Below are 54,722 nucleotides of genomic sequence, written 5' to 3' on the forward strand. Positions count from 1 at the left end.
AATCATTCCTTCGAACAAAAACACTTAAAAATCTAAAAGTGATAATCTACAAGAAAAGGTTGGATTGTCATTTACACAAAACTATTGACAGTCCCGGAGGCAGATTAAAATGAACTGTTTAGGATGTAGTTTAGCTAATAAAAATGATCAAGTTCATGTTGTTTTTGAGGATGATTACATATGTTGTTTCTTGGACCATGACCCATACAACGAAGGCCACGTTTTAATATTGCCTAAAAAGCATATTTATGATGTTGAAGAACTTGATGAAAATACTGCTAATGCAATAATGAAGGCATCTATGCTTTTATCTAAAGCAATAAAAAGACTATTTAACCCTGATGGTATTACCATTTGCCAAAACGGTGGCATTTTCAATGAATTAACTCATTATCATATGCACGTTGTACCAAGATACAAAGATCAGTCATTCGCTACTTTCTATACAGGTGAAGATAACTACATAGAAGAGAAATCGAAGTTAATAGTGACTAAAAGAAAACTAATTAAAGCCATTAGTAGTGAAATAAATAAATAATGCTTAATGTAAAAGGGTTCCAATCAAGTGGAGTTCCTTTTTTTTAGGAAATCAACAACAAAATGGTACATAGACTTAAAGAAAAAGAGTAAATGACTGATTCGGCACAAAAAAGTCATTGGGGCATAGACTAGTATACGGTGTAGAAAGCGTGCATTAATTGACAATGCTGCATACTTAGAAACTAAATTTGCATAATTTTTCAACAATTAAAAAATCAACCAAATAGAGGTTATAATTACCATTTATGGAAGGAGTGGTAGTGGTTAGCCGTTTTTTACACTGTTACATTTATTAAGTCATAAACTGAGGGAATGGCAGTTTTAGTTGTGGCAATGATGTATGTTCAACACTTGTGATAAGGCCGTATTATAATAGTGAATTATTGGGGAGAGGGTGAGAAGATGAATTTTGTAAAGCAAATTGTAAGTTCGGCGTTTTTAGGATTCGTCTTATTTTATTTAGCTTACGTTATGGATATGGGTAGTTTTAATATGGATAGTGAATTTGTGATGGTTGCCGTTATTATTAGTATTGTATTTTTCACTTTATTTATACTAGATGGAATTGTGTTTACTGATGAGACTAGTAGGATCATTCCGTATCAAACTATTTTTGGAACCGTTTTATTTTTCCCTATTTATATTAACATCATGGATAATTTAGCACATCCTGAAGCAAATTTTGCTGTTCGTTTTATTATAGGTATAAGTTTGGCCTTCATCATCATCATTGTAGCTGTTTCTTTATCAATCCGGCATTATTATAGTAAGAAGAAAATTATTGGTTGAGAGAAAATATAGCCTCCTTGAAAAGTTGAATAACTCCTAAAAGAACTTCGACTTCAAACATGAAGTAGCAGTTCTTTTTTTGTATGCATTTGTAGATTTGAATAAAGTTTGAGTATAAAATTGAACCAAGCTTTTTAAAAGCAGCAATTGAAAAAAAGTATTTTGAACAAAATTGATCAAAATAATACAAGAACGCTCTCAGGCTGTGTTATCGTTGGAGGTCGTTTTAACAGCAGTCATCTTCGGATAAAGTTAATGTAACTCACAAATTTAAAAATAAATATTTGTTTAAAGTGGTATATACTGTATATATATCTTTGCTATAATTTCGTAAGATTTTTTAAAACTGAGTCACAATTTCGGAGGTAAATGTACATGAAAGTTCCAAAGATTAATTCAGAAGAAACACAGTTTCACACTACATCTACGTACTTGCTACATAAAAAAGCAAGTGATAATACCATTAAACGTCCTTTTAACTTTGCCATCAAAGGGCTTCTAATTTGCACAGCCGTAGCTACTTCTATTTTAATATCTCAAATAGCTCAATCTAAGGCAGTACAACCTAGTATTACAATGATAGAAAAAAGTAAAGTCATCAACAATAAAACCACATACAACTGCAAGTAAATTGCTACTAAAGACAATTCTATTACGATTTCGGGGAAATATTTAGTACCTGAAAAAGAGGTCTACTGAAACGGGGAGTAAAGCAATTACACATTAGGCTGGATACAAATTAAATCTCTATATTAATCTATTAGATTTGCAATATGAATTTTATGTATCTATGTAAGAGCAGCAGCTGGTAGTACACAATTTAAAAGTAATAGGAGTGATAATATTGGTGAATAAATTAATGTTTCTTATAATAGTCGTGATCGTTTTCTTTGCCTATAATTTTTTAATGAAAAATAAGAAAAGACTAAAAAAGTTTAGGAAAGAATGGGAAACAGGACAGTTTAACGCACGAAGTGAAGCTGAAGAATCAATATCAATGTACTGGGAAAATAAAAAAAATAGTGAACCAAGATATAATGGTATAGATCAGTTGACATGGGATGATTTAGCAATGAATACTGTTTTCAAAAAAATCAATTACACGCAAAGTTCGGTAGGGTCAGAATATTTATTTAATCAGCTTCGAGATATTGATCCATCCATTGAAGATATACAAGATAAAGAAAAACTTTACGCATTACTGGAAAGCAATCAGGCATTAAGAGAAGAGATCCTACTCACACTATCAGGGCTTGGAAAACAAGATTATACAAATTCTTCTTCCTTTTTTTATGAGGATCAAAGTAACATAAAATATGTAACCGTTTATGTGCTACTTGCTTTGTTGCCGTTTGCTTCAATCTTTTTGATGTTTTATAGCTTAAAGTTCGGGATTCTAAGTTTAGTAGGATCATTTCTAATTAACTTGTTTGTATATTATAAAAATAAACCAGTGTTAGAGAATAATCTATATTCCACATCGTACATAGCAGCTGTCATTAAAACTGGAAAACGCTTTGCATCCGTCAAAGATCCGGAATTTACAACTTTTTCAAACGAGTTCAAACACAAGGTGCAGCCAATAAAAAAAGTTTTAATTTTAAGCAATATTACTTCTATTGGAAGAGGCAACGGAGATTTTGACATCATTTTTGAGTACATTCGAATATTATTTTTATTGGATTTTATTTCGTATAACAATATTATTAAAACGATTTCAACTCATAAAGCGGAATACCGTGAATTATGGCAACTTATTGGGCAACTCGATGCAGGGATAGCAGTTGCGTTTTACCGTAATTCACTAAATACATATTGTATTCCTAAATTTGTGGAGGAAGAGGAACTTTCATTCAAAAAAATGTTTCATCCACTTATCAAAGACCCGGTGACAAATACATCTAAGCTCGGCAAGAGTACACTCATTACAGGGTCTAATGCATCAGGGAAATCCACGTATATCAAGGCAATTGCTATTAATACAATCTTCGCACAAACGATTAATACAGTGTTAGCAGAAAACTGGACAATGAAACCCAGTTATATCGTAACCTCAATGGCAATTCAGGATAATGTTTTAGATGGGGATAGTTACTTTATAGCTGAAATATAGTGACTACTTTATAAAAACCTTTATTTATCAGTATTTAGAGGTCATTTTTGGGGAAGGTCCCCCAAAAAGTCCCCCAAAAAGAATAGAAAAATAAAAAATCAGTTGTTTTCTAGCACATTTTTGAACGTTTCAATTGTTTGGTTTTTATTTTCGTCTACCGCATGGGCATAAACTTTAAACACCATTTCAGTTGTATCACCTAAACGGCTAGCAACAGTCACAACGTCAACTCCACTACTAATTAACAAACTAGCATACGTATGTCTTAATGTATGAGCTTTTACCTTAAATCCAAGTCTATCGCTTGCAACTCTAAATGCTTTGCTGATAGCAGTTGTATTGATAGGTCGACCGAAATTAGAAGAAATAAAAATATAAGATTCTTCATTGAATTTATGTCCAAACATTAAATGTGTTTTTTTCGCTGTTAATTTATACTTTTTTAGCATTTCTAACACATCGTCATCCACTTTTAATACTCTGTAACTATTGCGTGTCTTTGGTGATCGCACTCCAAGATAATCTCTTGTTTTATTGATAGTAACTTCACCAGTTTTAAAATTAACATCCTTCCAGGTTAGCCCGCACGCTTCGCCACACCGAATTCCAGTAAATGCTAATAAATAGATGATTGTGTATTGTAACTCATTCCTTGTTTTTGCATATCTAAGTAATTGATTGAGTTGACTTGCGCTAATTACATTTTCAACCTCTTTTTCGTCCTCTTTAAAAGAAATATTAGTAAATCGATTCCGTTGTAATATTTCTGCATCTACTGCAGCGTTAACCATTGCTACAAAAGTGCGGTGGTACGACAATACAGATAGTGGCTTATATTTTTTGAATAAAGGCTCAATGAAAATACGCTTATAAGTAATCTTATCAAGTTGATTTAGTTTCTGATTTCCAAGCATAGGTTTAATATGATTTTTCACGGCGCCTTTGTTAAGTATTAAAGTAGTAGGTTTCCAATCGCTTTTTTTAAATTCAAGCCAAATATCACACCAGGCTGCAATTGTCATATCTTCATTTTCAACTTGTTGCAAATTTCCATCTAATACCTGAGCTTTCAACTTAGTTAGTGCTTGCAAGGCTTTCTTCTCAGAATCAAAACCTTGTTTACTCTTTTCTTTACGCTCACCCAACGTATTGTAATAACGATAACGGTAAGCGTATTTTTTCTTTCCACCGGTATCCTTATACCAGAATAAATCTTTATCTTTAGCAGTTTTTATTAATTTTGGTTTAGCCATATTATCTTTTCCTTTCAAACGTTGGCAGGCGTTCGGACAGGGTTGGCTATAAACAACACCCCCTCTAATTAATAACAACATATATTACTGTATATTGATATCCATTAACTAATACATTTCAATTTCTCTGCGTACTGAATTAACCTTTTTTTTGCAAAATTTTCTTCGACATTAAACATCTCTTGTATCATCCATACGCTTAAACGATACTTATGTATTCGATATAGTTCATCCAACATGAAAGTGGGTATAGCAGCATGAAGGGCAAAATTTTGCGCCTTATATTCTTGATATTCAAGAAATAGGGGATGGAGGTGCATTTGATTACCACTATGCAACAGAACATGACAGAGCTCGTGTGTGAAGTCCTGCCATTGTTGTTGAGCTGATAGTTCGTTATTTAAGAAAATGTAACCCGTTTGCTCAAAAAATAGTGCCTGGCTACCATTTGGCCAGTAAAAGACTTTGATATGTAACTCTTTAGCGATTTGAAGCATGTTTAAATCTGTTGGTTGATAAATATGTAGTTTTGCGTAGAAAGATTTAACGTAGTCCTCTAGGTGACTGTAACTATATGGTTTCATAAATCTAGTCCTTTCGGTGTAGAACTAATGTTCTGTTTTAGTATAAAGCAAAACCCCACTGAATGGAAGTGGGGTTAGTCTATCATTAATACTAAAAACATTATTAGGAAAACGGAGTAAACTAAGATTGAAAAACCAATTAAAAATTTTAATAAGCGTAGTTCTTTTTCTAACATGTTAGCTGATTCTTTATGTAGAACAATTGATTCGTTATTTACAAAATTAAAGTGTTTAATAATAATCTTTTTACGCTGGTTGAAATTAGATACTTGTAGCGTGTCCTGGATACTCGTTAGTAATATCAATATAAGTAAATAAATTATAATCATACCATATATAATATTATTGGAGGTTGGAATTTTCAAAATGTAGTTCCCCATAAAAATAGCTATAACTGCTATAACATTTTTAATTAAAGTATCTCTATAATCATTTGTTGTCTGTAATATCTCTTTTGATATAGAAAGGTATTCTTTGATAATTTCTTTTTTCTCTTTTAAAAAAATAGAAATTTCTCCGTCTTCGTATGCATCATAAATATATATCGTCTCTTTTAGAACCTCTTGAAAGAAATTATCATCTGTTAAATCATTTAATTCAATAGAGGTATCTTTTTTATAGAACTCACAAATTACCTTTTTATAAAAAGTCAATTTTTGATCAGCAGCTCTATTATCAGAATAGATATAGTTAAATGTCTCTTTTAATTGATGAAAAATATTAATACTGTTAGTGGAAGACAAATTTTTATTATAAGTTAGATTTAATTCATATTTGCCAATAAAGTAATAATTTTTTTGCTCAGGAGAATTGGAAAGTAATTCTAATATGGATTTAATTGTATCTTTTATAGGGAAAATATCGCCATTGTCAAACTCTTCTATATTTAGGATGTCAGGTATTAATGCAGTGATAACTTTTTTATTTTTAAATCTAGTAATAAATTCCTTTGTTTCAGAATCTAATTCTTCTTGATTATTAATATTTAATATGAAAAGAGAAGAATCTTTAAGTTTTATCTTTGAAGGGGCATTGTGAATATTAATATTAATTTTGTATTTAAGGTTTTCTAATTGTGTAATATTTAGTTTTAAGAATTTACTTAAAAAGATATTCAGGCTTTTTGCATTAAAAAAGCTTATTACAGGATCATTAGTATTCAATTCTTGATTAAAGATTATTCTTACATCAATATCAAAACCACTTTTAAAGACTTCTAAGAATTCTTCTTTATTTTTCTTTATTGATGAATCAGCGTAGATTAATAATTTTTCATTGTTAAAAATAGAAGTAGGTATTTGAGAGTATTCAGTGTTAGTTGAGTTCAATGTATATTCTAAAGTATATTTTAATTCAAGAGAAGGGGATGTCGAAATCATAATTTCTTCTTCAATGGTTTCATTAGTTGAAACTAGATTTAAATAATCGAACAATTCATGCATTTCTAACATCCCCTCTATTATTTATTCCTCATCGTCATCATTATCATCATCATCTATTATAGCTTTACTTATAGCAATTTTCATCCATTCCTCTGAATTTAATTCTTCATCATCTTTGTAGTCGTACTTTACAACACCCTTGTTGATAATGGTCTGAGCTATACTTATTTTCAGCTCCTTACCAGAACTTTTTATATCTTTTATAACTTTCTTTTCAATATAATTAGGATCCGCTGTAAAAGTCTGCTGAGCTGATGGATTGGCATTTAGCATTTGACTGTATATTAGAGCGCTTAATGATTCAGAGTCTTGGTTAGCTATTTGGATAGTATCTCTATTTACGAAGTTAGTATTATTTATCAAATCTTCTACAATGGTTTCAATTGAAGTGTGTGTCCTTTCTTGCATTTTATTGTCGATATAATCTTTAATGTTTTTTTTCGTACACCCTTCAGATACGTATTTTTCTAACTCAGAAGTAATAAATTGAGTAGCTAGTTGAGTATTTTCTTTATCTAAAGTAATGATAATATTATCTAGGAAAGAAGTCATGAAATATTGCGATATCGCTAAGTCTTGTCTATCGAGAATCTTAGTATGATGATCATTTTGATTATTATTTTCACGGAAATTAGAGTTTACTGGCAAATTAATCAACTTGTTTTTGAAAATTATTGTACATTTTTGAAGGTCTCTTTCTTTGTCAGGAAGCATATCAATTTGTACATGAAGTTCTTGACGCGAGAATTGAACGCCAAATATTCTTTCCATTTTAATAATTGCAATTATTTCTCCATATACTTCGTGATTAAAATGTAAGATTACCAGTAAGAAAGGTTTTTTTACATTTTTATTAATACTTTTAGCTAATTGATCGGTGACTTTTTTTGAATGATAATAAAATAATTTTTCATCTTCTGAAAGTGTTTCTGGTATTTCTTCACTATCATTCGGAATAGGGTTATTTTTAAGACTAAGTAAATGTTCTATTGAATTTAAAATTGTTGAAACATCATTTTTAAATCGACCATTTCGAGTCTTTTTATTCATGATAATATTATTTATATGGTTTTCAAAAAATAAATGTATTTCATTTTTTAAATGTTCCCCGTTAAAAACCGGACTATAATTTACCTCAGGTATAGCATTATCTACTGGCTTTACTTCATTTATTACTAACCTTTGTATTTTATAAGAAATTTCATTTTTAATTTCCTGTTTTTCTTTAGTTGGTATATTTGTAACCATATTATCTATCCGCCCTTCATATACTTATGTATAAAAGTTATTATTATTAATACCTAATTTTAAGTATGTTGCCATTTAAAAAGATAAGGTAGATTGTTGAATTTCTTAGTTATAATGAAATGATACAAAATACTTATGCAAACTCGAAAAAAGTAGATTAAAATAACTCCTTAAATGATAAAATTTTACAATTAAAATCAATTTTTTAGGACACGTCTCCGTGTCCTTTTTATTTATTCTTCTTAATCGTCTCCCACATCTCCCGCATATAAACTCGCCCTTGGAATTGGGCGACTCTTTGTTCTGCTTTAGTTATTTACTACAACGTACTGACTTACCGTTTCGATAAGTTTATCTTTATAATCTACTAAATCAATGGGTTGTTTGAACTCCAAAATCGTGCGTTCTTTATCTGTAGGAGCATCATTTAACATGATGTAGTTGCGATTTTTTTCAAAATAGACACGGACAATCCATCTACGTATGTTGTTATCAATCATAATATTGAAGTAACTACGGTTATCACGATAGAATATTCGATCAGGTGAAATTGTATCTTTTAAGACTACTTTGACAATAGAGTAAGACTCAAGTTCTTCTGGAGTAGTAACAATTCCATCATCTTCATTTTTTTCAGCACTAGGTGCTGCATCAATTTCTGGATTAATTGTTACTTGTACTTTGCTGTCGCCAGTGGATTTTAGAGCAGCATTTAATTTATCGTTCACTTTTTCGGTTATGATTTGTTTTAGTCCCTTTTCAATAATAGGCGTAAATTTTTCTAACAAGGGTTTTGTTTTTAATCCATCATATATTTGATTTACAAGATATTTAACAAATTCCTCGTCTGGAGTTTCAAATTGTATAGATAAATAGGATTTTAATGCATTTAAGTACTTTAATTCTGAGGCAGTACTCGTAATATTTTCAATGTCGAAACTTTCTTTTCTAAATTTAGCGATTTCTTGAATATGAGTATCACGAATGTCCAAGATATTGAAAGTGAAAAAAGGTGTTGTATCCATTTTGTTTGTTTCTTCTAAGTCGGTAAAGAATTTATATTCGATTCCGTTTGTGAGAATACTAAATTTAGAAGAAGTTGTTCCAAAGTATCTGAATAGTTGTGAGTCATGCTTAGTTAAGTTTTCAGTAATGCTTTTGCACTCGATTAGGATAAGAGGTACACCATCGGAAAGAATTGCATAATCTACTTTTTCACCCTTTTTAATTCCTACGTCAGCAGTGAATTCAGGACTGAACTCTAAGGGATTAAACACATCGTAACCTAATATTTGGAAAAATGGCATAACTATCGCAGTCTTCGTTGCTTCTTCAGTAGTAATTGAATCCTTTAATGTCTCAATCCGCTTTACTAAACCTCTTAGTTGTTCTGAAAACTTTTCCATCCCATTACCTCCTAGTTAATTTGAAAAAATTAAATTTTTTAGCATTTACTTAGTAAAAATATAATGAGTAAATATGACTATTAAGAGTGTATAAATCAAGGGTTTTAGCATAGCTAAAACCCTGAATACCCAATTTGATAAGTGGATTCTAAGTTAGTACGTAATTGTTTTATTTTCACAATAATTTTATATGAAATAAGAAACGTGAAGCAACGCCTTGATAAAAACAATACAGTGGATATCGTTCAGTAAAACCCGGTAGTCTTACTGAAAGTTAGCGACTTTTCTTGATAGTCTCCCACATAGCCCTCAGAAGTTTTAAATCCTCTTCCGGAGACTTAGGTAATTCTTTATACCACTTCTGTAAGTCTGGACTATTCGCAAATGCCTGGAACTCTTCTTCGTCCTTATCGATTGGTGATAGAGTGGGCGAGTCTGAACGGCCGAGTAGGTAGTCGGTTGAGACGTCGTAATAATCCGCAATTTTTTCGAGTGTATCGTAATCAGGATTTCTCTTTCCCGTTTCGTATGCCGTATAGGCTGGGCGAGTAATCCCTATAACTTTTGCTATATCTTGTTGAGTTTTCCCTTTTTGTTTTCGTAGATAAATTAAGCGAGAGCCTAGCATATATGACACTCCTCTCTATAGTTATATTTTAACGTAACGGTATGTTACTTTTCATTGTTTGTATCGAAATGACACGGTTTTTTATAAAATAGTTGACAATGTAACGAATTGATACTATTGTTAATGTAACGAAACGACACATCAAAGAAAGGCGGTGAAAACATGACACCTAGAAAATGGCTAAAAGAAATCCGCTTTGAAAAAAGCATGACGCAACAAGATGTCGCAGAACGTGCGCACATCGAACGTTCTTATTACACAATGATTGAGCAAGGTAAACGAACACCAAGTGTTCAAGTAGCTATGGATATATCTAAGGTATTAAATTTTAGTTGGACTATTTTTTTTGATAATGAATGTAACGAATTGACACAAAAACAACTGGCTTAAAAAAGAATCAACTCGCACCCAGCAATAAACATTCGAAAAGCGGAGTACGCCACGACGGACCAATTAAATCCCGAGCGACAGCAATATCCAACGACATGACCTAGAATCTTTACTGGTGGGTGTGAGAGAAAACAAAGGAGTGAAGCAAATTGGGTTGGAGCATGGAAAAACGCAAAAGAAAGAAAAAGCGTAAGCAACCGTATCCGTCAGATGATTTTCGAAATGTAAAAGGTTCAAATCGCGAAAGATTAATCCTCGAACGTAAAACAAGAAGATTTACTCAAAAGCAACTTGGTGAGATTATCGGTTGTTCAGCGGCGATGATTAGTCAATTAGAGTTAGGTAAAACGAATCCTAGTATTGATATTTCAATTCAATTGGAAGAAGTTCTTGAAACACCGTTTCTTGAATTATTTCCAGATTTATAAAAAAACACTTGACACGTACATTGCTGGATTTTCCAATTTTTATCGAACTTGAGTGGAAATGACGTACCTTAATTTGATTATTAGTTAAAAAAGTACCACGTTGAATGATGTTGACATTCCATAAAAATACAAAAATGCAAAAACAGTAATTTGTTTTAATGGAAATATAGCGAATAGGAGGAATGCAAAATGAATGAATTAAAAGTAATCGAACAACAATTAGTTAATTTTAACGGCGCAGAAGTCATGGTAGCTAAAACACAAGACGGAAAAGTTTTCGCAGCAGTTAAATGGATCTGTGAAGGTATCGGTCTTACACGTGATCAAACTAAACATGAACGAAAAAAAGTTCAAGAAGATTTAGTTCTATCGAAAGGAGGGCGAAATTTGACCCTCCCTACAAATGGAGGCTTGCAAGAGATTCAATGCATTGAATTAGACTTTCTGCCATTGTGGTTAGCAAAGATATCAATCACCCCAAAAATGCGGAACGAAGCTCCTTGGACAGCAAGAAATCTTGTTGAATATCAACTAAAAGCAAAAGATGTTTTAGCTCAAGCGTTTATACCAAAACAACCGTCATCGCCTTTGGAAATCATGCAAATGCAAATTCAACAAATGATTGAGCATGACAAGCGAATTAAAGATGTAGAACACCGAATGCAGGCTACAGAAGAAAAACAAGAGAACATCTCTAACATCCTTTTACTCAACCCAGCTGAATGGCGTTCCAAAGTAACGACAATATTAAATCGAATTGGACAAACACGAGGTGGCTTTGAAGAATTCCGGAATGTTCGCAACGAAAGCTATGAAGTACTTGAACAACGTGGGCGCTGTAAATTAGAAGTCCGTGTCAATAACCGTAAAAAAGAAATGGCTTTAAACGGTGTTCCTAAATCTAAAATTAGTAAAGTTTCAAAGATCGATGTTATTGCAGAAGATACAAGATTGACTGAAATTTATTTAGCGATTGTCAAAGAAATGGCAATCAAATATCAAGTGAATGCAACAGAAATCGCATAAAGGCAGGTGATATCAATTGAACTTAGCACAAATCGAAATTGCAGTTGATAAGGAAATGGTACAACGGTCACTGGATAATATGGTTCGAGATTACACTAGACCGCGCTTGCTTCTATGCGACATAGATGAATTAAAGCGCATTACATGCATGTCACCATCATCATTAGAACGACATATTTTACATGATCCACGTGTTAAACAACACGAAAGACGTGTTGGCGAACGTGGTAAACGCTACTGGATTTATGAACCCGTAGAAAAAGCAATCTTAGAAATTATTGACGAACTAGAATAACTAAAAAACGTTGGCAGGCGTTTGGACAAGTTCGTCTTTTCTTATATACATCTTACCAAGTTAACTAGTATTTATGTAATTTATACCAATACAAATTAGGGGTGTTTATCATGCTAGAAAAATCAGCAGACGCAAGCAAGGCATTACAGAACTTAATCGAAAACGAAAACCTAACAAATGAACAGTTGGCATTAGATATTAAACTAAGTCCACAAATGGTCAGTCATCTGAAAAATGGTCGCAGAGCTATGCAAAGAGATATAGCACAGTCATCTATACAAACTTATGAAAACTCAGAGTATATGGCAGATCTGATGCGTGCTTTTACAAGTGGACTAACTACCCCTGTACTTCGAGGTAAAAACATCGAACGTCACAGATTATCCTTGGCTGCAAATGCAGTCAGGGAAATGAATGAGGCGATCCAAGCGGCACAAAACATTATCCTTACGAAGCCACCAGGTGCATTAGATAAGAATGAAATGCAAGAAGTGGAAGCTATATACGACGAGGTTCTTGAAGCAACAATATTCGCAGAAAATTTATTAATGCAGTTAGAAAATGATTACGGAATTTCTAGGAAAAAGCGTATTCGATTGAACGAACCGCGTTGGAAAGCGAGAGGGTGGTTGCAATGAAAAAAGATAACTTCAAACCGCAGGATTATTTAGCCGCACAAAGAGAGCACGATTGCATCGAAGATTTGCTGATAGAAATAAAAGTGCATACAACATTAGGTGATTATGGCGCTGCAGCACGAACAGTTAAGGATGTAATTGCATCACTTCAGGAATTGCAAAGGTTAGAAAGCTACAGACGGAATCGCGATAAATTACAGGAAGTAGTAAATACGATGAGTGCAAGAGGGGTTAGATTGGATTTGGTTCCAGCAAGATGAAGAAACTCAACAACTACTTTTTGGGAGATGAAGCGCACTGGTCGGACAAGGTTTGGTTTTACGGAGCAACAGCATTGATGGCCATTATCGGAGCAATTGGATTATGGGCATAAAAAAGCCGATTAACTCTGACAAGTTAATCGACTGATTTCTAATATGCAGATTTATTATAACACGAATGTTAAGTAGTTGAAAAATAAATAAAACAGAAAAGAGGAATTAATTATGAACATAGATTTAATAGCGAAAATTTGCCACAACGTAAACAAATCGTATTGCGAAAGTCAAAACGATTTTTCTCAACCAACTTGGGAGGAAGCTCCAGAATGGCAAAAATCAAGTGCAATCAATGGGGTTAAATATCACTTAGAAAATGATGTAACCCCGGAAATGTCTCATGAAAATTGGTTGAAGCAAAAACTTGAAGAAGGTTGGGTTTACGGAAAGGAAAAGAATCCTGAATTGAAAACTCACCCTTGTATTAAACGATACGAAGAACTTCCGAAGTTTCAACGTACAAAAGATTCCTTATTTAAATCGGTTTTCGATTCTTTTAAATCTTAATACCAACAAAGTGACTGAGAGCCTTGGCTCTCGTCAAGAAGCGCACAAAAATATGCTAAAAACTGAATTCGAGAGCAGTAGCAACTTGTACGCTTCTTGATGGGATTCAACCATCAGATTAAATAAAGGCAGGTGAAAAGAATGACATTACTATCTACTGATGAATCTTATCAGTTTAATTCTTACGCAACACCAATATGTGATTGTGAACATTGTCGAGAATCAGTTTACAGTGGCGAAGGTGTCACATTTGAAGGTGACATATATTGCGGGACGAGTTGTTTAGGAGAGCATCTATTAGTTGAAGGAGTTGCAGAAGGCATATAAAAAGACCACTCTGCGAAAGTGGTCCTACAACAAAGAAATTTAATTAAGGTGATTATATCACAGAGGGAGAGAACACGCATGTTTGAATCATTTGCAAATACCGCTGAAATGTCACGAGGTGAATGGCTAGATGTTCGAAGATCAGGAATCGGCGGTAGTGATGCTGCCGTTATCCTAGGCTTCAACAAATGGAAATCTCCGTTCCAACTATACCTTGAAAAAACAGGCGATTACAAAGAAGAATCGAACAACGAATTTATCTATTGGGGCAATGTCTTAGAGGATGTTGTGGCCAAAGAATTTCAAGAACGTACAGGAAAGAAGGTTCGTAAAAAGAACCAAATGCTACGTCATAAAGAACATCAATTCATGACAGCTAACCTAGATCGTGTGGTTGTTGGTGAAAAGGCATTCCTAGAATGCAAAACAACTTCAGCATATAAAACTGACGACTGGGAAGGTGATGAGATACCTGCAGCTTATTTATGCCAGGTGCAACACTATATGGCGGTTACAGGGTTCGAAAAAGCCTATATTGCAGTATTAATCGGTGGTAATAAGTTTGTTTGGAAGGAAATTGAGCGTGATGAAGAGCTCATTGAAATCATGATTGAGCGTGAAAAATACTTTTGGGAAAACCATGTTCTCGCTGAAGTTCCGCCAGAAATTGATGGATCTGATGCAGCTGTCGAATTCATATCAAAACGTTACACAGAAAATCCTGATGAAGTTGTTATGTTAGATACAGATAAAGAAAAAATCATCGATGCTTTAGAGAACGTTAAGGCTGAAATTAAGGGTCTTGAAGAGTTGGAAAAGAAATATACCAATCAGCTTAAAATGTCACTGGAAACAGCATCAGAGGGCGTCACAGAGAACTATAGATTGACATACAAGACAATCAATCAAAATCGAATCGATTCCAAGCTGTTACGTGAGGAATTACCAAACATTTTTAAGAAATATACGAAGCAATCAAGCTACCGCAAATTTGGATATAAAAAAGTGAACTAATAGGAGGAATTTTATTATGGCAACTAACAACGAATTAAAAGAGCAAATGAAACAGAAGGCACCTGCAACATCTCAACAAAAACCGAAAACAATCGAGGACTATTTAAAACAAATGGCCCCAGCAATGGCAGAAGCATTACCAAAACATATGAGTGTGGACCGTTTAACTCGTCTAACAATGACAACTATTCGCACCACTCCAACATTACGAGAAGCTGATGTATCGAGTTTATTAGGGGCAGTGATGCAAGCTGCACAACTTGGCTTAGAACCTGGGTTACTAGGTCAGTGCTACTTACTACCATTCAAAAATAACAAAAAAGGCATCACAGAAGTTCAATTTATCATCGGATACAAAGGAATGATAGACCTAGCGCGTCGTAGTGGTCATATTCAATCTATTTACGCTCATGCGGTATATGAAAACGACACGTTCGATTATGAATTAGGCCTTGAACCAAAATTGAAGCATATCCCTACTATGTCACAGGACAAAGGAGCATTCATTGGTGCTTATGCAGCTGCCCACTTCAAAGACGGCGGTCATCAATTTGAGTTCATGTCAAAAGCAGATATTGAGAAGCGTAAAGGACGTTCTAAATCAGCTAATTCAAGTTACTCTCCATGGTCTTCTGACTATGAAGAAATGGCTAAGAAAACAGTAGTTCGCCACATGTGGAAATACTTGCCGATTAGTGTCGAGACACAAGAGCAAATTGCTCATGACGAGGGTGTAGGTCGCAACATTAAAGATGTAACTCCTGATGATGATTTGTTTGTACAAGCACCTGATGAAATTATCGAAGCTAATTCAGAGTCGGTACAAGAAGTTTAGTAAGAGACGGGGAGTAATCCCCTTCTTTTCAAAAGCTACTGGCAAGATGATTTTTATTCCATAGGGGGAAAGCAAATGAACATAATTGAAGAACAATTTTTAACTAAAGAAAAAGCTCCGGAATGCTGCACTTATTGTGATGAAGAGAAAAGTTTCTTAATGGTAAAACCTACTGCAATGTCTATTAATGGAGAAATGACAGTGAACGTTAATCTTACTTCACGACAGCATTGGATATGTTTAGAGTGCCTTTCGTTGGAAATAGATGCGATGGGCCATAGCGTAGATATTCACGAATACGAGTAAAGGGGGTACATCATGGCTAAATACAGACAAGTACACACAACATTCTGGGATGATTCATTTGTTCTAGACCTAACACCAGAAGAAAAATACTTCTATTTGTACCTAATGACCAATGGAAAAACAACTCAATGTGGCATCTACGAATTGCCGTACCGAGTGATTGAAATGCATTCAGGTTACAACCGAGAAACAGTAGAAAAATTACTACAACGATTCGTAGACTACGGAAAAATTTCTTATCACGTACCAACAAAAGAAATCATGATAAATAATTGGGCTCGATACAACTTTATTAATTCACCAAAGGTTAAAAAGTGTATCGAAAAAGAGTTGCTTGAGGTAAAACATAAACCATTTGTGAATGAATATCTTACCTCTTTAGAACAGTACGGATACCGTATCGATACCGTATCAATACAGTTAAATGACAACTCTGAATCAAAAGTATTAGAACCTAGTAATACCAATGGTTCGATACCGTATCAATACCCTATGGATAGTCCATGCATAGACCTGGGGGAAGAAGAAGAAAAAGAAGAAGAAAAAGAAGAAGAAAAAGAAGAAGAACAAGAAGAAGAAAGAGAAGAAGAACAACAACAACAACAACAACAAGAAAGAGAACCGTCAATCGGCAAGTTGACAGATTATCATTTCTCTAAAATCATTAATCTATTTCAAAACAATATTGCTCCAATCACTCAATTTAAATCAGAAGAGCTTGGCATGATCTATGACCAACATCCAGCTGATTTAGCAGTCGAAGCAATGAAAGAAACTATCAGAACTGAAAAGGTTACAAAACCTATCAAATACTTTGAAGGCATCTTAAATTCTTGGAAACGTGCAAATATCAAAACGATACATGATTTAGAAACACATCGAAAACGAGGTGAAAACAATGGAGCCAATCGGAAAACATCTGGAGGGTTACATGAACAGCAATCCAGAATTCAAGAAGAGAATGAACGACGTAAGAAAATCGCTGGCATCTAATCCTATTGAAATTCTTACAATACCGTCTGATAAATGCCCTCACTTTAAATGTGATGGTACAGGCTGGATTCAAATTAAAGATTGGTCTAAGCGACACACAAGATTAGAACAAGATGAATGGCGAGAAAAATGCCAATGTTACGAACAACGTATGCGACAAATTGAAATAAATAAAAAGCTAAAGTTAGCAGGAATACCAAAAATATTTCAAGGACTATCGCTCAACTCCTTTGACCTAGATGCCTATAAGCAAAAGGACAGTAAAGATACAGCTCGTTTAGCTAAAAAAGCTGCAGGTAATTATGTGGTTAATTATAAGCAGATGGCTGAAATCGGAAAAGGCATGTATTTCTACAGTGATATTAAAGGCTCAGGCAAAACGAGACTAGTATCTAGTTTAGCTAACGCCTTGGTTAAAGAACATGGTATCAGCGTTGCATTTGTAAAGGCTCAAAACTTATTTAAAGAGATTCAGAAAACATTCAATAAAAAATCAGAGGTATCGGAACTAGAAGTTACTGCAGCATTCAAAGATGTTGATGTATTGATTATTGATGATATCGCTGTAGAAAAGCCAAGTGATTTTGCAGAGCGTACACTATTCGATATTATCGATTATCGACTTGAACAGAAAAAACCAGTGTTACTTACGTCAAATCGAACGATAGATGAACTTGATGAATTATATCCAGGTGAACGTGTTAGTAGCCGCATACGCAAGATGTGTTATGAAATTTTCATACCTGAAGAGTCAGTTCGAGATTTAGAAAGCAAACAGGAAAACGCAGATATTGAAAAGATATTGTTCGGAGGCAACTAAATGCTTGAACAACTACAAACAGAGTACTCACAGCTGGCGGTGGAGTTGCAGCAGTTGCGGAATGAAGTATTAATCACATTGGAGGGATTAAGTAATGAAAAGAAAACTGACGTTAAAAGTGACTGTTGAATTTGAAATGCAACAACATAATTTTGAAAACGAATTGTTCCACTGGGGCGGTAATTACGATGACTTAAACGACTTCGAAAAGTTAAAAGTTCTCGAAGATGCATCTTGGGGAATTACAGAAACAAAAGAAATCACAAGTGATGAGGTGATTGGGAAATGAGCGAACAAATGAGTCGTAATGACTTTCATGAGTTCTTGCCTAAAAGTTTGGGGACTCAAATGATTGTATCTGGATTAACTACGCTAGTTGAAGATGAAAGATTTGATCCTCGCCAAGCGCTACAAATACTAGAAATTGCAGGGCAAGAATGCTTCTTTGCATTACATGAGATAAAGAAAGAGGTGTCCAAATGAGCGGAAAAGTGAAGGTTAGTAAAGATGTTGCGGAGAGAATTAACTACGTAAAGGGTTACACGGATGAATGGTCGATTATCGATTACTTAATGAACTCAACTTTAGGTAAGGATGAACAGGTTCTAGCGGTGAAAGGCTATTTTAATGATTACGAAGTCGAGCAAACGCCAGAAGAGAACTTAGCCCAACAATACAATTATGCGCTTAACGAATGGGAAGGAGAAAGAAGAAGGCCGTTAAACATATCAGAAAAAGGTGTGTACAAAGATGGTTATATTGAGGGCATCCGTGATGCATTGTCAATTTTAAAAATAAAAATCCAAGGGGTGAACAGATTATGAAACCAACATACATCGGATTTGACGGACAAACACCATACAGCGTTATCGGGTGGTTTGTAGATGGTGTGATAAAGCGTAAAACGTTTACCTACAACGTAGACGAGCATCAAGACATATTAGCTATGTATCATAACAAAATAGGTTTATACGGCAAGTGTGACGGTTATACGGTGCAATATTCAGAAGTGAAGGAGCGTGTGGCGTGATGGGAGAGCGATCAAAAAAGCAATTGAATAAATATCAGCTCATCGATATGGGACATGCTTTAAGAAATGGAAATAGATTTTATACAGAAGCCAATAATCAAAACTGGAACGACTTAGTTAAAGAAGGTTTTGCTACTAAGCATCCAGGGTGGGAAGAGAATATGGCTTATTTCCGAGTAACAGAAGATGGTAAAAAGGCAATGAATTTGTCAGATCATCAAATTGGAAAGCTTATACACGCATTTGGTTTAGATTACTCTAAAAAGCCATACAGAAATTATTATTTCAGTGGGAAGAATATCGATGATGAATGGGAAGATTTATGTTCTAAAGGATACGCAGATAAAGACATTCAGGAAGATGGTATCTATTATTCAGGCACTTTAAAGGGTCTTAGAAAAGTATTTAGACGAAATATCAGCGCCGAGTATTTTGAAGCAATTTAAAGCACATCCCGAACATAAAGCGAAGGAGGCTAACTGATGACCACAAAACAAATCAAATGCCAAAACATGTACTCTCTGAATTAAGAAAATTGGGAATTATCAAAATTGAAGGTGATCCAATTGAGTTGCTAGATTACGAGGTTATACGTAGCGCATTGGTGGTTAAGCGTGCGGTGGAAAATTAGGAGGATGAAGATGAAAAGAATATATCGTACCTATGAAGATACGGAAGTATCAGTTTTATCAACCCAAGTAAAATGTCCATATTGCGGTGAAGAATGGCTAGAGGAAGATAAAGACGAATGTGGCAAAACTTATATTTTAACTTGCGATGATGAGTTTGATGATGGATGCGGAAAACAATTTGAAATGAGCTTTGATGCTAGTTAATCGGAAGTGAGAGCGAATAACTAAGGAGGCTAACCAATGAACATGAAAAGAAACGGTATTTTAGTCGATAATCCTGCAGCGAGAGTTAAACGAACGAAAGTGAATCATAGTAAACAACAGTCAGTTAAGAAATATACGCAGTACGTTGAAATGGTATCAAGATACAACGGTGGTGCAACAGTTGTTACTCCAGATATACCGGAATACATCGCACAACTGAAAAGCGAAGGTTATTACGTCGCAATGACTTTTCCAGTTCGAGATTGGCAAGAGGAATACCAGGAGCAAATCAGCTAGGGGGAAAACAAATGATAAACAGAGCGATATTAGTTGGACGGTTAACAAAGGATCCTGAACTTAGATATAGCCAAAGTGGAGTGGCAGTTGCACGTTTTACATTAGCGGTCAATCGTACTTTCAAAGACGTTGACGGAGAAAAACAAGCAGACTTCATCAATATCGTTGTTTGGCGTAAACAGGCTGAGAATACAGCGAACTTCTTAAAGAAGGGCAGTCTTGCAGGAATCGAAGGACGTATTCAAACAGGCTCGTATGAGGGCCAAGACGGCAAACGTATTTACACAACTGAGGTTGTTGCAGATAGCGTTCAGTTTTTAGAGCCTAGAGGGGTACAGGACAGTTCGAACGGACAAAGTAATACAAATGCTCAATCGCAACAGCAAAATGCACCACAGGGGCAATATGGAACGAATAACCAACAGCAAACACAGGTGAATGATGAACCGTTTTCTCAAGCAAATGGACAGATTCAAGTGGATGATTCAGATTTGCCGTTTTAAGGAGGATAAGAAGAATAGTGAATGAAACATTTTTATTTTTACTAGGGTGGTTTATAGGTGTATTAACAGGATGTTCTTATGTATTTGCGGATAAGGTTAAAAAGCTTTAGTACACATCACGAACATTGAGCGAAACAGGAAAGGGGAATGAAGATGGATAGTAAATGTGGAGTTTGCAATTATGAAATACCTTTACACCATGTATCTTGTCATAAATTAGAAGACGATAAAATGTCAACATTGTATCACGTAGCATGTTCTATTATCGCTAAAGATATTAAGCCTTGCGAGGACTGCGCTTATCATAGATTGGTTTGTGACGAATGTAGAGAAAGCCCTGTATTAGAATAAGACGAATAACGAACATGAAACGAAACAGGAGGACAAACTATGAATCTGAAAAAACTATTTGAGGCTCAGAGAGAGCTCGATGATTATATTGAACAGCAACATCCCGTACAACCAGGTGAGGATAGATTGAGTAAAAAGATTCTAGCTCTGTTAGTGGAATTAGGTGAATGCGCTAACGAATGGCGTGGGTTTAAGTTTTGGAGTAACGACCAGGAGCCGCGTATAGAAAAATATGATACTCCAATTAACGGTGAATATAACGCATTATTCTGTCCGAATTGTAATGGTATTTATGATGTTGATCACGAACTGAATGGACAATGTGGAAGATATGTAACGCAACCATTAAAGCGAACAAATCCACTACTCGAAGAATACGTCGATTTCCTTCATTTATTTTTGAGTATTGGTTTAGAAGATGCGAAAAGATACGGAGAAAGTTATCCGATATATTTACAGTTTGATACTACTGAGTCAATAAAATACGAAACAGTAACTACACAATTCAATTATTTATTTAATCAAATTGCATATTTTATGGATTGTGTTTGTTTACGAGAAATGGGCACAGAATCGGAAATTGAAGAACAATACGAACAAATATTCAGAATGTGGGTTGGTTTAGGTGAAATGCTTAGCTTCACAGAAACCCAAATCGAACAAGCCTACTGGGAAAAATACGAGATCAATAAGCAACGTCAACAAAACGGTTACTGAGGTGAGATGATATGGAACTAACGCGCGACGAACGTGAAGGAATGATTGATACGCTTGAGGTTTTTGGAAAGTATCCTCGTGGTGTATACGAAAATTTTTGTGATGAGCGTTTGACAGAGGAATATAACAGAACAGTGGGGGTAGTGGTTTGAACCAAATTACATTTGAAATTGACGGAGACGTTCAGGCGCAACAAAGACCGAAATTTTCAAGGTTCGGCAAAGGTGTGAGCGTACGTGATCCAAAGGAATCTAAAGACTATAAAAGTTTTGTTAGATTAGTAGCTTCAGAGTATGCACTAGATGAATTAATAACGGATCCGATTGTTTTGCATATCGATGTCTATCGAAAAATGCCCAAAGCAATATTGAATAGCAAAAAGAAGTATCAGCAGGTGCTAGATGGAGTTTTAAGACCAACAACTAAGCCTGACATAGATAATCTAGTTAAGGGCATTAAAGACGGTCTGAGCAAGGTTATATGGCATGATGACAGCCAAGTGATTGAGTTGGTTGCAAGGAAGTTTTATTCGGATAAACCAAAGGCGGTAGTTACTATCGAATGGGAGTGATTGAATGGGTAACTGGCATTCTAAACGATGCAGAAAGATTGTCAAAGGTTATACGGAATTTGATCTCAAAAAGAAGATTAAGGACCATGAAACTCGTGGGTGGAAACAACTCGGTGAAATTAAATCAGAGAACTACAACAGTGGTGCTTATGCAGCATTGATGGAGATGGAAATAGAAAGAAAGGTGAAACACGCATGAATACCACTTCAAACGTGATCACCTTATTAAAAACCATAGTGGAAACTCAAAAGACGGTTCGCACAAACCGTCTTGTCCCATTAATAAAACAACTTACTAAATTATACGCACGCCAAAATGAAAAGATTCACTCTCAACAAAAAACAATTGATGATTTAAATAAAAGATATCAACGAGCGCAAACGAAGGCAGATAAACGATTAAAACGACTAAATGAACTGGAGGGAAAATGATGGCTAAAGAACCTTATTACATTCTTTTTACGGATGATGAACAGGATGTTAATTTAGATTTTAAACTATCCCAAGTGAAGACATTTGATAAGATGTGGCAGGAAGGTCACTCCGTAGCAACAATAGCCTTTAAAATCAAAAGAAAGAAAGTAGAAATAGCTTTGTTGGCAATGGATAGAGAATTGTTAGGTGCTATCAAACCACGTACTGGAGGCTTGAACGGGACTATACCGTTTGTGAACCCAAATACTAAAATAGTTGTGGGGGCATGACTTTTGAGATTAAGAGAATTAGAAATTGATAGCGAAAACAACCTTATTCTTGATATAATGGAAATACCTAAAAGTTGTGTGATAGTAGTTTGTGAAGGAAAAGCAAAGCTTGCTGAATTACCTCCATTCGCTGAAACGAAGATATATACACATCACGGGAGAGTACAACGTGTTAAGTGGGATGAGGGGGAGACGTTTTGAAGATTGACTGGAATGTTGTAGGAAGTATTTCAAGTGCTGTAGCAACATTAGCTGCGTTGGTGAGTATAATTATTACTACAAGATATTCAAGAAAAGCACAAGATTTAAGCCAATACGATGCACAGCCGTGGTTTCATATGCATTCTGTGAATCATGGAGATTCGAAAGCAATTATACTTAATGATGCTTCACCACAAATCAGAATTGAAAAAATTGTTATGTTTTTAAATGGTAGTGAAAAAGAAAAAATCGATTATAAGTATACAAAGAAAAATGACACGTTTATTCCAACGGGTAAAAGTTTTGTAATAAACTTACCTTCACTATCAGATTATGTAGGTAAAGATGTCTGTTTTAAGATTTATTTTCACAATTATTACAATGAATCAATGATTGCTACATCACCCGATTTCACAATCTTAGAAGGTAATATTACAGGAACAATGTTAGATACTAAAAACAAACTTTATAAACCTTTTAAAAATGAACTAAATAACTAGTATCAACAGTAATCTGAAGGGACATCATTTGATAACGGTTAAGGCCGAGTCACTTATTGTCCTTTTTGTATATAAAAAAATCATGTATATTTACCTGTGTTGTTATATAATTATAGGTAAAAGTACATGTTCGAATATATTTTTCAGTTTGGAACAAGGTACAATAACTATTTCAGTGTCTGAAGAAGGAGAACAATATACAACAAGCCAAAATACATAGTGGTAAGTGGGATAAGGGGAAATATTATGAATCAGATTACTTATGAAATGCCAAGTGTAATTGAAAATAATTATGATGGATTTATATTTTTCACAAAAATGTATCAAGATGTATTAGAATTTTATAATACATATATTATATTTGATTTTAGTCGAACAACCTGGTTTGAAGCGAACTTTTCAGCAATATTTGCGAGTGTAATTGAATCTTTACATATGAAAAAATGTAATGTTGCTTTTGCAGGAATAGACGAAAAAATAGAAACGATTCTTAAGAAAAACGGTTTTTATAATAGGTATGAATTAGGTTTAACGGTCGACACATATAATAGTACAATACCCTTTAATATATTTAGTACTTCAAATGGAGAAGGATTTACGGAGTATCTTGACGAAGAAGTAATACCTAAGATAAATTTGCCCCTTTCGGGAGATCAAATTAAAATGTTCAAAAAATGTTTACAAGAAGTATTTGAAAATACCAGAATACATGCGAATAGTGGCTTTATTTATACTTGTGGTCAATACTTTCCCTATAAAAAGAAAGTTGCCTTTACTATGGTGGACTTAGGGAATACAATCGGACAAAATGTAAGGAAAAAACTAGGGGATGATATTGTGGATCATGACGCAATAGATTGGGCTACTGAATTTGGTAATACTACAAAACCCTCAAAAGATGGTGGAATTGGTCTACATTTTCTAAAGGACCGACTAGAAAATAATGGGGAATTGACTATAATTTCGGGCAAAGGTTACTGGGAACAAGGCTTTGATGGAATATATCATCGGAAAATAGCGTATCATTATGATGGAACAATAGTTAATTTAGTCAGTGATCTAAGTAAAGACGTGCGGAAAGAGGTAGGAGAAATATGCTTCTAGGAGGAGTAATTATGAAAGTCAATGTAAGAGATGTAATAGGATCAGGTATTGCGATTTCAGCAACTAAAGGCGAAATAGTATACAAAGAGTTGACTTTGGCTTTAAAAGAAAACGTAAATGTTGAGTTAGATTTTGAAGGAATCACTGATTTGACAACAGCATTTTTAAATGTAGCTATAGGTCATTTATATAGCGAGTATTCTGGTGAAGAATTAAACGACAAATTGGATATTTTAAATTTGGATGAACTAGATAAATATTTGTTAAAACAAGTTATAGAAAGAGTCAAGATGAATCAAGATGAGGCTAAAGAATTCGAAAATTTAGTAAAAGAGGTACTGGATGATGGTGAAGATTAATAAATTATCGACATATACTATAAAAGAAGAGGACAGTTTCTTCTTCGATGCAAATGTATGGATGTATATATATTGTTCTATTGGTAATCATAAGCCTTGGATTGTAAAAGCATATAGTGATTTTTATCAGAAAGTTAGGGAATCGGGAAATACTATATATACAAATTCTCTCCTTGTATCAGAGTTTGTTAATAGATATGAAAGACTTGAGTTTAGCCATATTCAAAAAAAAGATGGTCTTGTAAACTTTAAAAAAGATTTCAGGGATAATCAGAATTATGAAGGCGTCTTTTCGAATATACAATCAATTACTAAAAATAAAATAATGTTAAACTCGCAACCTTTGAATGATAAGTTTGATGCTTTTGATTTTGAAAATTTTATTTCAATAGAAGATAAAATTGACTTTAATGATGCAATTCATTGCTACTTGGCATTAGAGAGCGGTTTAAAAATCGTTACTCACGATCAAGATTATAAAACACTGAGTCATGAAATTGAAATTATAACAAACTAAATTGTTTGGATACATATAAATAGTCCCACCAGCAATCTGGAGGACAACATTTGATAACGGTTAACGCCGTGTCATTTGTTGTCCTCTTTTTTATTTTCAAAAAAAGGAGATGCATAGAATGAAGAATTGGGCGGATGAACTGTTAGTAGAGTACAAAGAAGGCAGAAAAGTACTGCATCAAAAGAGAGCTAATCTTCATGAAGGTAACTTTGAGGAGGAAACGCAGCTCAACAGTATGATTGAGAGCATGACGTATGCTATGGACTGGATGGAGACAGGTAGAAACCCTGATGCTTATCGAGGGATTGATAAGAGAGCTATCTATCAGAGACAGTTTTTTGAGAGCATCGATGTGATTCCAGATATTACGGATGAGCTTTATGATATCGATTCAAAGCAGTTGTTTATGACCACTGAAGAGAAAAAAGCGCTTGCTAAGATATTTGCAACTTGGAGCCATAAAGAGAGAGTTTGCTACATTGCGCATGAAGTTGAGAAAAAAAGTTTTCAAAAGATTGCTGATGAGCTGAAAGTCAGTAAGGGCACGGTTCAAACGCATATTAATAGAGCTAGAAACAAGGTAAAAGAGCTAGTTTCATGAAATTTCTTTGTCTTACGTTGTCTTACGAAGTCTGCATATATGAGGGGGATTATAGGGGGTGCATCTTTAAACCACGCCTACCATTCTTCCTCTTATTTAACCGTAACCTAAAAGAATGAAAAACAGACCGACCGACCCAAGAAGATAAATTCCTAAACTTATACTTCGCTAAGATGGAGTGCACGACAGGTAACTGAAATTACTTTGGAGTCTGTCCATTTTTAAATTACGTTGATTCAAGCGAATGATACGGACCATATACGATTGTGTTGGGGTTATCAGTATTGTTCGTTTGAATGAGATGTAAATTTCTATTATTAAAAATTCTACCTTTTGGATAGTTTATCTAAAGGTAGAATTTTTTTAGTTGATGAGAAATATAATTATGTAGTTATACAACATGCTAAGATAAAATTTTGACCTAGTGGAGTTAAATTAACAGAGCCTTTTTGAACTTTGTAATTTTTAAAACCATCTCTAGTATATTCTTCTAGTTGTAGTGATTGGTTAGCTTTTATAAAAGCTGGATGTTGTTCTACAAAGTCATAATAAGTAGGGTTGTCTAAATATACATTATAGTCTATATTAATTAGCCCTAATCTCTGAAGGTTACTTATTGAAGCAATTCTCATTTCAAATTCGTTATTTGTATTCGAGAAAGCCATTAAGTGTTCATATATTATCAAATAGAAACCTTCATCATTAGTGAATCTTATCTGAGCAATTGGGAATTCCTTACGAAAAGTGAAGTTTTTAAGAATTGAAGCATCTAAAGAACTTAGTTGCTTGATAATCTCAACAAAAGCTGGATGTGTAATATTATTTGCTCTAGAATCAACAGAAGAGGCAATTAGGTTAGCAAACATCTCTCTTAGCTCTTCAGAGTCGATATAATATTTTGATGCTTCAATAGCAGGACCTAAAATGTACATTTCTGGTTCTTGAAGATTTTCTTGTGGAATATTTTCAACTTTAGCATTTGTACGATTAACAAAATCTTCATAATTTCTTTGGTGTCTAAATTCTTGCTTTTTTAACCAAAGAGATACATGATTTCCAAACACTAGGTTCCAAACTCCGGAAATAGAATTACCAACGCTTTGGGCAATAGGTGTTGCAGCTTCATCTACAAATTTTGGCAAGATATTTAATTCCAATAATTTCACTACCTTTCTAAATATATTATAGGAGGTATCTTAAATGGAAACAATATACAATCATCCAATACTAACTACATTTTTTATTTTTCAAATTGGATTTTGGCTAACTGTTGCATGTGGACAGATCAATCGACGTAACTTAATTAAAGAATAATCAGGAAAGCATCTTTATAGAGATGCTTTTTATTTTGCTCTGACACAAGCGAATGCCTAGCTGACCAAAACCCCTTATTGGATGGCGTTCGTTTGTTTGAGGGTGAAATATACCGAATGTTAAATATGTAATATACATTCTTTTTTATAAATGATATTATACGATAAACAATATATAACAATGGAGGAAATCATGTCTAACGATCAAAAGAAAGTCTTTATTGTAACCCCTATTGGAGGGAATAGTACAGAAACTAGAAGGTCTGCAGAAGGAGTAATTGATGCAGTTATTATTCCTGTATTAATTGATTTGGGATTTGATGTAGAGAATATAAACGTTGCACACAGAATAAATACTGCAGGGTCAATAAATAAACAATTAATTACAAGAATAATTGAAGATGATCTCGTAATTGCGAATTTAACAAAGCTGAATCCAAATGTAATGTATGAATTAGCAATTAGACATGCAATTAGAAAACCAGTTATTCAAATTTGCGAAGAAGGAACGGTGCTTCCTTTTGATATTATAGATGAAAGAACTATTTTTTATAAGAATGATATGTTTGGAGTCACAGAGCTTAAAAAAGGATTAGAGAATTACGTTGAAGAAGCTTTATCTGACGAATGTCCTGATAATCCAATTTATAGAGCAATTGAATCTCAAATGATCCTTCAAAGTAGTTCTAGCCAAGATGTAGATATGAATAAATATCTAATTGAAAGATTGGATTCTATAGAAAAAACTTTGAGTAGAGATGCCAATAGTCATTCAGTACCAAAAGATTTAAAAGTCTTAACGAATACGATTCAACTTACTGTAGAATCTAACATTAAATTGAGTGAAATAGCAGGTGAAATAAAGGCGATTACCGGGAGATATGGTTTTGAAAACATTAGATTATCTATGGGAATAAATAGAGAGATTAATAAAAAGCGCCTTAAAATAATCTTTAAAGAAGATAATGCGCCTAATTTAAAACAAAAGAAAATAATTGTTAATGATATACAATTACTTTTAGACAAAAAAACAATTTTAATGTAAAGCCTCTCTTTGAGAGGCCTTTTTTTGAATAGGGAATAAGCATGAAAGTGGATATATGTAAATAATTGATTATTCGGAGGTGGTGTTATGAGAGATGGCTAGACCTAGAGATCCTAACAGGGATAAAGCATTTGAAATGTGGAAAGAACATAATGGTGATATTACAAACCGTAAACTTGGTGAGTTATTAGATGTTCCTGAAAAGACTATTTCAGCTTGGAAGAGTCGAGATAAATGGAACAAACAAATGGAATGTAGTACTGCAAACGATGAATGTAGTACTACAAATAAAAAACAACCGAAAAAGAATGTTAAAAAAGAGCCTGTTGAATCGGAGTTAGTTGTCAGTGATGATAATGAGCTAACCGATAAGCAACGGCTCTTTGTTGCGTTTTATGTGAAGAGTTGGAATGCTACTAAGGCATATAAGAAGGCTTATGAGTGCGGTTATAACACGGCTATGGTTGAAGGTTCACGTCACCTTAGAAATCCTAAGATAAACGCTGAAATCATTCGTGTGCGTGATGAAATAACAGGTGATGCATTATTAAGTAAGAGAGTGCTACTTCAGAAGTGGATTGATATTGCTTTTGCTGATATGACAGACTTTGTAGAATTCGGTTCATCGGAACGTGTTGAAACTGATTACGACGGCAAACCAATGTTAGATGAAAATGGCGAGAAGATTACCTACACTATTTCACAAGTAAGCCTAGTTGATTCAAGTGAAGTTGACGGTACGCTTATTACAGAAGTTAAAAAAGGCAAAGACGGCATATCTATTAAGCTTGCTGACAAGATGAAAGCACTCGACTTCTTAACTAAACATATGGACCTGTTAGATGATCGTGAGCTGAAGAAATTGAAAGTAGAACAAACACGTTTGAATATGGATAAGACAAAGGTTGAGATAAATAAACTTACTAATAATAGCGGTCAGAAATCAGTTCCAATCGTAATAAAGGATGATGTAAGTGAGTAGTGAAACTAAAGTTATTTCTATGCAAAAAACGATTGGAAAAGGTTATGCAGACTTCTGGAACTTCAAAGGTCGTTATCGAGTTTGCAAAGGCTCTCGTGCTTCTAAAAAGTCTAAAACAACTGCCATATACTACATCACTCAACTTATGAAACACTCGAAAGCAAATTTATTAATTATACGCAAGACGTTCCGAACATTAAAAGACTCATGTTTTGCTGAGTTGCAATGGGCTGTATCAGCGCTAGGTGTAGAAGAGCATTGGCAAGTGAAAGAATCGCCTTTAGAAATGACCTATTTACCTACAGGGCAGAAAATATACTTCCGTGGCCTTGATGATCCGTTAAAAGTAACGTCTATCACTGTTAAAAATGGCGTACTTTGCTGGATGTGGATTGAAGAAGCATACGAGATTCTTAGTGAAGATGACTTTAATATGTTGGATGAATCAATACGTGGTACAGCGCCAGAAGGTTTATTCAAACAAATAACGCTTACTTTAAACCCGTGGAATGAAAAACACTGGATAAAGAAGCGTTTTTTTGATGCTGAAAATGACGGGGATATCTTAGCAAAGACAACCAACTATTTATGTAACGAGTTCTTGGATGATGCTGATAAGCGTGTATTTGAACGTATGAAGCGTGACAACCCAAGACGTTATCAAGTAGCTGGTCTAGGTGATTGGGGTATCGTAGATGGTCTTGTGTTTGAGAATTGGGAAGAAACAGTATTTGATAAAAACAGTATATTGCAGCGTTCAACTGCTAAAACAGCATTCGGACTCGACTTCGGTTACACAAATGATCCAACAGCATTCTTTGCGGGAATTGTTGATGAAGTAGCAAAAGAAATCTATGTATTCGATGAGATTTATAAAGAAGGCATGAGCAATCAAATGATTTACAACGAGGTTGAACGTAAAGGGTTCAAAAAGGAACGAATACGTGCCGATAGTGCGGAGCCAAAGAGTATAGACGATTTATATAACTTTGGATTGCAGAATGTTAGACGTGCTCGAAAAGGCCCTGACAGTATCAATAATGGAATCCAAACAATTCAAGATTTCAAAATCATTATCCATCCATCATGTGTAAACTTTTTAACGGAGATTACAAACTACACTTGGGCACAGGATAAATTCGGTAAGAAATTAAATAAACCAGTTGATGACTTTAACCATTTGATGGATGCTATGCGTTATGCGTTAGAGGATATCAAGGGCGACACATTCAGCTTTGTTTAGAGAGGTGATAACATGGGCTATTTCCCATTTCAAGGAGCTACTATGGAAACGGATAAATTAAATAAAATCATTGAAGTTGGTGCAAAAAATATCATTTCTCGTAATAAAATGCTAGAAAAAGAAATCATTAAGTTTAAGTCTTCCGCTCAACGTCTTTTGATGTTAGAAGGCGATAGGTATTATGAAGGCAATCAAGACATTTTAAAACGAAAACGAGAAGTGATAGGCGAAAATGGTCAGTTACAAATCGTTAATAACTTGCCGAATAATTTGGTTGTTGATAATCAGTACGCTAAACTTGTAGATCAAAAAGTTAATTACCTGTTAGCTAAACCTTTGACTTTCGAAACGGAAAATAACACCTATTTAGAATTGTTGCAAACTACTTTCAATAAAAGGTTTCATCGTACCTTACGTAATTTAGGTGAGGCTGCATTAAATAATGGACTTGCTTGGTTGTATCCATATTACGATGAAAATGGAGAATTCAAGTTCAAACAATTCTTAGCACATGAAATCTTACCATTTTGGAAAGACAGAGAACATACAGAACTAGACTTTGCTCTTCGCATCTACACAGTAATTGTTTATGAAGGTGACAAAGAAGTTGAAATCGAAAAGGTAGAGATCTACACAACTACAGGGATAGAACATTACGTGTGGGAAAAAAACAGCCTTGTATTAGATGTAGAAGTGGAACCTACTTCTTATTTGACTACATCAGATGCAGAAGGTAATGATATTGGCTTAAATTGGTCAAAAGTTCCTCTTATTGCTTTTAAGTACAACAACAAGGAAATGCCGCTTATTAAACGAGTAAAGTCGTTACAAGATGGCATAAATGCAATATTATCGGACTTCGAAAACAATATGCAGGAGGACGCACGTAATACCATCTTAGTGTTGCATAATTACGATGGTACAAATCTTGGTGAGTTTAGACGCAACTTAACGCAATATGGTGCTGTAAAAGTACGATCAGCTGATGGTTCTAAAGGTGGTATTGACACTTTAACAATCGAAGTGAATGCAGAGAATTACAAATCTATTCTTTCGTTATTTAAGAAAGCTCTTATAGAAAATGGGCGTGGATACGACGCTAAAGACGAACGGATGAGCAACAATCCAAACCAAATGAACATTCAATCCATGTACAGTGATATTGATTTAGATACAAATGGGATAGAAACAGAGTTTCAAGCCTCCTTTGAAGATCTATTATGGTTTGTTGATATACACTTTGCTAATACAAAGAAGGGTGATTATGAAAGCGAAACGGTAAATGTGATATTCAACCGTGACATTCTGATTAACGAAAACGAATCTATAGATAACGTGGTTAAATCAATGCCTATTCTATCTGACGAAACACTTGTGGCCCAGCATCCATGGACAAAGAACGTTCAACTTGAACTTGAGCGCAAAAAGAAAGAACGTGAGCAAGAGCAAAAAGAATTTGACGCATATAATGGCAACTTTCCTGGACAATCGGGTGGTGTTGTAAATGTCAAAGAGTAGGGAGTACTGGCAAAAGCGGTTCGAACTATTGTTAGAGTCTCAACTTGACGAGAGTGAAGACTATTTAAAAGGTCTTGAAGAAGTCTACCGTTATATTTTAGATGAAATCGAAAAGGATGTTCTTAAGTGGTATTCACGCTTTGCTAAGAACAATGAAATATCATTAGCTGAAGGTAGACGATTACTTAGTTCTGATGAGTTAAGAGAGTTTCATTGGGATGTAAATAGGTACATCGAAATTGGAGAACAGAATGCAGTGAACGGCTCTTGGATGAGACAACTTGAAAATGCATCTTCTCGTGTCCATATAAGCCGTTTAGAATCCTTAAAGCTACAACTGCAACAACAGGTGGAAGTATTGTACGGGCAGCAAATTGAAGGCGTAGAGCGTTTGATGAAAGAAACCTATCAAGGTGCTTATTACCAAACTGCATTCGAGATCCAACGAGGATTTAATGTTGGATTCAGTATGCAAGCGTTTGATAGCAGGCAATTACAACAAGTCATATCAAAGCCTTGGACTACTGATGGATTAACCTTTAGCGATAAGATTTGGAAAAACAAAAATGAACTAGTGCAAACACTACAAACTGAACTTACACGGTCAATTGTTCGTGGAGAATCACCAGATAGAATGATTTCATTCATTCAAAAGAAAATGAAATCATCAAAAGAAAACGCCGCACGGTTAGTAATGACTGAATCGGCTTTTTTTGCGTCTGTAGCTCAAAAGGACACATTTAAAGAGTTGGATGTTGAACAATATGAGATTGTTGCAACATTAGATGGAAAGACAAGCTCTATTTGCCAAGACCTTGATGGCATGGTGTTCAAGATGTCTGAATATGCAGTAGGTATAACAGCACCACCTTTCCATCCTTGGTGTAGGACTGTAACAGTGCCTTACTTCGATGATGATTTTGGTTCTCGTATAGCAAGAGGTTTAGATGGCAAGACGTATCATGTTCCATCGAATATGACGTATAAACATTGGCATAAACAATTCGTGGTTGATACGCACGGTCAAGAGTATGTGGAAGTCATGCAGAATAAAGACGCGAATTTATCAAGCGATAAAAATCAGTATGAAAAATATAAAAAGATTTTCGGTAAAGAGTTGGGTGCAAAAAGCTTTGTTGAGTTTCAAGATTTGAAGTATACTAATGGTGATAAGTGGGATGATTTGAAAGTACAAAAGCAGACAACTTTAAACGCACTAGATTATCGCGATTCTTTTTATGGCATTTTCGGGAATAAGGAAGTTAGAGAATGGTATATATCACATGATAAAAATATAGTGAATAAATTAGACAAAACTAAAAGTATTAAAGAGCAAGCTATCCAAGCGCATTCATTAAGGAATAAATATAGAACTGAAGCACGCTTGATGATGAGTGATAGAGCAGGGGCTGAAAACTTAAATGAAACTCGCCCGAATCAAACACTAGAAAAACTGTTAGCTCACAAGAAAAACAAGTACGGTCTTAGTGAAATGGAAGCATATAAGGATATAATCAGGAGCTCACAAACTACAAACAAGAAAGTTAATAAATCTTTGGGATTGGAGGAATGAGCATGATTGAATACAACATATGTAATCAAGCAGATGAAAATATCTTTGAAAAACAATGTCTAGCGTTGGAAAAGAACATTCCAGAGATAGTTAAACAAGATTTAGTAGTTGATGTTGATAACAGTAAAATCCAAAATTATAAACTTGGTACCTCTTTAGTAACAGTCTGCAATGATTATTATGAGAATGCAGTATATGTGAAATCTGAAATAGACTTAGAACAGTTTTTTGATTAAGCACTTCCAACCGATTTGGTAGGGAGTGCTTTTTATTATGCTCAAATTTCGTCTTTTTCGCTCTCGTAGACGTTAAAGAACGAGTTGCAACACCTATCGTGGCGTTACACGTTAAAAACGAATTAGGAGGATGTAGATATGAAAAAAGAAGATTTAGTTGCATTAGGTTTAACAGAAGAACAAGCAGATAAAGTCGTTGCAGGTTACGGAGCAATGATTCCTAAAACTCGCTTTGATGAAATAAATACTGCAAAAAAACAACTCGAAACAGATTTAGCTTTACGCGATCAACAGCTTGAAGAGTTGAAGAAAGTCGATGCTGCAGGACTACAAGTAAAAATCACAGAGCTTCAAACAGCTAATACAGAAGCTAAAACAGCGTATGAACAGCAACTGAAAGATGTACAGTTATCAAGCGCTATTAAATTAGCACTGACAGGTAAGGCTCAAGATGCTGAAATTGTTGCAGGTATTTTAGATACAACAAAAATTGAGTTAGATGAAAATGGTTCTATCAAAGGCGGATTAGATGATCAGTTGAAAACACTGAAAGAATCAAAGCCTTTTTTGTTTGTCTCTGAAGAGGGAGGAGCCCCAGGATTTAAAGGCGTTACTCCTGTAGAAGGTGCACAAAGCACAAAAACGGAAACTAAAGCAGGTGATTATGGAAAACAAATGGCTGAGAATTTTTCACAAAGTAACAAGGGGCTCGAGGATGCACGTAAATCTTATTTTGAATAAGGAGGAAAAATAAAAATGAGTAAATTTGTTGAAACAACATACACGAACAAAAAAGAAATTTTGAAGTTTCCCGATCATTACGTAAATGTTGCGGTCACTGTTTCAGATGCTGGGGTTACTGCAGTAAATGGTAAAAAGATTGTCCCGGCAGGAACAATTTTAGGTGGTGGATTCTTAGCGAATGAATCTGTACAAGCGAAGAAAACGAACGGAGTAGGTGCGGAAGGTGTTCTGTTCAATGATGTTGACGTGACGTATGGTCCTGCACCGGGAGCAGCTATAATTCATGGTTTTGTAGCGTTAGAAAAATTGCCAGAAGCACCGTCAGCAGAAGCGGTAACAGCACTAAAACAAATCACATTTTTGAAATAAGAGAGGATGAAATAAATGCCAACACTTTATGAATTAGTAAATGCACAAAATATTGCAACGTATTACCAGAACAACCCATCTAATGCGATTCCGTATTTAGGAGCCACTCTTTTCCCTGCGAAGAAACAATTAGGGTTAGATCTATCTTGGATTAAGGGGTCCAACGGATTACCAGTAGCGCTAATGCCTTCTGAATTCGATGTGAAAGCGACTGTTCGTGATCGTATCGGATTTAGTAAAATTCAAACGGAAATGCCTTTCTTCCGTGAATCCATGAGAATTGGTGAAAAGGATCGTCAAGAACTTAATAGGCTTGCTGCATCTAATTTGGATGGAATGACGCAAACAGTGGTAGCAAACATCTATGACGATGTAACAACACTTGTAAACGGTGCTGCGGTTCAACCTGAGAGAATGATTATGCAGTTATTGGCGACAGGTAAAATTGGTATTACTGCTAATCGACTTGATTATGATTATGATTACAAAATGAAGGACGACCATAAAGAAATATTAGCAGGGGGAGCTCAATGGAGTAACCCAGATTCAGAGCCAATCGAGGACATTATGAGATGGCAAGATACGGTAGAAGATAATACAGGTACTCGACCAACAAACGCCATTTTAACACGTAAGACATTCAGTTACCTATTGAAGCATCCAAGTATTCGATTAGACATGAATCCGCTGGGTGGCCAAAACGTGATTATGACAGAAGCGCTGTTGAAGCAGTATTTACAGAACAAATTTGGTTTATCGGTAGCTATTTACAACAAAAAATATCGTGATGAAAAAGGTGCTTTGCATAATTTTTATCCGGATGACTATTTTACGCTTATTCCAGAAGGTAATTTAGGAAATACATTCTACGGAACAACTCCGGAAGAATCCGATTTATTGACAGGTCAGACGGTTGCAGATGTCTCCATTGTGAATACAGGCGTAGCTATTACAACTATTAAAGAACCGCATCCGGTCAACGTAGAAACGATTGTATCTGAAATTGTATTACCAAGCTTTGAGACTATAGACAATATCTTTGCTGCAAAAGTTAACTAAGGGAAGTATTCATTTCTCTTTAATTAATATTAAAGGAGGCGATTTTAATGTCAGAAATTAGAGTGACATTTAACCAACACGTCAAGCTAGACAAAGATCTATTCCAAAAAGGAAACACAGTGAATATAACTGAAGATGTTTTCAATTCAATAAAAGACTTAGACATAATTGATCCAGGCTATGAACATATAGTAGAAGTTCAAGAAGCGCCAAAATCAATCAATGAAATGACCGTTCCTGAATTAAAGCAATTTGCAGATGACAACAAAATTGATTTGGGTGAAGCAAAGAAAAGGGATGAAATTATAGAAATAATCCAAGTCTCTATTGAAAAAGGAAGCGAGTAATCGCTATGTTGGATAAAATTAAAGAGCGACTAAGAGCCCTTGGTCTTTCAGTGACGATGGAAGATGATTTTTTATTAGGATTCATCAGCGATAAAGTGAAAAGCCATATTAATACACAAACAAATCTTAGTAATATTCCAGTTCCTCTACACCATATTGCAATTGATATGGTTGTAGGGGAATTTCTACTTATGAAAAAGAGTATGGGACAACTTATCATTGAAACTCTTGATTTTGGACTGATTGCAAAGACTGTTCAAGATGGAGATACGACGGTTACTTATGCAATTGATGATAATAACTTGACGGCGGAAGCTCAATTTGATGTATTCATAAGTTACTTAAGGCATGAGGGTTTTGATTATATAGCTTACAGGGTGATTAAATGGTGAATGCTAGAAGGCGTGCAGTTGAGTCACTGTACAAAGGTGAATGCACAGTAAAAGAGAAACGAAGCATTAAGGATCCTATTACACACATAACAAGTACAAAAGAGGTTACTGTTCTTGAGAATCAAAAGTGTAAGATATCTTACGAAAAGCAAACATCATCAACCAAAACAAATGCACCAGCCATCATTGTGCAAACAACAAAGTTATTTATTGCACCTGAGATAGAAGTGAAACCAGGGTCTAAGATTATTGTCACTCAACATGGTAAAACGACTGAATATGCTCGAAGTGGAGAGCCTGCCATATATACGGATCATCAAGAAATTGCGCTTGAACTATTTAAGGGGTATGCGTAATGGCTAGATGGGGCAATGTGGATTATCGACAGTTGCAAAGACTCGCAAAGAAGATGGAAAAGCTTGAACGGGGTAAGTTTGATAAGTTTTGTGAGGCGGCAGCTAAGGAATTAGCAGCACGCCTATTGGCAAAAGTTATAAGGCGTACACCTGTTGCTGATCCTTCAAAATGGAAAACTCCAGTGCAAGGTTATGTTGGAGGAACACTAAGACGCGGTTGGACAGCGAAAAGTGAACGTGAAGCCGAACTTTCAGCCGCATTTGGTGGTGGTACAGGTGTTAGTAGATATGCTGAATCATTAAGTATTATCAGACATGGTGACGTATACGAAATCGAAATCATTAACCCAGTTGATTATGCATCTTATGTTGAGTACGGACATAGAACTCCATCGCACAAAGGATGGGTAAAAGGTCAATTTATGATGACTATTAGTGCTGATGAAGTCGATGCTCAGGCACCGCAGATTGTAGAAAAGAAATTAATGAAGTTTCTTGGGGAGGTATTCGATGCAGATTAATGACGTAGTAACAGCTATTGCTATTAAGCTGCACGATACGTTTGGGGATAACTACACAATCTATACAGAATCAATTGAGCAAGGCTTTCAGGAGCCTGCTTTTTTTATTGCTCTTTTAGAACCGAATCTTAAACAGGCTATAGGTAACAGATATCACAAGACTATCCCATTTGATATACATTACTTCGGTAAAGGTAATATGGATGCTCATATCACCGCTGACAAGCTTATGTGTGATATGGAATATATCCAGTGTCTAAATGGTGATCTACTACGTGGTACAAAAATGAGAGCTAACTTAATCGATGATGTAATGCACTTTTTTGTTAATTACAACATGCACGTATACAAAGAAAAAGAAGCTATTCCAATGATGGAAGAGTTAACAATCCAAAGTCATGTAAAAGGAGAGGATGCTTGATGGCCGAACAAAAGCCAACAGTGAAGACTACGAAAACCGCTGAACCAACTTTTTCGACACAACAGCTAGTTAAGAGTCGTAGATACGCAATGCATCGAGACGTTATTAGTGCTTTGCTAAATGATGAAGAACGATATACATTCGCAGAAGTTGATAAGAAAATTAATGTATTTCTGAAAGGTGAGGAGAAGAAATAATGGGATTGGGTGGAGGAACATTCTTAACACAAAACAAAAAGTTGCCAGGCGTTTATATGAACTTTGTAAGTGTGGCTCGAGCAACAGCTTCTTTGGCTGACCGTGGTTATGCTGCATTACCGTTAGAACTTGATTGGGGTACTGACGAGAAAGTAATGACCGTCACTACTGAAGACTTACAAAAGAATTCACGTAAAATCTTTGGCTATGACTACACTCATGAAAAGCTAAAAGGTTTGCGTGATCTATTTAAAAACATTCACACAGCTTATATTTACAAGTTGATGAAAAACGGTGTAGCTGCGACAAGTAACTATGGTAGTGCTGTATGTAAAGGTGTTAGAGGTAATGATTTAAAGTTAGTTATTAGCGCTAATGTTGATGATGTAACAAAGTTCGATGTATCAATCTATCTAGGTTCATCGTTAGTTGATGAGCAACTAGCGGTTGGTCCGAAAACGGATGATTTAGCGGATAATGATTTTGTGAAGTGGAAAAAGGGTGTGGCATTAGAAGCTTCAGCAGGAACACCATTTACTGCAGGTTCTAATGGAGAATCAGTAGAAGGAGCAGAACATCAAGAAGCGTTAGCTGAATTGGAACCATATTCATTTAACGCGTTGGGTTGCTTATCTACAGTGGAAACCATCAAAGATTTGTATATCGCATTTAATCAACGCTTACGTGATCAAGTAGGTGCGAAATTTCAAGGCGTCGTACACAAGAAGCAAGGTGTTGATTACGAAGGCGTAGTAAGTGTGTTGAATGATGTTGAAGATGAGAATGAAGCATCTCTCGTGTTTTGGACTACAGGAGCAACTGCAGGATGTGCAATTAATAGATCTAATACTAATAAAAAGTATGACGGTGAATATGAAGTGAAAACGAAAATCGATAAAACATTAGAAATGGCTTTATCTGATGGTGATTTTGTATTCCATAAAGTCGGAGACGATATTTGTGTGCTTGAAGATATTAATACCTTTACATCATTTACAAATGATAAGAATGAAGATTTTTCAAGCAATCAAACAATTCGTGTACTTGATCAAATTGGTAATGATATTGCTCGATTATTTGCTAAAAAGTATTTGGGTAAAGAACAAAACGATGCAGCTGGTCGTATTTCCCTATGGAATGACATCACTACACATCACAAAGAGCTACAAACGCTACGTGCTATCGAAAACTTTAAATCTGAAGATGTAACAGTTCAACCAGGTAACCTAAAAAAGGCTGTTGTAGTAACTGACTACGTACAACCAACTAACGCTATGGCCCAATTGTATATGACCGTTATGGTCTCTTAAGGAGGGAGCTGACATATGGAAAAATTATTAAAGCTAGATTTACAATACTTTGCTCAGGCGATGAATGCCAAGGATTCAGTAAGTGCTGCATTAGCTGAATGTTTTGTAACGATTGAGGGTAATCGCTATAACTTCATGCAGATTATAGACTTTGAATCAGAAATTGAAAAAACTAAAACAGAAGTACCCATTTTAGGGAAGACGGGTAAAGGTTCTAAAGCTACCGGTTGGTCCGGTACATTTTCCGGAACTGCTCACTATAACCAATCTATTTTCCGTGAGTTGCTTTATCGTTACAAAGAAACTGGTGAGGATGTTTATTTCGATATCCAAGTTACTAATGAGGACCCAACTTCAGCAGTAGGTCGACAAACGGTCATTCATAAAAACTGTAACTTAGATGGCGGTGTATTAGCTAAGTTTGATGCAGATGGTGAATACTTAGATGAGCCGATTGACGGTACATTCGACGATTTCGAAATGCCAGAGAAGTTTAAATTACTTCCTGGTATGCAGTAAAACAAAGGTCGCTTACATAGCGGCCTTTTATAATTCAAACAAATAGAAAAGGACAAGGTGATAATATGAGTAACTTAACAGCATTTTTAGCACAAAACGCATTGGTAATAGAGAGCGAAAAGCACGTAGTATCTAAACGATTTGTCGATGAAGATAAAAAACCGATTAAGTGGGAAGTAGGCGCAATTACTTCTGACGAAGATGAATTGTTAAGAAAAAGTCATACAAAACGTATGCCGGTACCGGGCAAAAAGAATGTATTCCAGCCAACTACCGACTACGATGCATATTTAACAAGTTTAGCTGTTAAATGTACATTAGATCCAAATCTACATGATAAAGCTATACAAGATTCATATGGGGTCATGGGTGCTGAAGCATTACTCAAAAAAATGTTGTTACCAGGTGAATATGCCGATTATTTAAAAGTAGTACAGTCAGTTAATGGTTTCGATGTAGGTATGGATGAAGTTGTCGAAGAAGCAAAAAACTAATAGATGGAGGCGATTATGAAGCTAATATAGCGTATTATTGCCTCCATAAATTTCATAAATGGCCTTCGGAATTTGACAGCTTACCTAAGTACGAAAAAGCATTAGTTATAGCTGCAGTGCAAATTAAGATGGAAGCTGAAGCTAAGGAAGAAAAGAAGATGAAGAAAAAGGGTCGAAAGAAATAGTTATAGTAATATATACCTCCCTTGTTATATGCTAGTTATATATACATAAAAGGAGGTTATCCCCATTAAAAGAACATGGTATCTTTTATTATCTGTTTTTGTAGGGTTTTTCGTTATCTTTGCTGCTTTTAATATTGTTCGAAATTATAAAGATTATTCCTTAGCAGGAGCAATTACTGTAGCTGTTGTATTTTTCGGTATTTCTTTTTTGGAATATTGGTTAATAAAAAAATTCAGAAGGTTATCATCTTCAGAGGCTAAGTTATTAGAACAACACAAGAAGGCGGAAATACAAGAAAAACTTAATCGTGAAGAAGTTGAAAAGTTTGAACAAGAAAGTAAAGTACCTGGATCTTATGCCCGTACTAAAACTTTAGAAGCTGATTATTGTATCAATGCAGAACACGTAGCTGGATTACCTATATCTGAAGGTACTGAAACTTATATCTACAGAGGTAAAGATAAGGTTATTTTCGAGCGTAATCAAGACACTTTTGAACTGGACATTAAAAAGGTTAGAGATATACTATTGAAAACCGATGTCGAAATACAGAAGAGTTACGTTAGCAGTGCAGGTGGTGCGATAGGTGGTTATGCATTGTTTGGACCGTTGGGTGCATTGATTGGCGGTCGCTCAAAAGAAAAACAAAGTAAAATTGAAGAAAAGTATCTTATTTTCTCGTATGAAAAAGACGGAGAATTAGATTTCATTTCATTCAACGTAACAAAGGAGCCTAAGGCGATATTTTTTATAAATCATTACGATTTAAGTTCCCAAGAAAGAAGAACACAAGTTTTATAATGGAAATTTTGAGCGCCTGAGGTTAAGGTGCTCTTTTTTATTGCTTGAAAGGCGGTGAAAGACTTGGCGACAATTAGAACAGCGATTCAAATTCAAGACGGTATGTCTAGAGCTTTTCAGTCAATGAACACAGCAATGAACGTAGTACTCAGTAGTTTTGAGTCTTTGCAAGACGCATCTAGTAACGCTATCGACACTGCTAGTATAGAAACAGCGAGAGCGGAATTAAATAGAGCCGAACAAGCATTTAGTGAAATAGAACAAGAAATTCGAAATGCTGACGAAGCACAACAACAGTTCAATAATAACATTAGAGATGGTACTTCTTCCGCAGATGGATTACTTCAAAAAATTATGGGAATTGCAGCGGCATATTTAGGTTTTCAATCAGCTGGTAATGTCGTTTCATTGTCAGATGAAATGACAAATACAACTGCACGACTGGATTTAATGAATGACAAATTACAAACAACTGTAGAACTTCAAGAAATGATTTTCGAGTCTGCTAAAAGGACATATACTCCATATCAACAAACCGCTGATATGGTCGGTAAATTAGGTATGCAAGCAAGAGATGCTTTTAGTAGTAATGAAGAGTTGATTGCTTTTGCAGAACAAATCAACAAAACCTTTACGATAGCAGGAACATCTGTCGAAGGGGTAGAATCCGTAATGCTCCAGTTAACGCAAGCTATGGCATCAGGGGTTCTTCAAGGTGAAGAATTAGCAGCATTATTAGATAACGCTCAACCGATTGTTCAAAACATAGCCGATTACATGGACGTTCCGTTTGGATCAATAAAAAAATTAGCTTCTGAAGGTCAAATTACGGCAGAGATTGTAAAGAATGCAATGTTCCAAGCGGCAGAACAAACAAACGCAGCATTTGAAACCATGCCTCTAACATGGAGCAAGATATGGACTAACATTAAGAATGATGCGTTTAAAGCGTTCCAACCGATATTACAGAGTATTAATGATATAGCTAATAATACGGAGATGCAGAATGTGATTAATGCCGTTGTAAATGGACTGTACACTTTATCCGCTGTAGCCGTCACAACTTTTGATATTTTAACAACTGCAGGTAGTTTTATGTACAATAATTGGTCACTAATTGCACCAGTTTTAGGAACAGTGACAATGGCGATAGGAGCTTATACCACAGCATTAGTGATCAATAAGGCTGCTGAAATCGTTAGTGTATTTTGGACAGGAGCAAAAACATTAGCTATAGGCTTAATGACCACTTCAAGTTGGGCAGGTGTGCAAGCTACAATTGCTCTCACAGCTGCACAATGGGGATTAAACACAGCATTGATGGCAAACCCAGTATTTATTATTGTGATGGCTATAATTATTTTAATTGGGGCACTTTATTTAGCGGTTGAAGCAGTTAATTATTTTGCCGGAACATCAATAAGCGCAACAGGTATTGTCGCCGGAGCTTTCATGGTTTTGGTTACATTCATTTATAATAAAATCGCATTTTTGTGGAATATATTTGCCGCTATTGCAGAATTCTTCGTAAACGTTTGGCAACACCCAATATATTCAGTTAAAAAACTATTTGCGAACTTAGTAAATAACTTCTTAGATCAAACGATATCCATGAGTAGCGGCTGGGATTCTTTTGCTACTTCTTTTGTTAACGCCATGATTAGCGCAGTAAATGGTGCAATTAAGGCATGGAATTGGTTTGTAGATATGCTCCCTAGTGATATTGCCAGTTCTATAGGATTAGGTAAGGGGGAGGAATTTGAATATAGAACATCTATAACAAGCGACTTAAAAGGTATTAAAAAAGGAATTAATGCCGCAGTTGGTAAGGCCCCTGAAGACTACTGGGAAGCACCAAAGATGGAAATGAAATCACTTGGTGCCGCATGGGACACTGGTTACGATTGGGGATCAAATTTATTTAGTAAAGATGCTGTTAAAAAAGAAAAAGATAAAAAAGATAAACCGGATAACGACATGCAATCGCTAATAGATAACGTAAAAGGTTTACAACCTCCTGCAAATAACGCAGCAGATGCAGCTAATAGAGCGGCTGGAAACGGCGGTAAAACAGCCGGCAATACTGCAAAAATGGCAAAGGCAATGGAAGGTGCAACTGATGATTTGAAATACATGAGGGACCTTGCTGACCGTGAAGTAATCAACCGATTCACGACAGCAAAAGTGAAAGTGGATTTTAGCAGCGTAAATACTATCAAATCTGATTTAGATCTAGACGGAATCATTGATAAATTTGGCGAAAAGCTAGAAGAAGCTATTACAGTAGCTGCAGAGGGGGTGCACTAGATGTATGGATTTTTTATAAACGGTGTACAGTTTCCTATTGCGCCTGCAAAGCTAGATACAAGAATTAATAACAAAAATCAGACTATCACTCTCATCAACGAGGGTGAGGTCAATCTTTTAAAAAAGGCTGGATTAACGGATTTTTCATTTGAAGTCCTTTTACCTAACGCAAAATATCCGTTCGCTGTATATCCTAAAGGATTTAAACCAGCAACTTATTACTTAGAAAAACTAGAAAAATTGAAGTTGAAAAAGAAACCGTTTCAATTTATTGTTACTCGATCTAAACCGAACGGAGATTTGCTTTTTGACACAAACATGAAAGTGTCCTTGGAGAGTTACGAAATCAAAGAAGATGCTGAAAACGGTTTTGATGTAAATGTGTCGATTGAACTTAAACAATATCGGGATTACGGTACCAAGAAAATTAAACTTAAAAAACCAAAGAAAAAAGGTGAAAAGAAAGTCGCTGTCGCATCTAAAAAACGACCATCTACAAAAACAGCACCGAAAACACATACAGTTGTGAAGGGTGATACATTGTGGGCTATTTGCAAAAAGTATCTAGGAGATCCTTTGAAGTATCCCGAAATCGCTAAAAAGAACAACATCAAGAATCCCCATTTGATCTATCCTGGGATGATTATTAAATTAAGCTAATTCTACGAGGAAAAAATGCTTCTATCAGAGGTGATGAGATTGATAATCTATAAAATACTAAATAAGTTAAATGGAAAAGTATACATCGGACAAACTAATAGCACGTTAGAACAACGGTTATCTCAACATTTATCTTCTAAAAAATCTTTAGTTTCAAAAAGTATCATTAAGTACGGTATAGACAGTTTTGATATTTCAATTATTGATGAGGCGGATAACAGAGATGGTATAAATGAAAAAGAGAAATACTGGATCAAATATTATGATTCAATTGCTCCTAAAGGATACAATTTGGACGCTGGAGGATACGATGCGTCACCGTCTGTTGAAACAAGAAAAAAAATCAGCAACACCTTAAAAGGTAGGTATGCAGGTAAGAAAAATCCAATGTACGGCAAAGAAAGTCCTATGAAAGGGAAAATTGGAGCCATGAAGGGAAAGAAACATTTGAAATCAACAATTCAAAAGATGTCTTTGAGCCGTTCTGGGGCAAATAGTAAAGTAGCCACTAGAATCAAAAATATTGATACAGGAGAGGTGTTTATTTCTCAAAAAGAGGCTAGTGATAAATACGGTATTTCTAGAACTTGTATATGCGCAGCATGTAAAGGGAGACAAAAAAAGGCAGGTGGATTCAGGTGGAGTTACGTAGAGTGAAAAAGGTGATTAAACTTGGCTAAAACGCAGTTAATCATACAAAATGGTAAAACAATCATGGAACCAGTTGTCGAAGAAGGGATAGTTTGGGAAACAGCACGAAAAGGTGTTCCAGGTAAGCTTACTTTTTCTGTAATCAAAGATAAGGCTCTGAAATTCGAAGAGGGCAATGCCGTGAGATTTATTTATAAGGGAAAAAAGATATTCTTTGGTTTCGTTTTTACAAAGAAGAAATCAAATAAAGAGCGGATTCAAGTTACTTGCTATGATCAATTACGCTACTTAAAAAACAAAGATACTTACGTTTACAAAAATAAAACTGCATCTGAGTTTTTGAAAATGATGGCTGCCGATTATCGGCTGAAAATAGGAAAAGTAGAAAGTACAGGGTTCAAAATAAAGTCACGTATTGAGGACAATAAAGAGTTATTTGGTATGATGCAAAATGCATTAGATCTTACCTTAGATAACACTAGAAAAATGTTTGTGCTGTATGATGATTTCGGTGCACTTGCATTAAAAAATATAGAATCGATGAAACTAAACTTAATGATAGATGAAGAAACAGGTGAAAGCTTTGATTACACGTCTTCTATCGACTCAAACACGTATAACAAGATCAAACTTATTCGTGAAAATAAAAAAACAAACAAGAGAGAAATCTTTATTGCCCAAGACAGTAAGAATATGAATAATTGGGGCGTATTACAGCACTTTGAAACCATTCAAGAAGGCGTTAATGGTAAAGCTAATGCAGATGCTTTACTTGCTTTACACAACCGAAAATCACGTAATTTAAACATGAATAAATTGCTCGGTGATACACGTGTCCGTGGAGGTAGCAGCGTTATTGTTAAAATGAATTTAGATGATGTAAAGCTATTAAATTATATGGTTGTAGATAGCGTTAAACATACTTTTAACGAGAGTGAGCATGTTATGGACCTTAAACTGATTGGCGGTGACTTCGTTGCGTAACATGCATGATATATTGGCTTTGATGAACAAGAATAACAAAGGCTTTATTAACACTACTGATCCAGTATTCGTATTATTTGGCGAAGTAACTAGCCAATCTCCACTAGAAATATTAGTTGAGCAACGACTACCACTTGATGAAGACCAATTAGTATTAACTAGAGCAGTACGGGATTACGAGGTTGAAATGACTGTAAACCATCTTACTGAAACGGATAATGGACCTGCAGCACATACCCATCAATACAAAGGTAAAAAGAAATTTCTAATTCATAACGGATTAGTCATAGGTGATAGAGTGAAATTGTTACGAGTGCAGGGTGGTCAGCAATACGTCGTTTTTGATAAGGAGTGATACGAAATGATACCTCAAATTACAGATGATATTGATGACTTTGAAAGTGACCTTGAAATTGAAGAGCAACAGACCAGTAGAACATACAAATTAGATCTGGTACGTAAACGAGTAACTGGATATACAGATGGTCTTGATGCAGTTGAACAGTTTATTTATAAGGCAATCGGAACGGAACGTTACGACCATCTAATATACACATGGGATTATGGAGCTGAAATTGCAAAGTTATTTGGGCAACCGATTCCATACGTATACAGCGAATTGAAAAGACTTATAACAGAAGCGTTAACACACGATGATAGAATCGATAGTGTTGATGCTTTTTCTTTTACTCATAAAAGAAATAAAGTGGCCGTTACATTTACCGCTCATACGATTTACGGAGATATTGAAGCACAGAAGGAGGTGGACGTATAGATGTTCGAACATATTTCACAAGAGCAACTACTTGATGATGCGCTGGACGAAGTAGTAACTGATGTCGACAAGCGAGAAGGTGCCATTATTTATGATGCATTGGCACCGCATTCAATCCAATTATATGAACTTTATTTTGCGATGGATGGAATGATCCAAGAGATGTACGGCGACACAGCTTCTCGTGAATTTTTAGTTAAACTCTGTCTAGATAGAGGTATTACACCTTATTTAGCGACTCATGCAATTTTGAAAGGTGAATTTAATATCGATGTACCTATCGGAACTCGTTTTAGCCTTGATACACTCAATTATATTGTTACTGAAAAAATCAGTTATGGCGTATTTAAATTACAGTGTGAAACTACTGGTGTTGAAGGTAATAATTCTTTTGGTCAGTCAATCCCAATTGAATACATCGAAGGTTTAACGACCGCAAATATTACCGAATTACTTATTCCAGGAGAAAATGAAGAAGAAACAGAATCTTTACGTAAACGCTATTTAGATAGTTTTGAAGCACTCGCATACGGTGGTAACCGTAAAGATTACAAAGAAAAAATACATGAGTTACAAGGTGTAGGTGGAGTAAAATCCCGCCGGATTCGCGAAGATGGCTTCAACGTAAAGGTTGTTGTGATGGATTCGCAGTATAAAACCCCAAGCGAGGCCTTGTTAGAAGAATTACAAACAACTATCGACCCTGTATCAAATCAAGGTGAAGGGGTTGGCCTTGCCCCAATAGGTCATGTTGTGAAAATTATTGGAGTAAACGAATTACGAGTAGATGTAGCGTTTAATATCACTTATGAATCGGGTTACTCGTGGGCAGATATAGAAATTGGTGCGTTAGAGCTCGTGGATGACTACCTACTTGAATTAAAGAAAACATGGGAAGATAACACACAGCTCATCGTCCGTATTATTCAACTTGAATCACGGGCATTGGAGCTCACAGGCGTTTTGGATGTACAGGATACGTTGATTAATGGTGCTGCCGAAAACTTGATTTTAGGTGAGGATGATATACCTATTCGAGGTGTTGTAAGTGGATAATTACTTAGATAACGAAATTGACTTATTTCCTTTATTACCTCCGACGATCAATGAATTAAAAGAATTCAAAGAAATTACGCGTGTTGAGAGTACGAATTTCAACGTTGTACGGCAGCATCTGATTAATATCTTTAAAGACAGATTTGTACATGAAGCTACTGAGCAAGGTGTCCGCCGTTGGGAAAAGATGCTGAAACTTAAAAGACGTAGCATAGACACGCTAGATGAGCGTAAATTCCGCATCTTAGCGAAAATGAATAATAAGTTACCATACACAATGCGGACGCTTGAACAATTATTAAATTCATTGTGTGGTAAGGGAAACTACAATTTGCTGCTAGATCCATACGAATTAGAATTATTTTTTGAGTTTTACACGAAAATACCTGATGTTCAGTTGCTAAAGGATACATTAGAACAAATGATACCTTTAAATTTATTGTTACATTACATGTATACGATAAAAGTGCCAGCAATTAAAGTAAGTGCAAGAGAACATGTTTATCCTGTCATGTATCCAATTACAAACGTTGCTGTTACAAATAACGATGGCGTTGGAGTTGGTAGTACTACGAATATCGATATCCCAGTTAGAGGCCAGGGGTATCAAATTATATATCCAATTACAAATATGGTTGTCACATACTAAAGGAGTGGTTAAATGCAAGTACATGAAAGACTATTGAATATCTTATTTAACGCTCTGCTCACAAATGTGAGAAAAGGGCGCTTTTTAATTGACGGGACAGAGCGTGATATTGATATATTCCGTACAGAACGATTAGGCGATATTATGCGTGTCATGTTTTATTTGGATGATTACAGTGGGGCTGTCACACAAGTGTCCCTATTAGATAGAGATAATGTCATTTTAGTTAGTGGACAAACGAATTTTTATAAAGAAAATGACGGCTTTATGTATGTATTCGATATACCTGTTGTCGTAGAAGGGATGGTATCAGTATGAGCAGTATTCAATCATATGAGCGTATAAATTTCTTGGACCATATTTTACGAATTGACGAGAAAGGTAATTTTATTCCTCTAATTGATCCGTCGACTGGCCAACAAAAAGTTAATCTAATTACAGGGCAAAAAGAATGGGAAGCATTGCAAGAAGGAACACGCTTGAAGGCTTTAACGATGAATTATCTAGATAAAAATATTGAAACTAATCGTAATTATATTTCAGATTTACACACTTTAGTTAGACGTTTACAACTACAACTAGAAATGGACGGACGCGCGCCAGGTAGTAGTGGTACATTCTTCGATACCCTAGACGGCTTTTCAAACAAGATTTATTTGCAAAGTCAGCAAACTTCTATTAATAAAGCAATCACTGCAGGCGCAACAACTATTCCTGTCGATAACATAGAGGGCTTTACAGCATTTACGCAAGTCACTATCTATGATGACGAACACAGCGAAGACGGACTTATTACAGCTATAAATGGCAACTCAATAACTGTACAAGCCTTAACAAATGCATACAAAAAAGGTGCAAAGGTAGCTCGTTCTACAGTTGCTGTTGATACAGTAAATAAAAAAATGGATATCGGAAATTGGGAGACGTTTAGCGTTTCTATTTTGGAGGTGGTTTAGGATGACGAGTTGGGTAACCTTGGGAGAAATACGTACTTTTTCAGAAATTAATATATTACCAATTGATAATAATAAATATTTGTATGCAGTTAGTAATCCTAATAACTTTGAAGTTTTGCTCTATATTGCTCCAAATCCAAATAATCATGTAGTTATACCGGCAAATGCTAGTTATTATCCAATAACTCTAGCTAATGGTAGTAGCACTTTGGGTTTAAGTAATCCTGACCTAAGAGATTTTAAGGTAACAATGTTTTACCAGAACAAGAATACAGCGCCAACTACGCCTGGGACATTTACGCAACCAACTGGTGACTTAGAAATCGGAGCAAATAAAGTTATTTCATGGGGAGCATCAAGCGATAGTGAAAACAACCTATCTTATTATGCTTTAGAAGTATCTATAAATGGTGGTGCTTGGACTCAAATTGGCATTCCATCATCAGTAAGTTTTAATTACACTATTCCGTCGTGCTCTAGTATCCAATTCCGTGTAAAGGGTGTAGATTCTGGAGGATTAAGTTCACCATATCAAACTAGTGCATCTTACAAGGTTGGTAAACCTAAGTATTACTACAATAAGCATAATGTAGATAACGTTGTCGTTGGGCTTAACTACCCTGCACCTAGGTCCACGTATAATACAGCAGTCGTGTTCAGTACTTTTCAAGGAAGGTATGTAACATATGCAGGAGAAAAAATTGGTGTAGATGGAAGATGGGGAGCTAACGAATCAATATCTGTTGGTGATACATGTTGCTATATACTGAGTAATTTCCTTACGATACACACTGCCATCGAAGCAGGCAATGCTTCTACGGATACTCGTGTCAGTGTGGCTGAATACTATATTACCGAGTTTACCTTTAGACGGTCGGATACTATAGGAACTCTTTTAACTGCTAATATTATTGCGGATGATGGGGCATATCCAACCAACGGGAAGTATTCTGACGGCTATTGGTATGTAAGAGGCAACAAAGTAACAAATGCTGTCTCACCACCAAGTTCTATTGCTCTAAGTAGTGGAGTATTAAAATACAATAATTCCGTTAACTTCACAGCAAGTGGTTCAACAGTATCAAACCCTATTTATAAATATCAGTATTCATTTGATAATGTTAATTTCACTGATTTTTCTACTGCATTTACTTTACCTAGAGATGTAGATAAAAAACTACTCTATATAAGAGCTAGAACATATAACGGCACAGCCTATTCAGATTACTTTACTCAAACTTTTGATGTATATCAAAACACAGCGCCAACAGTCGAGCTAAATACAGAAAACAATAAAACGTTATATGAAGGTGACACTTTTAAAATTGACGGCTCTTCAACTGATCCTGATAACGGTGACATTGTAAATGTTAAATATCAAATTAATGGCGGTATGGCTAGGGCAATTAAAACTGATATTAGCACGGGTTCTGCCATTCTATTTAACAGGCCATTAACTTTTAAGGGCGGAAAGCTCTACGACGGAGAAACAGCTCTCACAGACGCTTTAGCGGAAGGTGTTTCCCATGAATTAAAAGTATTTGCAGAAGATGACCAAAAGGGAAAATCAACAGAGCAGATCCGTAATTTTTACGTGGTTCCAAATCGAGCACCAGCGATTGTTATAAATCCAATCGAAAAACCAAACGGTACGGTTGATTCCGACAAATTCCCAATCTCAGGAGTTTGTAGCGATCCAGACGGAAACGATGTGATTGTTTCTTACAAAATCAACACAAGTCTTGCTACGGAGATTTATCGTGGTAAGGGCGGGGATTGGACGTTCGATGTTGCCTTTAGCAGTCTTAAAATTGGAGAAAATATTATCATTGTAGAGGTTATTGATAGCCATAATTTCAAAACTTCAAAAACAATAAAATTAAATAAAGCAGTAAACTCAACGCCTATTTTGAATTCTGTTGCAAGGTATAAAATTGTACCACCAACAGGGACTGCAAAGGGCGTTTTATTGTGGATTCAGAAAGAAAAAGGCTTAAATATTGAAGCTGAAATCAGCATGACTGAGGCAGGAGTGCAAGAGAAATTTGTTGAAATGCCACTGACAAATTCAGCGCCGATTGATTCATTCATCACTGAAGATCAATTTGTATATGAAGCTGCAGAGATGAAAGAAAATATTATCGTTAAATTAAATTTAAGTAGAGAATCAGCTGAGGTTAGCGATTCAATTACTTTGATAAGCGGGGTGCTTAGTTAGTGAAGATAAGACTTAGACAACCAGATGGTACACTTGGGCCATTAGAGGATGTATTCCCAAATCAAATAGATGAAACAACATTGATGATGCTTGAAGCTTTAGCGGGTCAGCAAGAGCAAATCACGCAACTGCAAGAACAAATTAAAGAATTGAAAGGAGAGGAAGCATAATGGCATTTCCTTATATGATTCCTGTTTATGGGTTGTTGGTTAAGGCTGGAGCGAGAGAAATTACAACATTACCAAAGCAGTATCAGATTCCTGTTGGCAAGTACTTAGCTGAACAAGTAGAAGGTTAGTTCATTGTTAAAAATAGCAGTTAATTAGTATTTATTTCATTTCTATGTCTTCTATATAATTGAGGAGAAAGGGTGATTATATGCGAGGAATAGTGAAACTAATAAACACAAAAAAAGAATGGATTGCAATTTATACTGAACATGATTTTTATTGTGTTACTGAAATAGTTGATTCACACCTACCAGAATTGGGAGATGTTATTTCGGGGAATCTTGGTGATTTAGGTGGAGAGAGATTTTATAATGAATCCTCACAAGAAAGTTTTGATGTATTTGTTCAGGATCTAAACGATAATCGTCAGCAAGTAATAAATCAATTAGGAAATCTTTAAGACAATCAATCAAGGGTGCTCATAAGAGCGCTCTTTTATTATGCAGAAAAAGAGGTGCAGATATGGAAAAGTGGATAGCAACAATTACAGGAACTATCGGATTTTTAGTCTCTTATTTAGTTGATGGGGTGGGACTAGCAGTGACTATTTTATTAGCTGTTATGGCATTGGATTATGCAACCGGATTAATTGCCGCATTTGTAAATAAGCAACTTAACAGTCGTATAGGAACAACAGGATTTGCACGAAAGCTTTATGTTTTGTTATTGATTGCAGCTGTTTATCTAGTGGAAAGTATTTTGTTTGGCTCTGAACATGTAGGTGACGGAATAGCGATTGCTTACATCGCCATCGAATTTATTTCAATTACAGAAAACGGTGTAAAAATGGGGGCGCCAATGCCTCCGTTTGTATCCGATTTGTTATCAATGGTGAAATCTAAAACAGAAGGGAAAGAAGATTAATATGACAAAAACAGTAGCAATCAGCGGTGGCCATTACGGACCATGTACAGGCGCAAAAGATATTGTGGACGAAGTAACAGAAGCATGGAAAATTGCAAAGCAAGTGGCTAAATTATTGCGAGCGAAAGGTATTACAGTCCATGAGTTTTATGATACGGTTTCAAAAAATCAGAGCGCTAACCTTGACCGTATTGTTGCCTTTCACAATTCTAAGGAACGTGATTTAGATTTATCATTCCATCTTAATTCAACTGCTCGAAAAACAGAAGGTATCGGCTGTGAAACTCTCTATTACGATGCAGTTGGTTTGGCCAAAAAAATCACAGATGCGATATGTGTAGCTACAGGCTTTAAAAACAGGGGTGCTAAGGAACGTAAAGAATTAGCATTTTTACGATGCACAAAAGAACAAGCTGTATTGTTGGAACCTTTCTTTGTATCATCTGTGGAAGATGTACGAATTTATAAAGAGAGCTTTGAGTTAATCTGTGAAGCAATTGCGGATGCGGTTGCAGATCATTTAGGGGTGAAAGTGACTACGGTATCACAACCATCTAAGCCTTCCACATCAAATAAAAATAGTTACTTCACTACTAACCCTGGAAAGATAAAAGTAATAAAAGATTGCTGGCAGTATAGCGGTACAAGCTTTAATAAAAAACAACGTGAACAAAAAGTAGATGCAGGACCAAATATATATACGGTTGTAAAAATCGAAAAGACAAAGAACGGTACGTCACGCCTATTAATGAAGAACGGTACTTTTATGACAGCTAATAAAAAATATATTGAAAAGGTTTAGTACATGAGAGTATTCGAGTTGGACCATAACCTATAAAACGTTATCTCGAATGCTCTCATGCGAATTTTCTACTATTAAATTAAATCAAATATGTATCAAAAATTGCCCTGTCCTTTATTGGATGGGGCTTTTTTATTTAAGAAAGAAAAAATTATGCCTTGATAATATTTTAATATATGTTATTGTATGTAATGAGTTACATAATTGTAAGGAGGAATACAAATGAAGAAAATATTGGTAAGTATTGCAGCTTTTTTTATGGTATCGTCAGTTTTTTTAAGTGGTCAAGCTAGCGCTAACACTAGCAATGAAGGTGAGGGAACAGGAGAAATCAACTTGTCGGATTTGAATCTTTCGGATTTAAAACCTGGTGATGTAATCCAAGGAGAGGATTTTGTAGTACGTCAGTTAACTGATGAACAAGCTGCAGAGGAAATGGGTTATACTCCTCAAAAATCAAAAATTTCAACTTTTGCTGCGAAAAAATGCGCTACTGGAACTACTGCTTTCAGTAGATATTTAAATGTTAACTCTAGCTATAAGCCAATGTTAAATATCTATACAGAGCTATGTCAAAACAACGCAGGTCAATTTGTAATTAAAAGTATTGCTGGAATCGGTGTTGATTCACGTTCTAATGGCTTAGTAAAAGGCTTTGAAGGGAACACTCAAGCTAAAGCTCTAAACTCAGGAAAAACACTTTGGTATCTTGCGGATGGTTGGTTCCATAATTCTGGAACAACTACAATATCTA

The 54,722-nt window shown here is 35.3% G+C and carries 81 protein-coding genes (1 of these 81 running past the window's edge); 74 read left to right on the forward strand and 7 right to left on the reverse strand.

Annotated features, from left to right (window positions below; translation table 11 throughout):
* The first annotated feature begins 109 nt into the window (after positions 1-109).
* The 4 genes from ACQKMD_RS10910 to ACQKMD_RS10925 all read left to right on the forward strand — a co-directional run bounded on the left by ACQKMD_RS10910 (position 110) and on the right by ACQKMD_RS10925 (position 3,442).
* Positions 110-538, forward strand: coding sequence for an HIT family protein (locus tag ACQKMD_RS10910; protein WP_427751961.1), 429 nt, complete (start codon positions 110-112; stop codon positions 536-538).
* 404 nt (positions 539-942) lie between these two features.
* On the forward strand, positions 943-1,329 hold the full coding sequence (locus ACQKMD_RS10915) for a hypothetical protein (protein WP_427751963.1): 387 nt from the start codon (positions 943-945) through the stop codon (positions 1,327-1,329).
* Between the two features lie 375 nt (positions 1,330-1,704).
* A complete protein-coding gene (locus tag ACQKMD_RS10920; protein WP_427751965.1) occupies positions 1,705-1,959 on the forward strand; it encodes a hypothetical protein in 255 nt (84 codons plus the stop codon).
* A gap of 217 nt (positions 1,960-2,176) precedes the next feature.
* Positions 2,177-3,442: a MutS-related protein gene (locus ACQKMD_RS10925; RefSeq protein ID WP_427752146.1), complete on the forward strand. Its 1,266-nt coding sequence runs from the start codon at positions 2,177-2,179 to the stop codon at positions 3,440-3,442.
* 98 nt (positions 3,443-3,540) lie between these two features.
* On the opposite strand, the gene ACQKMD_RS10930 is transcribed toward ACQKMD_RS10925, so the two are convergent.
* The 6 genes from ACQKMD_RS10930 to ACQKMD_RS10955 form a co-directional block, all read right to left on the reverse strand.
* The gene (locus ACQKMD_RS10930) at positions 3,541-4,695 is read right to left on the reverse strand and encodes a tyrosine-type recombinase/integrase (protein WP_427751967.1); all 1,155 of its coding nucleotides are present in this window, start codon (positions 4,693-4,695) and stop codon (positions 3,541-3,543) included.
* A 104-nt stretch (positions 4,696-4,799) separates the two neighbouring features.
* On the reverse strand, positions 4,800-5,279 hold the full coding sequence (locus ACQKMD_RS10935; RefSeq protein ID WP_427751969.1) for an ImmA/IrrE family metallo-endopeptidase: 480 nt from the start codon (positions 5,277-5,279) through the stop codon (positions 4,800-4,802).
* Between the two features lie 74 nt (positions 5,280-5,353).
* Positions 5,354-6,721, reverse strand: coding sequence for a hypothetical protein (locus ACQKMD_RS10940; RefSeq protein ID WP_427751970.1), 1,368 nt, complete (start codon positions 6,719-6,721; stop codon positions 5,354-5,356).
* Positions 6,722-6,742: 21 nt separating this feature from the next.
* Positions 6,743-7,969, reverse strand: coding sequence for a hypothetical protein (locus ACQKMD_RS10945; protein ID WP_427751972.1), 1,227 nt, complete (start codon positions 7,967-7,969; stop codon positions 6,743-6,745).
* Between the two features lie 308 nt (positions 7,970-8,277).
* Positions 8,278-9,375, reverse strand: coding sequence for a type I restriction endonuclease (locus tag ACQKMD_RS10950; protein WP_427751974.1), 1,098 nt, complete (start codon positions 9,373-9,375; stop codon positions 8,278-8,280).
* 274 nt (positions 9,376-9,649) lie between these two features.
* Positions 9,650-10,003 carry a helix-turn-helix domain-containing protein gene (locus ACQKMD_RS10955; RefSeq protein ID WP_427751976.1) on the reverse strand — a complete coding sequence of 118 codons (354 nt, stop codon included), beginning with the start codon at positions 10,001-10,003 and terminating at the stop codon, positions 9,650-9,652.
* Positions 10,004-10,165: 162 nt separating this feature from the next.
* Here ACQKMD_RS10955 and ACQKMD_RS10960 point away from each other — a divergent pair, with 162 nt between their 5' ends.
* The 34 genes from ACQKMD_RS10960 (at position 10,166) to ACQKMD_RS11125 (ending at position 26,190) form a co-directional block, all read left to right on the forward strand.
* Positions 10,166-10,393: a helix-turn-helix transcriptional regulator gene (locus tag ACQKMD_RS10960; protein WP_427751978.1), complete on the forward strand. Its 228-nt coding sequence runs from the start codon at positions 10,166-10,168 to the stop codon at positions 10,391-10,393.
* A 149-nt stretch (positions 10,394-10,542) separates the two neighbouring features.
* Positions 10,543-10,821, forward strand: coding sequence for a helix-turn-helix domain-containing protein (locus ACQKMD_RS10965; protein WP_427751980.1), 279 nt, complete (start codon positions 10,543-10,545; stop codon positions 10,819-10,821).
* Positions 10,822-11,010: 189 nt separating this feature from the next.
* On the forward strand, positions 11,011-11,847 hold the full coding sequence (locus tag ACQKMD_RS10970) for a phage antirepressor N-terminal domain-containing protein (protein ID WP_427751982.1): 837 nt from the start codon (positions 11,011-11,013) through the stop codon (positions 11,845-11,847).
* A 16-nt stretch (positions 11,848-11,863) separates the two neighbouring features.
* Positions 11,864-12,142 (forward strand): hypothetical protein, encoded by a 279-nt coding sequence (locus ACQKMD_RS10975; protein WP_427751983.1) that lies wholly within the window; start codon positions 11,864-11,866, stop codon positions 12,140-12,142.
* Positions 12,143-12,252: 110 nt separating this feature from the next.
* On the forward strand, positions 12,253-12,780 hold the full coding sequence (locus ACQKMD_RS10980; RefSeq protein WP_427751985.1) for a hypothetical protein: 528 nt from the start codon (positions 12,253-12,255) through the stop codon (positions 12,778-12,780).
* Positions 12,777-13,040: a hypothetical protein gene (locus ACQKMD_RS10985; RefSeq protein WP_427751987.1), complete on the forward strand. Its 264-nt coding sequence runs from the start codon at positions 12,777-12,779 to the stop codon at positions 13,038-13,040. The genes ACQKMD_RS10980 and ACQKMD_RS10985 overlap by 4 nt, the downstream gene beginning before the upstream one ends.
* Before the next feature lie 225 nt (positions 13,041-13,265).
* The gene (locus tag ACQKMD_RS10990; RefSeq protein ID WP_427751989.1) at positions 13,266-13,604 is read left to right on the forward strand and encodes a RyR domain-containing protein; all 339 of its coding nucleotides are present in this window, start codon (positions 13,266-13,268) and stop codon (positions 13,602-13,604) included.
* A gap of 141 nt (positions 13,605-13,745) precedes the next feature.
* Entirely contained in the window at positions 13,746-13,931 is a 186-nt protein-coding gene (locus ACQKMD_RS10995) for a hypothetical protein (RefSeq protein WP_427751991.1), read from the forward strand.
* 78 nt (positions 13,932-14,009) lie between these two features.
* Positions 14,010-14,945 carry a YqaJ viral recombinase family protein gene (locus ACQKMD_RS11000; RefSeq protein ID WP_427751992.1) on the forward strand — a complete coding sequence of 312 codons (936 nt, stop codon included), beginning with the start codon at positions 14,010-14,012 and terminating at the stop codon, positions 14,943-14,945.
* 16 nt (positions 14,946-14,961) lie between these two features.
* Complete coding sequence (gene recT, locus ACQKMD_RS11005) at positions 14,962-15,780, forward strand: recombination protein RecT (protein ID WP_427751994.1); 819 nt, start codon at positions 14,962-14,964, stop codon at positions 15,778-15,780.
* Positions 15,781-15,855: 75 nt separating this feature from the next.
* On the forward strand, positions 15,856-16,086 hold the full coding sequence (locus tag ACQKMD_RS11010; RefSeq protein WP_427751996.1) for a hypothetical protein: 231 nt from the start codon (positions 15,856-15,858) through the stop codon (positions 16,084-16,086).
* A gap of 12 nt (positions 16,087-16,098) precedes the next feature.
* Positions 16,099-17,079 carry a DnaD domain-containing protein gene (locus ACQKMD_RS11015; protein ID WP_427751998.1) on the forward strand — a complete coding sequence of 327 codons (981 nt, stop codon included), beginning with the start codon at positions 16,099-16,101 and terminating at the stop codon, positions 17,077-17,079.
* On the forward strand, positions 17,018-17,899 hold the full coding sequence (locus ACQKMD_RS11020) for an ATP-binding protein (RefSeq protein ID WP_427752000.1): 882 nt from the start codon (positions 17,018-17,020) through the stop codon (positions 17,897-17,899). Before ACQKMD_RS11015 ends, ACQKMD_RS11020 begins: the two co-directional genes overlap by 62 nt.
* Positions 17,900-18,028 carry a hypothetical protein gene (locus ACQKMD_RS11025; RefSeq protein ID WP_427752002.1) on the forward strand — a complete coding sequence of 43 codons (129 nt, stop codon included), beginning with the start codon at positions 17,900-17,902 and terminating at the stop codon, positions 18,026-18,028.
* Positions 17,994-18,188, forward strand: a complete 195-nt coding sequence (locus ACQKMD_RS11030; RefSeq protein WP_427752004.1) for a hypothetical protein — start codon at positions 17,994-17,996, stop codon at positions 18,186-18,188. Before ACQKMD_RS11025 ends, ACQKMD_RS11030 begins: the two co-directional genes overlap by 35 nt.
* Positions 18,185-18,382, forward strand: a complete 198-nt coding sequence (locus ACQKMD_RS11035; protein WP_427752005.1) for a hypothetical protein — start codon at positions 18,185-18,187, stop codon at positions 18,380-18,382. Before ACQKMD_RS11030 ends, ACQKMD_RS11035 begins: the two co-directional genes overlap by 4 nt.
* Positions 18,379-18,723 (forward strand): hypothetical protein, encoded by a 345-nt coding sequence (locus tag ACQKMD_RS11040; protein ID WP_427752007.1) that lies wholly within the window; start codon positions 18,379-18,381, stop codon positions 18,721-18,723. The genes ACQKMD_RS11035 and ACQKMD_RS11040 overlap by 4 nt, the downstream gene beginning before the upstream one ends.
* Entirely contained in the window at positions 18,720-18,929 is a 210-nt protein-coding gene (locus ACQKMD_RS11045; RefSeq protein WP_427752009.1) for a hypothetical protein, read from the forward strand. Before ACQKMD_RS11040 ends, ACQKMD_RS11045 begins: the two co-directional genes overlap by 4 nt.
* Positions 18,929-19,375 (forward strand): hypothetical protein, encoded by a 447-nt coding sequence (locus ACQKMD_RS11050; RefSeq protein ID WP_427752010.1) that lies wholly within the window; start codon positions 18,929-18,931, stop codon positions 19,373-19,375. Before ACQKMD_RS11045 ends, ACQKMD_RS11050 begins: the two co-directional genes overlap by 1 nt.
* Before the next feature lie 195 nt (positions 19,376-19,570).
* Positions 19,571-19,765, forward strand: a complete 195-nt coding sequence (locus tag ACQKMD_RS11055; protein ID WP_427752012.1) for a hypothetical protein — start codon at positions 19,571-19,573, stop codon at positions 19,763-19,765.
* Between the two features lie 36 nt (positions 19,766-19,801).
* Positions 19,802-20,062, forward strand: coding sequence for a hypothetical protein (locus tag ACQKMD_RS11060; protein ID WP_427752014.1), 261 nt, complete (start codon positions 19,802-19,804; stop codon positions 20,060-20,062).
* 11 nt (positions 20,063-20,073) lie between these two features.
* Positions 20,074-20,565 carry a single-stranded DNA-binding protein gene (gene ssb, locus ACQKMD_RS11065; RefSeq protein WP_427752016.1) on the forward strand — a complete coding sequence of 164 codons (492 nt, stop codon included), beginning with the start codon at positions 20,074-20,076 and terminating at the stop codon, positions 20,563-20,565.
* Positions 20,566-20,955: 390 nt separating this feature from the next.
* Positions 20,956-21,633 (forward strand): dUTP diphosphatase, encoded by a 678-nt coding sequence (locus ACQKMD_RS11070; protein WP_427752017.1) that lies wholly within the window; start codon positions 20,956-20,958, stop codon positions 21,631-21,633.
* 11 nt (positions 21,634-21,644) lie between these two features.
* On the forward strand, positions 21,645-21,785 hold the full coding sequence (locus ACQKMD_RS11075; RefSeq protein ID WP_427748773.1) for a hypothetical protein: 141 nt from the start codon (positions 21,645-21,647) through the stop codon (positions 21,783-21,785).
* Positions 21,782-22,204, forward strand: coding sequence for a RusA family crossover junction endodeoxyribonuclease (locus ACQKMD_RS11080; RefSeq protein ID WP_427752019.1), 423 nt, complete (start codon positions 21,782-21,784; stop codon positions 22,202-22,204). The genes ACQKMD_RS11075 and ACQKMD_RS11080 overlap by 4 nt, the downstream gene beginning before the upstream one ends.
* A 4-nt stretch (positions 22,205-22,208) precedes the next feature.
* The gene (locus tag ACQKMD_RS11085; protein ID WP_427752021.1) at positions 22,209-22,403 is read left to right on the forward strand and encodes a hypothetical protein; all 195 of its coding nucleotides are present in this window, start codon (positions 22,209-22,211) and stop codon (positions 22,401-22,403) included.
* On the forward strand, positions 22,400-22,636 hold the full coding sequence (locus ACQKMD_RS11090) for a hypothetical protein (protein WP_427752023.1): 237 nt from the start codon (positions 22,400-22,402) through the stop codon (positions 22,634-22,636). Before ACQKMD_RS11085 ends, ACQKMD_RS11090 begins: the two co-directional genes overlap by 4 nt.
* Positions 22,636-22,908 (forward strand): hypothetical protein, encoded by a 273-nt coding sequence (locus ACQKMD_RS11095; RefSeq protein ID WP_427752026.1) that lies wholly within the window; start codon positions 22,636-22,638, stop codon positions 22,906-22,908. Before ACQKMD_RS11090 ends, ACQKMD_RS11095 begins: the two co-directional genes overlap by 1 nt.
* A gap of 3 nt (positions 22,909-22,911) precedes the next feature.
* Positions 22,912-23,109: an XtrA/YqaO family protein gene (locus tag ACQKMD_RS11100; RefSeq protein ID WP_427752029.1), complete on the forward strand. Its 198-nt coding sequence runs from the start codon at positions 22,912-22,914 to the stop codon at positions 23,107-23,109.
* Positions 23,106-23,609 carry a hypothetical protein gene (locus tag ACQKMD_RS11105; protein ID WP_427752031.1) on the forward strand — a complete coding sequence of 168 codons (504 nt, stop codon included), beginning with the start codon at positions 23,106-23,108 and terminating at the stop codon, positions 23,607-23,609. Before ACQKMD_RS11100 ends, ACQKMD_RS11105 begins: the two co-directional genes overlap by 4 nt.
* 246 nt (positions 23,610-23,855) lie before the next feature.
* A complete protein-coding gene (locus ACQKMD_RS11110) occupies positions 23,856-24,713 on the forward strand; it encodes a hypothetical protein (protein ID WP_427752034.1) in 858 nt (285 codons plus the stop codon).
* A gap of 11 nt (positions 24,714-24,724) precedes the next feature.
* On the forward strand, positions 24,725-25,072 hold the full coding sequence (locus ACQKMD_RS11115; RefSeq protein ID WP_427752036.1) for an STAS-like domain-containing protein: 348 nt from the start codon (positions 24,725-24,727) through the stop codon (positions 25,070-25,072).
* A complete protein-coding gene (locus ACQKMD_RS11120; protein ID WP_427752037.1) occupies positions 25,056-25,589 on the forward strand; it encodes a type II toxin-antitoxin system VapC family toxin in 534 nt (177 codons plus the stop codon). The genes ACQKMD_RS11115 and ACQKMD_RS11120 overlap by 17 nt, the downstream gene beginning before the upstream one ends.
* 118 nt (positions 25,590-25,707) lie before the next feature.
* On the forward strand, positions 25,708-26,190 hold the full coding sequence (locus tag ACQKMD_RS11125) for a sigma factor-like helix-turn-helix DNA-binding protein (RefSeq protein ID WP_427752038.1): 483 nt from the start codon (positions 25,708-25,710) through the stop codon (positions 26,188-26,190).
* Positions 26,191-26,573: 383 nt separating this feature from the next.
* Here ACQKMD_RS11125 and ACQKMD_RS11130 read toward each other — a convergent pair whose 3' ends face one another.
* Positions 26,574-27,347 (reverse strand): DUF4393 domain-containing protein, encoded by a 774-nt coding sequence (locus ACQKMD_RS11130; RefSeq protein WP_427752039.1) that lies wholly within the window; start codon positions 27,345-27,347, stop codon positions 26,574-26,576.
* 349 nt (positions 27,348-27,696) lie between these two features.
* Here ACQKMD_RS11130 and ACQKMD_RS11135 point away from each other — a divergent pair, with 349 nt between their 5' ends.
* The 36 genes from ACQKMD_RS11135 to ACQKMD_RS11310 form a co-directional block, all read left to right on the forward strand.
* On the forward strand, positions 27,697-28,548 hold the full coding sequence (locus ACQKMD_RS11135) for a hypothetical protein (protein ID WP_427752040.1): 852 nt from the start codon (positions 27,697-27,699) through the stop codon (positions 28,546-28,548).
* Between the two features lie 94 nt (positions 28,549-28,642).
* Positions 28,643-29,530: a terminase small subunit gene (locus tag ACQKMD_RS11140; RefSeq protein WP_427752041.1), complete on the forward strand. Its 888-nt coding sequence runs from the start codon at positions 28,643-28,645 to the stop codon at positions 29,528-29,530.
* Complete coding sequence (locus ACQKMD_RS11145) at positions 29,523-30,773, forward strand: PBSX family phage terminase large subunit (RefSeq protein WP_427752043.1); 1,251 nt, start codon at positions 29,523-29,525, stop codon at positions 30,771-30,773. Before ACQKMD_RS11140 ends, ACQKMD_RS11145 begins: the two co-directional genes overlap by 8 nt.
* Before the next feature lie 12 nt (positions 30,774-30,785).
* The gene (locus ACQKMD_RS11150; protein WP_427752045.1) at positions 30,786-32,291 is read left to right on the forward strand and encodes a phage portal protein; all 1,506 of its coding nucleotides are present in this window, start codon (positions 30,786-30,788) and stop codon (positions 32,289-32,291) included.
* On the forward strand, positions 32,278-33,864 hold the full coding sequence (locus tag ACQKMD_RS11155; RefSeq protein WP_427752047.1) for a minor capsid protein: 1,587 nt from the start codon (positions 32,278-32,280) through the stop codon (positions 33,862-33,864). Before ACQKMD_RS11150 ends, ACQKMD_RS11155 begins: the two co-directional genes overlap by 14 nt.
* A gap of 2 nt (positions 33,865-33,866) precedes the next feature.
* Positions 33,867-34,100 (forward strand): hypothetical protein, encoded by a 234-nt coding sequence (locus ACQKMD_RS11160; protein WP_427752048.1) that lies wholly within the window; start codon positions 33,867-33,869, stop codon positions 34,098-34,100.
* 138 nt (positions 34,101-34,238) lie between these two features.
* Entirely contained in the window at positions 34,239-34,841 is a 603-nt protein-coding gene (locus tag ACQKMD_RS11165; protein WP_427752050.1) for a phage scaffolding protein, read from the forward strand.
* Between the two features lie 15 nt (positions 34,842-34,856).
* Complete coding sequence (locus ACQKMD_RS11170) at positions 34,857-35,213, forward strand: hypothetical protein (protein ID WP_427752052.1); 357 nt, start codon at positions 34,857-34,859, stop codon at positions 35,211-35,213.
* 15 nt (positions 35,214-35,228) lie between these two features.
* Positions 35,229-36,272, forward strand: coding sequence for a major capsid protein (locus tag ACQKMD_RS11175; RefSeq protein ID WP_427752054.1), 1,044 nt, complete (start codon positions 35,229-35,231; stop codon positions 36,270-36,272).
* 47 nt (positions 36,273-36,319) lie between these two features.
* The gene (locus tag ACQKMD_RS11180; RefSeq protein ID WP_427752055.1) at positions 36,320-36,619 is read left to right on the forward strand and encodes a hypothetical protein; all 300 of its coding nucleotides are present in this window, start codon (positions 36,320-36,322) and stop codon (positions 36,617-36,619) included.
* 5 nt (positions 36,620-36,624) lie between these two features.
* Positions 36,625-37,011 carry a hypothetical protein gene (locus tag ACQKMD_RS11185; RefSeq protein WP_427752057.1) on the forward strand — a complete coding sequence of 129 codons (387 nt, stop codon included), beginning with the start codon at positions 36,625-36,627 and terminating at the stop codon, positions 37,009-37,011.
* Positions 37,005-37,367 (forward strand): hypothetical protein, encoded by a 363-nt coding sequence (locus ACQKMD_RS11190; protein ID WP_427752060.1) that lies wholly within the window; start codon positions 37,005-37,007, stop codon positions 37,365-37,367. The genes ACQKMD_RS11185 and ACQKMD_RS11190 overlap by 7 nt, the downstream gene beginning before the upstream one ends.
* Positions 37,367-37,888: an HK97 gp10 family phage protein gene (locus ACQKMD_RS11195; protein ID WP_427752062.1), complete on the forward strand. Its 522-nt coding sequence runs from the start codon at positions 37,367-37,369 to the stop codon at positions 37,886-37,888. The genes ACQKMD_RS11190 and ACQKMD_RS11195 overlap by 1 nt, the downstream gene beginning before the upstream one ends.
* Positions 37,878-38,309 (forward strand): phage tail terminator family protein, encoded by a 432-nt coding sequence (locus ACQKMD_RS11200; protein WP_427752064.1) that lies wholly within the window; start codon positions 37,878-37,880, stop codon positions 38,307-38,309. Before ACQKMD_RS11195 ends, ACQKMD_RS11200 begins: the two co-directional genes overlap by 11 nt.
* Positions 38,309-38,506 (forward strand): hypothetical protein, encoded by a 198-nt coding sequence (locus tag ACQKMD_RS11205; protein WP_427752066.1) that lies wholly within the window; start codon positions 38,309-38,311, stop codon positions 38,504-38,506. The genes ACQKMD_RS11200 and ACQKMD_RS11205 overlap by 1 nt, the downstream gene beginning before the upstream one ends.
* Positions 38,506-39,816, forward strand: a complete 1,311-nt coding sequence (locus ACQKMD_RS11210) for a phage tail sheath C-terminal domain-containing protein (protein ID WP_427752068.1) — start codon at positions 38,506-38,508, stop codon at positions 39,814-39,816. Before ACQKMD_RS11205 ends, ACQKMD_RS11210 begins: the two co-directional genes overlap by 1 nt.
* A gap of 15 nt (positions 39,817-39,831) precedes the next feature.
* Complete coding sequence (locus tag ACQKMD_RS11215; protein WP_427752071.1) at positions 39,832-40,335, forward strand: phage tail tube protein; 504 nt, start codon at positions 39,832-39,834, stop codon at positions 40,333-40,335.
* Positions 40,336-40,400: 65 nt separating this feature from the next.
* Entirely contained in the window at positions 40,401-40,829 is a 429-nt protein-coding gene (locus ACQKMD_RS11220) for a phage tail assembly chaperone (RefSeq protein ID WP_427752072.1), read from the forward strand.
* 393 nt (positions 40,830-41,222) lie between these two features.
* Positions 41,223-41,816 carry a hypothetical protein gene (locus tag ACQKMD_RS11225; protein WP_427752074.1) on the forward strand — a complete coding sequence of 198 codons (594 nt, stop codon included), beginning with the start codon at positions 41,223-41,225 and terminating at the stop codon, positions 41,814-41,816.
* A gap of 63 nt (positions 41,817-41,879) precedes the next feature.
* Complete coding sequence (locus tag ACQKMD_RS11230) at positions 41,880-44,123, forward strand: tape measure protein (RefSeq protein ID WP_427752076.1); 2,244 nt, start codon at positions 41,880-41,882, stop codon at positions 44,121-44,123.
* On the forward strand, positions 44,124-44,783 hold the full coding sequence (locus tag ACQKMD_RS11235; RefSeq protein ID WP_427752078.1) for a LysM peptidoglycan-binding domain-containing protein: 660 nt from the start codon (positions 44,124-44,126) through the stop codon (positions 44,781-44,783).
* Positions 44,784-44,822: 39 nt separating this feature from the next.
* A complete protein-coding gene (locus ACQKMD_RS11240; protein ID WP_427752080.1) occupies positions 44,823-45,440 on the forward strand; it encodes a GIY-YIG nuclease family protein in 618 nt (205 codons plus the stop codon).
* A gap of 15 nt (positions 45,441-45,455) precedes the next feature.
* A complete protein-coding gene (locus ACQKMD_RS11245) occupies positions 45,456-46,418 on the forward strand; it encodes an XkdQ/YqbQ family protein (RefSeq protein ID WP_427752083.1) in 963 nt (320 codons plus the stop codon).
* Position 46,419: 1 nt separating this feature from the next.
* A complete protein-coding gene (locus ACQKMD_RS11250; protein ID WP_427752148.1) occupies positions 46,420-46,773 on the forward strand; it encodes a DUF2577 domain-containing protein in 354 nt (117 codons plus the stop codon).
* Positions 46,774-46,779: 6 nt separating this feature from the next.
* Entirely contained in the window at positions 46,780-47,193 is a 414-nt protein-coding gene (locus tag ACQKMD_RS11255; RefSeq protein WP_427752085.1) for a DUF2634 domain-containing protein, read from the forward strand.
* The gene (locus ACQKMD_RS11260) at positions 47,194-48,249 is read left to right on the forward strand and encodes a baseplate J/gp47 family protein (protein ID WP_427752087.1); all 1,056 of its coding nucleotides are present in this window, start codon (positions 47,194-47,196) and stop codon (positions 48,247-48,249) included.
* Positions 48,242-48,898 (forward strand): putative phage tail protein, encoded by a 657-nt coding sequence (locus tag ACQKMD_RS11265; RefSeq protein WP_427752089.1) that lies wholly within the window; start codon positions 48,242-48,244, stop codon positions 48,896-48,898. The genes ACQKMD_RS11260 and ACQKMD_RS11265 overlap by 8 nt, the downstream gene beginning before the upstream one ends.
* A gap of 12 nt (positions 48,899-48,910) precedes the next feature.
* A complete protein-coding gene (locus ACQKMD_RS11270; RefSeq protein ID WP_427752091.1) occupies positions 48,911-49,216 on the forward strand; it encodes a hypothetical protein in 306 nt (101 codons plus the stop codon).
* Positions 49,213-49,854 (forward strand): hypothetical protein, encoded by a 642-nt coding sequence (locus ACQKMD_RS11275; protein ID WP_427752092.1) that lies wholly within the window; start codon positions 49,213-49,215, stop codon positions 49,852-49,854. Before ACQKMD_RS11270 ends, ACQKMD_RS11275 begins: the two co-directional genes overlap by 4 nt.
* Position 49,855: 1 nt before the next feature.
* Positions 49,856-52,072: a hypothetical protein gene (locus ACQKMD_RS11280; protein WP_427752094.1), complete on the forward strand. Its 2,217-nt coding sequence runs from the start codon at positions 49,856-49,858 to the stop codon at positions 52,070-52,072.
* Complete coding sequence (locus ACQKMD_RS11285) at positions 52,072-52,242, forward strand: hypothetical protein (protein WP_427752096.1); 171 nt, start codon at positions 52,072-52,074, stop codon at positions 52,240-52,242. Before ACQKMD_RS11280 ends, ACQKMD_RS11285 begins: the two co-directional genes overlap by 1 nt.
* Positions 52,242-52,370 (forward strand): CD1375 family protein, encoded by a 129-nt coding sequence (locus tag ACQKMD_RS11290; protein WP_427752097.1) that lies wholly within the window; start codon positions 52,242-52,244, stop codon positions 52,368-52,370. The genes ACQKMD_RS11285 and ACQKMD_RS11290 overlap by 1 nt, the downstream gene beginning before the upstream one ends.
* Before the next feature lie 80 nt (positions 52,371-52,450).
* Entirely contained in the window at positions 52,451-52,702 is a 252-nt protein-coding gene (locus tag ACQKMD_RS11295; RefSeq protein WP_427752099.1) for a hypothetical protein, read from the forward strand.
* A 62-nt stretch (positions 52,703-52,764) separates the two neighbouring features.
* Entirely contained in the window at positions 52,765-53,166 is a 402-nt protein-coding gene (locus ACQKMD_RS11300; RefSeq protein WP_427752100.1) for a phage holin family protein, read from the forward strand.
* 1 nt (position 53,167) lies between these two features.
* A complete protein-coding gene (locus tag ACQKMD_RS11305) occupies positions 53,168-53,968 on the forward strand; it encodes an N-acetylmuramoyl-L-alanine amidase (protein WP_427752101.1) in 801 nt (266 codons plus the stop codon).
* Positions 53,969-54,190: 222 nt separating this feature from the next.
* A protein-coding gene (locus ACQKMD_RS11310) for a hypothetical protein (protein ID WP_427752103.1) crosses the window boundary here: on the forward strand, positions 54,191-54,722 show its 5' portion. Its footprint extends 113 nt past the window's final position; 532 of the gene's 645 nt are visible here — the first part of the coding sequence; its start codon is at positions 54,191-54,193; its stop codon lies beyond the right edge, outside the window.

The sequence above is a fragment of the Viridibacillus sp. NPDC096237 genome (assembly GCF_050278625.1).
GTDB lineage: Bacteria > Bacillota > Bacilli > Bacillales_A > Planococcaceae > Viridibacillus.

Bases quoted from the DNA above. Each gene is read 5' to 3' on its own strand.
- ACQKMD_RS11000 (WP_427751992.1), top strand. From the start codon at position 14,010: ATGTTTGAATCATTTGCAAATACCGCTGAAATGTCACGAGGTGAATGG.
- ACQKMD_RS11025 (WP_427752002.1), top strand. From the start codon at position 17,900: ATGCTTGAACAACTACAAACAGAGTACTCACAGCTGGCGGTGGAGTTG.
- ACQKMD_RS10955 (WP_427751976.1), bottom strand. From the start codon at position 10,003: ATGCTAGGCTCTCGCTTAATTTATCTACGAAAACAAAAAGGGAAAACT.
- ACQKMD_RS11115 (WP_427752036.1), top strand. From the start codon at position 24,725: ATGAAAGTCAATGTAAGAGATGTAATAGGATCAGGTATTGCGATTTCA.
- ACQKMD_RS11180 (WP_427752055.1), top strand. From the start codon at position 36,320: ATGTCAGAAATTAGAGTGACATTTAACCAACACGTCAAGCTAGACAAA.
- ACQKMD_RS10990 (WP_427751989.1), top strand. From the start codon at position 13,266: ATGAACATAGATTTAATAGCGAAAATTTGCCACAACGTAAACAAATCG.
- ACQKMD_RS11015 (WP_427751998.1), top strand. From the start codon at position 16,099: ATGGCTAAATACAGACAAGTACACACAACATTCTGGGATGATTCATTT.
- ACQKMD_RS10940 (WP_427751970.1), bottom strand. From the start codon at position 6,721: ATGCATGAATTGTTCGATTATTTAAATCTAGTTTCAACTAATGAAACC.
- ACQKMD_RS11190 (WP_427752060.1), top strand. From the start codon at position 37,005: ATGGTGAATGCTAGAAGGCGTGCAGTTGAGTCACTGTACAAAGGTGAA.
- ACQKMD_RS10910 (WP_427751961.1), top strand. From the start codon at position 110: ATGAACTGTTTAGGATGTAGTTTAGCTAATAAAAATGATCAAGTTCAT.
- ACQKMD_RS11125 (WP_427752038.1), top strand. From the start codon at position 25,708: ATGAAGAATTGGGCGGATGAACTGTTAGTAGAGTACAAAGAAGGCAGA.
- ACQKMD_RS11175 (WP_427752054.1), top strand. From the start codon at position 35,229: ATGCCAACACTTTATGAATTAGTAAATGCACAAAATATTGCAACGTAT.
- ACQKMD_RS11070 (WP_427752017.1), top strand. From the start codon at position 20,956: ATGAATCTGAAAAAACTATTTGAGGCTCAGAGAGAGCTCGATGATTAT.
- ACQKMD_RS11165 (WP_427752050.1), top strand. From the start codon at position 34,239: ATGAAAAAAGAAGATTTAGTTGCATTAGGTTTAACAGAAGAACAAGCA.
- ACQKMD_RS11155 (WP_427752047.1), top strand. From the start codon at position 32,278: ATGTCAAAGAGTAGGGAGTACTGGCAAAAGCGGTTCGAACTATTGTTA.
- ACQKMD_RS11050 (WP_427752010.1), top strand. From the start codon at position 18,929: ATGGGAGAGCGATCAAAAAAGCAATTGAATAAATATCAGCTCATCGAT.
- ACQKMD_RS11200 (WP_427752064.1), top strand. From the start codon at position 37,878: ATGCAGATTAATGACGTAGTAACAGCTATTGCTATTAAGCTGCACGAT.
- ACQKMD_RS11295 (WP_427752099.1), top strand. From the start codon at position 52,451: ATGCGAGGAATAGTGAAACTAATAAACACAAAAAAAGAATGGATTGCA.
- ACQKMD_RS10930 (WP_427751967.1), bottom strand. From the start codon at position 4,695: ATGGCTAAACCAAAATTAATAAAAACTGCTAAAGATAAAGATTTATTC.
- ACQKMD_RS11205 (WP_427752066.1), top strand. From the start codon at position 38,309: ATGGCCGAACAAAAGCCAACAGTGAAGACTACGAAAACCGCTGAACCA.
- ACQKMD_RS11120 (WP_427752037.1), top strand. From the start codon at position 25,056: ATGATGGTGAAGATTAATAAATTATCGACATATACTATAAAAGAAGAG.
- ACQKMD_RS11030 (WP_427752004.1), top strand. From the start codon at position 17,994: ATGAAAAGAAAACTGACGTTAAAAGTGACTGTTGAATTTGAAATGCAA.
- ACQKMD_RS11090 (WP_427752023.1), top strand. From the start codon at position 22,400: ATGAATACCACTTCAAACGTGATCACCTTATTAAAAACCATAGTGGAA.
- ACQKMD_RS11040 (WP_427752007.1), top strand. From the start codon at position 18,379: ATGAGCGGAAAAGTGAAGGTTAGTAAAGATGTTGCGGAGAGAATTAAC.
- ACQKMD_RS11260 (WP_427752087.1), top strand. From the start codon at position 47,194: ATGTTCGAACATATTTCACAAGAGCAACTACTTGATGATGCGCTGGAC.
- ACQKMD_RS10920 (WP_427751965.1), top strand. From the start codon at position 1,705: ATGAAAGTTCCAAAGATTAATTCAGAAGAAACACAGTTTCACACTACA.
- ACQKMD_RS11150 (WP_427752045.1), top strand. From the start codon at position 30,786: ATGGGCTATTTCCCATTTCAAGGAGCTACTATGGAAACGGATAAATTA.
- ACQKMD_RS11275 (WP_427752092.1), top strand. From the start codon at position 49,213: ATGAGCAGTATTCAATCATATGAGCGTATAAATTTCTTGGACCATATT.
- ACQKMD_RS11280 (WP_427752094.1), top strand. From the start codon at position 49,856: ATGACGAGTTGGGTAACCTTGGGAGAAATACGTACTTTTTCAGAAATT.
- ACQKMD_RS11075 (WP_427748773.1), top strand. From the start codon at position 21,645: ATGGAACTAACGCGCGACGAACGTGAAGGAATGATTGATACGCTTGAG.
- ACQKMD_RS11185 (WP_427752057.1), top strand. From the start codon at position 36,625: ATGTTGGATAAAATTAAAGAGCGACTAAGAGCCCTTGGTCTTTCAGTG.
- ACQKMD_RS11060 (WP_427752014.1), top strand. From the start codon at position 19,802: ATGAACATGAAAAGAAACGGTATTTTAGTCGATAATCCTGCAGCGAGA.
- ACQKMD_RS11020 (WP_427752000.1), top strand. From the start codon at position 17,018: ATGAACAGCAATCCAGAATTCAAGAAGAGAATGAACGACGTAAGAAAA.
- ACQKMD_RS11170 (WP_427752052.1), top strand. From the start codon at position 34,857: ATGAGTAAATTTGTTGAAACAACATACACGAACAAAAAAGAAATTTTG.
- ACQKMD_RS10995 (WP_427751991.1), top strand. From the start codon at position 13,746: ATGACATTACTATCTACTGATGAATCTTATCAGTTTAATTCTTACGCA.
- ACQKMD_RS11215 (WP_427752071.1), top strand. From the start codon at position 39,832: ATGGAAAAATTATTAAAGCTAGATTTACAATACTTTGCTCAGGCGATG.
- recT (WP_427751994.1), top strand. From the start codon at position 14,962: ATGGCAACTAACAACGAATTAAAAGAGCAAATGAAACAGAAGGCACCT.
- ACQKMD_RS10970 (WP_427751982.1), top strand. From the start codon at position 11,011: ATGAATGAATTAAAAGTAATCGAACAACAATTAGTTAATTTTAACGGC.
- ACQKMD_RS11305 (WP_427752101.1), top strand. From the start codon at position 53,168: ATGACAAAAACAGTAGCAATCAGCGGTGGCCATTACGGACCATGTACA.
- ACQKMD_RS10980 (WP_427751985.1), top strand. From the start codon at position 12,253: ATGCTAGAAAAATCAGCAGACGCAAGCAAGGCATTACAGAACTTAATC.
- ACQKMD_RS11085 (WP_427752021.1), top strand. From the start codon at position 22,209: ATGGGTAACTGGCATTCTAAACGATGCAGAAAGATTGTCAAAGGTTAT.
- ssb (WP_427752016.1), top strand. From the start codon at position 20,074: ATGATAAACAGAGCGATATTAGTTGGACGGTTAACAAAGGATCCTGAA.
- ACQKMD_RS11110 (WP_427752034.1), top strand. From the start codon at position 23,856: ATGAATCAGATTACTTATGAAATGCCAAGTGTAATTGAAAATAATTAT.
- ACQKMD_RS11160 (WP_427752048.1), top strand. From the start codon at position 33,867: ATGATTGAATACAACATATGTAATCAAGCAGATGAAAATATCTTTGAA.
- ACQKMD_RS11195 (WP_427752062.1), top strand. From the start codon at position 37,367: ATGGCTAGATGGGGCAATGTGGATTATCGACAGTTGCAAAGACTCGCA.
- ACQKMD_RS10945 (WP_427751972.1), bottom strand. From the start codon at position 7,969: ATGGTTACAAATATACCAACTAAAGAAAAACAGGAAATTAAAAATGAA.
- ACQKMD_RS11220 (WP_427752072.1), top strand. From the start codon at position 40,401: ATGAGTAACTTAACAGCATTTTTAGCACAAAACGCATTGGTAATAGAG.
- ACQKMD_RS11035 (WP_427752005.1), top strand. From the start codon at position 18,185: ATGAGCGAACAAATGAGTCGTAATGACTTTCATGAGTTCTTGCCTAAA.
- ACQKMD_RS10960 (WP_427751978.1), top strand. From the start codon at position 10,166: ATGACACCTAGAAAATGGCTAAAAGAAATCCGCTTTGAAAAAAGCATG.
- ACQKMD_RS11250 (WP_427752148.1), top strand. From the start codon at position 46,420: ATGCATGATATATTGGCTTTGATGAACAAGAATAACAAAGGCTTTATT.
- ACQKMD_RS10950 (WP_427751974.1), bottom strand. From the start codon at position 9,375: ATGGAAAAGTTTTCAGAACAACTAAGAGGTTTAGTAAAGCGGATTGAG.
- ACQKMD_RS10985 (WP_427751987.1), top strand. From the start codon at position 12,777: ATGAAAAAAGATAACTTCAAACCGCAGGATTATTTAGCCGCACAAAGA.
- ACQKMD_RS11010 (WP_427751996.1), top strand. From the start codon at position 15,856: ATGAACATAATTGAAGAACAATTTTTAACTAAAGAAAAAGCTCCGGAA.
- ACQKMD_RS11135 (WP_427752040.1), top strand. From the start codon at position 27,697: ATGTCTAACGATCAAAAGAAAGTCTTTATTGTAACCCCTATTGGAGGG.
- ACQKMD_RS11255 (WP_427752085.1), top strand. From the start codon at position 46,780: ATGATACCTCAAATTACAGATGATATTGATGACTTTGAAAGTGACCTT.
- ACQKMD_RS11235 (WP_427752078.1), top strand. From the start codon at position 44,124: ATGTATGGATTTTTTATAAACGGTGTACAGTTTCCTATTGCGCCTGCA.
- ACQKMD_RS11140 (WP_427752041.1), top strand. From the start codon at position 28,643: ATGGCTAGACCTAGAGATCCTAACAGGGATAAAGCATTTGAAATGTGG.
- ACQKMD_RS11300 (WP_427752100.1), top strand. From the start codon at position 52,765: ATGGAAAAGTGGATAGCAACAATTACAGGAACTATCGGATTTTTAGTC.
- ACQKMD_RS11210 (WP_427752068.1), top strand. From the start codon at position 38,506: ATGGGATTGGGTGGAGGAACATTCTTAACACAAAACAAAAAGTTGCCA.
- ACQKMD_RS11045 (WP_427752009.1), top strand. From the start codon at position 18,720: ATGAAACCAACATACATCGGATTTGACGGACAAACACCATACAGCGTT.
- ACQKMD_RS11270 (WP_427752091.1), top strand. From the start codon at position 48,911: ATGCAAGTACATGAAAGACTATTGAATATCTTATTTAACGCTCTGCTC.
- ACQKMD_RS10915 (WP_427751963.1), top strand. From the start codon at position 943: ATGAATTTTGTAAAGCAAATTGTAAGTTCGGCGTTTTTAGGATTCGTC.
- ACQKMD_RS11055 (WP_427752012.1), top strand. From the start codon at position 19,571: ATGAAAAGAATATATCGTACCTATGAAGATACGGAAGTATCAGTTTTA.
- ACQKMD_RS11290 (WP_427752097.1), top strand. From the start codon at position 52,242: ATGGCATTTCCTTATATGATTCCTGTTTATGGGTTGTTGGTTAAGGCT.
- ACQKMD_RS11095 (WP_427752026.1), top strand. From the start codon at position 22,636: ATGGCTAAAGAACCTTATTACATTCTTTTTACGGATGATGAACAGGAT.
- ACQKMD_RS10935 (WP_427751969.1), bottom strand. From the start codon at position 5,279: ATGAAACCATATAGTTACAGTCACCTAGAGGACTACGTTAAATCTTTC.